At 70.3% G+C, this 56,068-nt stretch carries 49 protein-coding genes (2 of these 49 cut by a window edge); 25 read left to right on the forward strand and 24 right to left on the reverse strand.

Annotated elements, in window-relative coordinates; all coding sequences use genetic code 11:
• The 3 genes in view from RGI145_RS17595 to RGI145_RS17605 are tightly spaced (at most 20 nt apart) and all read left to right on the forward strand, a layout consistent with a single transcriptional unit that may run on beyond the window.
• Positions 1-531 carry the 3' portion of an ABC transporter substrate-binding protein gene (locus RGI145_RS17595; RefSeq protein ID WP_075799393.1) on the forward strand. It extends 423 nt beyond the left edge of the window, so the window shows 531 of its 954 coding nt (coding positions 424-954); the start codon falls outside the window, past its left edge; it ends in the stop codon at positions 529-531.
• A 2-nt stretch (positions 532-533) separates the two neighbouring features.
• Positions 534-1,442, forward strand: a complete 909-nt coding sequence (locus tag RGI145_RS17600; protein ID WP_083670896.1) for an amino acid ABC transporter permease — start codon at positions 534-536, stop codon at positions 1,440-1,442.
• Positions 1,443-1,462: 20 nt separating this feature from the next.
• On the forward strand, positions 1,463-2,245 hold the full coding sequence (locus RGI145_RS17605) for an amino acid ABC transporter ATP-binding protein (RefSeq protein ID WP_269466552.1): 783 nt from the start codon (positions 1,463-1,465) through the stop codon (positions 2,243-2,245).
• Between the two features lie 39 nt (positions 2,246-2,284).
• Here the strand turns inward: RGI145_RS17605 and RGI145_RS17610 are convergent, their stop codons facing one another.
• Entirely contained in the window at positions 2,285-2,983 is a 699-nt protein-coding gene (locus RGI145_RS17610; protein WP_075799394.1) for a flavin reductase family protein, read from the reverse strand.
• A gap of 241 nt (positions 2,984-3,224) precedes the next feature.
• Between RGI145_RS17610 and RGI145_RS17615 the strand changes: the two genes are divergently transcribed.
• The 7 genes from RGI145_RS17615 to RGI145_RS17645 all read left to right on the forward strand — a co-directional run bounded on the left by RGI145_RS17615 (position 3,225) and on the right by RGI145_RS17645 (position 10,469).
• The gene (locus RGI145_RS17615) at positions 3,225-4,433 is read left to right on the forward strand and encodes an amidohydrolase family protein (RefSeq protein ID WP_075799395.1); all 1,209 of its coding nucleotides are present in this window, start codon (positions 3,225-3,227) and stop codon (positions 4,431-4,433) included.
• A 142-nt stretch (positions 4,434-4,575) separates the two neighbouring features.
• Entirely contained in the window at positions 4,576-5,877 is a 1,302-nt protein-coding gene (locus RGI145_RS17620) for a cystathionine gamma-synthase family protein (protein WP_075799396.1), read from the forward strand.
• A 140-nt stretch (positions 5,878-6,017) separates the two neighbouring features.
• Entirely contained in the window at positions 6,018-7,184 is a 1,167-nt protein-coding gene (locus tag RGI145_RS17625; RefSeq protein WP_075799397.1) for an ABC transporter substrate-binding protein, read from the forward strand.
• 159 nt (positions 7,185-7,343) lie between these two features.
• Positions 7,344-8,240: a transporter substrate-binding domain-containing protein gene (locus RGI145_RS17630; RefSeq protein WP_027281926.1), complete on the forward strand. Its 897-nt coding sequence runs from the start codon at positions 7,344-7,346 to the stop codon at positions 8,238-8,240.
• Positions 8,241-8,310: 70 nt separating this feature from the next.
• Positions 8,311-8,979 (forward strand): amino acid ABC transporter permease, encoded by a 669-nt coding sequence (locus tag RGI145_RS17635; protein WP_156878590.1) that lies wholly within the window; start codon positions 8,311-8,313, stop codon positions 8,977-8,979.
• A 12-nt stretch (positions 8,980-8,991) separates the two neighbouring features.
• Positions 8,992-9,657, forward strand: a complete 666-nt coding sequence (locus RGI145_RS17640) for an amino acid ABC transporter permease (RefSeq protein WP_075799398.1) — start codon at positions 8,992-8,994, stop codon at positions 9,655-9,657.
• Between the two features lie 11 nt (positions 9,658-9,668).
• Complete coding sequence (locus RGI145_RS17645; protein WP_075799399.1) at positions 9,669-10,469, forward strand: amino acid ABC transporter ATP-binding protein; 801 nt, start codon at positions 9,669-9,671, stop codon at positions 10,467-10,469.
• Positions 10,470-10,872: 403 nt separating this feature from the next.
• Here the strand turns inward: RGI145_RS17645 and RGI145_RS17650 are convergent, their stop codons facing one another.
• From RGI145_RS17650 to RGI145_RS17670, 5 genes are all read right to left on the reverse strand, one after another.
• A complete protein-coding gene (locus RGI145_RS17650) occupies positions 10,873-12,954 on the reverse strand; it encodes a DUF4214 domain-containing protein (protein WP_075799400.1) in 2,082 nt (693 codons plus the stop codon).
• A 249-nt stretch (positions 12,955-13,203) separates the two neighbouring features.
• Positions 13,204-14,124 carry an SH3 domain-containing protein gene (locus RGI145_RS17655; protein WP_075799401.1) on the reverse strand — a complete coding sequence of 307 codons (921 nt, stop codon included), beginning with the start codon at positions 14,122-14,124 and terminating at the stop codon, positions 13,204-13,206.
• A 361-nt stretch (positions 14,125-14,485) separates the two neighbouring features.
• Entirely contained in the window at positions 14,486-15,409 is a 924-nt protein-coding gene (gene prpB, locus RGI145_RS17660) for a methylisocitrate lyase (protein ID WP_075799402.1), read from the reverse strand.
• Positions 15,406-16,563: a bifunctional 2-methylcitrate synthase/citrate synthase gene (gene prpC / locus RGI145_RS17665; RefSeq protein WP_075799403.1), complete on the reverse strand. Its 1,158-nt coding sequence runs from the start codon at positions 16,561-16,563 to the stop codon at positions 15,406-15,408. Before prpC ends, prpB begins: the two co-directional genes overlap by 4 nt.
• Before the next feature lie 13 nt (positions 16,564-16,576).
• A complete protein-coding gene (locus RGI145_RS17670; protein ID WP_075799404.1) occupies positions 16,577-18,091 on the reverse strand; it encodes an MmgE/PrpD family protein in 1,515 nt (504 codons plus the stop codon).
• 102 nt (positions 18,092-18,193) lie between these two features.
• On the opposite strand from RGI145_RS17670, the gene RGI145_RS17675 reads away from it, so the two are divergent.
• The 3 genes from RGI145_RS17675 to RGI145_RS17685 all read left to right on the forward strand — a co-directional run bounded on the left by RGI145_RS17675 (position 18,194) and on the right by RGI145_RS17685 (position 22,068).
• Positions 18,194-19,681 (forward strand): helix-turn-helix domain-containing protein, encoded by a 1,488-nt coding sequence (locus RGI145_RS17675; RefSeq protein ID WP_083670899.1) that lies wholly within the window; start codon positions 18,194-18,196, stop codon positions 19,679-19,681.
• A gap of 462 nt (positions 19,682-20,143) precedes the next feature.
• Complete coding sequence (locus tag RGI145_RS17680; protein WP_083670902.1) at positions 20,144-21,367, forward strand: serine hydrolase domain-containing protein; 1,224 nt, start codon at positions 20,144-20,146, stop codon at positions 21,365-21,367.
• 14 nt (positions 21,368-21,381) lie between these two features.
• Complete coding sequence (locus tag RGI145_RS17685) at positions 21,382-22,068, forward strand: class I SAM-dependent methyltransferase (RefSeq protein ID WP_075799406.1); 687 nt, start codon at positions 21,382-21,384, stop codon at positions 22,066-22,068.
• Positions 22,069-22,113: 45 nt separating this feature from the next.
• Here the strand turns inward: RGI145_RS17685 and RGI145_RS17690 are convergent, their stop codons facing one another.
• The gene (locus RGI145_RS17690) at positions 22,114-22,947 is read right to left on the reverse strand and encodes an aldo/keto reductase (protein ID WP_075799407.1); all 834 of its coding nucleotides are present in this window, start codon (positions 22,945-22,947) and stop codon (positions 22,114-22,116) included.
• A gap of 214 nt (positions 22,948-23,161) precedes the next feature.
• Between RGI145_RS17690 and RGI145_RS17695 the strand changes: the two genes are divergently transcribed.
• The 4 genes from RGI145_RS17695 to RGI145_RS17710 all read left to right on the forward strand — a co-directional run bounded on the left by RGI145_RS17695 (position 23,162) and on the right by RGI145_RS17710 (position 26,586).
• Positions 23,162-24,214, forward strand: a complete 1,053-nt coding sequence (locus RGI145_RS17695; protein WP_075799408.1) for a Gfo/Idh/MocA family protein — start codon at positions 23,162-23,164, stop codon at positions 24,212-24,214.
• 31 nt (positions 24,215-24,245) lie between these two features.
• Entirely contained in the window at positions 24,246-25,073 is an 828-nt protein-coding gene (locus RGI145_RS17700) for an IclR family transcriptional regulator (protein ID WP_075799409.1), read from the forward strand.
• 62 nt (positions 25,074-25,135) lie between these two features.
• A complete protein-coding gene (locus RGI145_RS17705; RefSeq protein WP_208863893.1) occupies positions 25,136-25,750 on the forward strand; it encodes an NIPSNAP family protein in 615 nt (204 codons plus the stop codon).
• 11 nt (positions 25,751-25,761) lie between these two features.
• On the forward strand, positions 25,762-26,586 hold the full coding sequence (locus tag RGI145_RS17710; RefSeq protein ID WP_075799410.1) for a sugar phosphate isomerase/epimerase family protein: 825 nt from the start codon (positions 25,762-25,764) through the stop codon (positions 26,584-26,586).
• 375 nt (positions 26,587-26,961) lie between these two features.
• Here RGI145_RS17710 and mmsB read toward each other — a convergent pair whose 3' ends face one another.
• From mmsB to RGI145_RS17740, 6 genes are all read right to left on the reverse strand, one after another.
• Positions 26,962-28,161: a multiple monosaccharide ABC transporter permease gene (gene mmsB / locus RGI145_RS17715; protein ID WP_075799411.1), complete on the reverse strand. Its 1,200-nt coding sequence runs from the start codon at positions 28,159-28,161 to the stop codon at positions 26,962-26,964.
• A complete protein-coding gene (gene mmsA, locus RGI145_RS17720) occupies positions 28,158-29,717 on the reverse strand; it encodes a multiple monosaccharide ABC transporter ATP-binding protein (protein WP_075799412.1) in 1,560 nt (519 codons plus the stop codon). Before mmsA ends, mmsB begins: the two co-directional genes overlap by 4 nt.
• 70 nt (positions 29,718-29,787) lie before the next feature.
• Positions 29,788-30,867, reverse strand: coding sequence for a multiple monosaccharide ABC transporter substrate-binding protein (chvE, locus tag RGI145_RS17725; protein ID WP_269466553.1), 1,080 nt, complete (start codon positions 30,865-30,867; stop codon positions 29,788-29,790).
• A 73-nt stretch (positions 30,868-30,940) separates the two neighbouring features.
• Positions 30,941-31,870 (reverse strand): Gfo/Idh/MocA family protein, encoded by a 930-nt coding sequence (locus RGI145_RS17730; RefSeq protein WP_075799414.1) that lies wholly within the window; start codon positions 31,868-31,870, stop codon positions 30,941-30,943.
• 32 nt (positions 31,871-31,902) lie between these two features.
• Positions 31,903-32,826, reverse strand: a complete 924-nt coding sequence (locus RGI145_RS17735; protein ID WP_075799415.1) for a dihydrodipicolinate synthase family protein — start codon at positions 32,824-32,826, stop codon at positions 31,903-31,905.
• 19 nt (positions 32,827-32,845) lie between these two features.
• On the reverse strand, positions 32,846-34,585 hold the full coding sequence (locus RGI145_RS17740; protein WP_075799416.1) for an IlvD/Edd family dehydratase: 1,740 nt from the start codon (positions 34,583-34,585) through the stop codon (positions 32,846-32,848).
• A 357-nt stretch (positions 34,586-34,942) separates the two neighbouring features.
• Between RGI145_RS17740 and RGI145_RS17745 the strand changes: the two genes are divergently transcribed.
• Positions 34,943-35,908: a LysR family transcriptional regulator gene (locus RGI145_RS17745; protein WP_075799417.1), complete on the forward strand. Its 966-nt coding sequence runs from the start codon at positions 34,943-34,945 to the stop codon at positions 35,906-35,908.
• 355 nt (positions 35,909-36,263) lie between these two features.
• Here the strand turns inward: RGI145_RS17745 and RGI145_RS17750 are convergent, their stop codons facing one another.
• Positions 36,264-37,091 (reverse strand): siderophore-interacting protein, encoded by an 828-nt coding sequence (locus RGI145_RS17750; RefSeq protein ID WP_083670905.1) that lies wholly within the window; start codon positions 37,089-37,091, stop codon positions 36,264-36,266.
• 11 nt (positions 37,092-37,102) lie between these two features.
• Positions 37,103-37,744, reverse strand: a complete 642-nt coding sequence (locus RGI145_RS17755; protein WP_027281901.1) for a PadR family transcriptional regulator — start codon at positions 37,742-37,744, stop codon at positions 37,103-37,105.
• A gap of 226 nt (positions 37,745-37,970) precedes the next feature.
• Between RGI145_RS17755 and lepA the strand changes: the two genes are divergently transcribed.
• The 3 genes from lepA to RGI145_RS17770 all read left to right on the forward strand — a co-directional run bounded on the left by lepA (position 37,971) and on the right by RGI145_RS17770 (position 41,496).
• On the forward strand, positions 37,971-39,776 hold the full coding sequence (gene lepA / locus RGI145_RS17760) for a translation elongation factor 4 (RefSeq protein WP_075799418.1): 1,806 nt from the start codon (positions 37,971-37,973) through the stop codon (positions 39,774-39,776).
• Positions 39,777-39,995: 219 nt separating this feature from the next.
• A complete protein-coding gene (locus tag RGI145_RS17765) occupies positions 39,996-40,967 on the forward strand; it encodes a tripartite tricarboxylate transporter substrate-binding protein (RefSeq protein ID WP_075799419.1) in 972 nt (323 codons plus the stop codon).
• Positions 40,968-41,136: 169 nt separating this feature from the next.
• Positions 41,137-41,496: a response regulator gene (locus RGI145_RS17770; RefSeq protein ID WP_027281898.1), complete on the forward strand. Its 360-nt coding sequence runs from the start codon at positions 41,137-41,139 to the stop codon at positions 41,494-41,496.
• A gap of 147 nt (positions 41,497-41,643) precedes the next feature.
• Here the strand turns inward: RGI145_RS17770 and hemH are convergent, their stop codons facing one another.
• From hemH to RGI145_RS17785, 3 genes are all read right to left on the reverse strand, one after another.
• A complete protein-coding gene (hemH, locus tag RGI145_RS17775) occupies positions 41,644-42,747 on the reverse strand; it encodes a ferrochelatase (RefSeq protein WP_237183123.1) in 1,104 nt (367 codons plus the stop codon).
• A complete protein-coding gene (gene hemC / locus RGI145_RS17780) occupies positions 42,744-43,799 on the reverse strand; it encodes a hydroxymethylbilane synthase (RefSeq protein WP_075799420.1) in 1,056 nt (351 codons plus the stop codon). Before hemC ends, hemH begins: the two co-directional genes overlap by 4 nt.
• Positions 43,800-43,962: 163 nt before the next feature.
• Positions 43,963-45,486, reverse strand: coding sequence for a catalase (locus RGI145_RS17785; RefSeq protein WP_075799421.1), 1,524 nt, complete (start codon positions 45,484-45,486; stop codon positions 43,963-43,965).
• A 126-nt stretch (positions 45,487-45,612) separates the two neighbouring features.
• On the opposite strand from RGI145_RS17785, the gene RGI145_RS17790 reads away from it, so the two are divergent.
• Positions 45,613-46,581 (forward strand): LysR substrate-binding domain-containing protein, encoded by a 969-nt coding sequence (locus RGI145_RS17790; protein ID WP_075799422.1) that lies wholly within the window; start codon positions 45,613-45,615, stop codon positions 46,579-46,581.
• Between the two features lie 385 nt (positions 46,582-46,966).
• Here RGI145_RS17790 and RGI145_RS17795 read toward each other — a convergent pair whose 3' ends face one another.
• Together RGI145_RS17795 and RGI145_RS17800 are read right to left on the reverse strand one after the other, a co-directional pair.
• Positions 46,967-47,335 (reverse strand): cupin domain-containing protein, encoded by a 369-nt coding sequence (locus RGI145_RS17795; RefSeq protein WP_075799423.1) that lies wholly within the window; start codon positions 47,333-47,335, stop codon positions 46,967-46,969.
• Positions 47,332-48,684, reverse strand: a complete 1,353-nt coding sequence (locus RGI145_RS17800; RefSeq protein WP_075799424.1) for an amidase — start codon at positions 48,682-48,684, stop codon at positions 47,332-47,334. Before RGI145_RS17800 ends, RGI145_RS17795 begins: the two co-directional genes overlap by 4 nt.
• Before the next feature lie 326 nt (positions 48,685-49,010).
• Here RGI145_RS17800 and RGI145_RS17805 point away from each other — a divergent pair, with 326 nt between their 5' ends.
• Both RGI145_RS17805 and RGI145_RS26165 read left to right on the forward strand, forming a co-directional pair.
• Positions 49,011-50,606, forward strand: coding sequence for an NADH-quinone oxidoreductase subunit D-related protein (locus RGI145_RS17805; protein ID WP_075799425.1), 1,596 nt, complete (start codon positions 49,011-49,013; stop codon positions 50,604-50,606).
• Between the two features lie 49 nt (positions 50,607-50,655).
• Positions 50,656-51,417, forward strand: a complete 762-nt coding sequence (locus RGI145_RS26165) for an NADH-quinone oxidoreductase subunit B family protein (RefSeq protein ID WP_335740085.1) — start codon at positions 50,656-50,658, stop codon at positions 51,415-51,417.
• Positions 51,418-51,532: 115 nt separating this feature from the next.
• Here RGI145_RS26165 and nth read toward each other — a convergent pair whose 3' ends face one another.
• The gene (nth, locus tag RGI145_RS17815; protein WP_156878593.1) at positions 51,533-52,204 is read right to left on the reverse strand and encodes an endonuclease III; all 672 of its coding nucleotides are present in this window, start codon (positions 52,202-52,204) and stop codon (positions 51,533-51,535) included.
• Between the two features lie 138 nt (positions 52,205-52,342).
• On the opposite strand from nth, the gene RGI145_RS17820 reads away from it, so the two are divergent.
• On the forward strand, positions 52,343-52,891 hold the full coding sequence (locus tag RGI145_RS17820) for a DUF2244 domain-containing protein (RefSeq protein WP_075799426.1): 549 nt from the start codon (positions 52,343-52,345) through the stop codon (positions 52,889-52,891).
• 72 nt (positions 52,892-52,963) lie between these two features.
• Here RGI145_RS17820 and RGI145_RS17825 read toward each other — a convergent pair whose 3' ends face one another.
• The 3 genes from RGI145_RS17825 to RGI145_RS17835 form a co-directional block, all read right to left on the reverse strand.
• Positions 52,964-53,407: a helix-turn-helix domain-containing protein gene (locus RGI145_RS17825; RefSeq protein ID WP_075799427.1), complete on the reverse strand. Its 444-nt coding sequence runs from the start codon at positions 53,405-53,407 to the stop codon at positions 52,964-52,966.
• 185 nt (positions 53,408-53,592) lie between these two features.
• Positions 53,593-55,152, reverse strand: coding sequence for an apolipoprotein N-acyltransferase (gene lnt / locus RGI145_RS17830; RefSeq protein WP_075799428.1), 1,560 nt, complete (start codon positions 55,150-55,152; stop codon positions 53,593-53,595).
• Positions 55,153-55,249: 97 nt separating this feature from the next.
• Positions 55,250-56,068, reverse strand: the 3' portion of a protein-coding gene (locus RGI145_RS17835; protein WP_075799429.1) for a hemolysin family protein. It continues 123 nt past the right edge of the window; only the last 819 of its 942 coding nucleotides appear in the window; its start codon lies off the right edge, out of view; its stop codon occupies positions 55,250-55,252.

The following is a 56,068-nucleotide window of genomic DNA, read 5'->3' on the forward strand; positions in this document are numbered from 1 at the left end:
GGCATCAGCGACGTGCGGCTGAAGGTCGTGGACATGATCGGCACGCTGCTGGGCAACGAGCTCTTCGCGGCCCGCGGCGATTCCCCGATCAAGGTGGACAGCCTCGACGACCTCTGCGGCCGCGCGGTGGCCACCACGCGCGGGTCGCGCGAGGTCGAGTTCGCCAACCTGCACCAGCCCCGCTGCAAGGAGCTCGGGCGGGAGCCGATCAACATCCTGGCCTTCAACGACGGCAACGGCGCGGCCGAGAGCCTGATGAGCCGGCGCTCCGACCTGTTCTGGCTGGGCTCGACGACGGTGAGCTATTTCGTCAGCCAGTCGCGCGGGCGGGCCAAGGTGGTCGGGCACTATACCGACACCAGCTATATCGGCATCGCCCTGCCCAAGGATTCCGACCTGTCGGCCCCCTTGCAGATGGCGGTGGCGCATCTGCTGGCGGACGGCACCTATCGCAAGATCGTGGAGAAATGGGGCCTGGGCGAAGGCGCCGTGCGCGAGGCGCCGCTGAATCCGACCGGGACGCCCCGCTGAGGATGGCGCAGGCGATCGCACGGCAGGAGGCGGCGGGCGTCGCCATTCCGGACCGGCCCGGTGAGGAAGGCGCGGCGCCGGACGTGGCGGCGCAGGACACGACGGAGGTGGTGCCGCTGCGCCACCCCTGGACCTGGGCGGCCAGCGCCGCCGTGGCCATCATCGCGCTGATGGTCGCGGCGAGCGTCTCGACCAATCCGGGCTTCCGGTGGCCCGTGGTGGCCGAGTACATGCTCGACGGGCAGATCCTGACGGGGCTGGCGCGCACGCTGGGCCTGACCGTCGCCGCCATGACGATCGGCCTCGTGCTCGGCACCTTGCTGGCGGTGATGCGGCTTTCCCGCAATCCGCTGCTTTCCACGATGAGCTGGCTCTATATCTGGTTCTTCCGTAGCGTGCCGGTGCTGGTGCAGCTCATCTTCTGGTACAATTTCGGGGCCCTGTACCCCACGCTCTCGCTGGGCATTCCCTGGGGGCCGAGCCTCTATACCGCGGACACCAATGCCCTGATCACGCCGATCTTCGCCGCGCTGGCGGGGCTGGGCCTGGCGCAGGCGGCCTATACGGCCGAGGTGATCCGCGCCGGCATCGCCTCCGTGCCGCGCGGGCAGACGCGGGCGGCCATGGCGCTGGGCATGACGCCGGGGCTGATCTTCCGCCGGATCATCTTTCCGCAGGCCATGCGCGTGATCATCCCGCCGGTCGGCAACGAGGTGATCTCGATGGTCAAGAGCACCTCCCTGGTCAGCGTCATCGCCCTGGCGGAGCTGCTCTATACCGCGCAGCTCATCTATTCCCGCACCTACGAGACCATCCCGCTGCTGATCGTGGCCTCGCTCTGGTACCTCATCATCGTGTCCGTGCTGTCGGCGGGGCAGCACTATCTCGAACACCGCTACCGGCAACGCTGAGGAGGACGGCGATGGGAAGCATGGCGACCGCGCCGGCCATGGAGACCAGCATGGTCCGCATGCGGGGGCTCGGAAAGCGCTACGGGCACCGGGAGATCCTGCGCGGCATCGACCTCGACGTGCGGCCGGGCAGCGTCATGTGCATCATCGGGCCCTCGGGATCGGGCAAGAGCACGCTGCTGTCCTGCATCAACCATCTGGAGCGCATCGACAGCGGGCGGCTCTGGGTGAATGGCGAGCTGGTCGGCTACCGCGAGCACAAGGGCCGGCTCTACGAGCTGCGCGAGAGGCAGGTCGCGCAGATGCGGCAGCGCGTCGGCATGGTGTTCCAGAGCTTCAACCTCTTCCCGCACATGACGGTGACGGAGAACATCATCGAGGCGCCGATCCGGGTGAAGGGCGTGAAGCCGCCCCTGGCCCGCAGCCGGGCCCAGGCCCTGCTGGAGCGTGTCGGCCTCGGGGACAAGGGCGGCATGTACCCGGCTCAGCTTTCGGGCGGACAGCAGCAGCGGGTGGCGATCGCGCGCGCCCTGGCGATGGAGCCGGAGCTGATGCTATTCGACGAGCCCACCTCCGCCCTCGATCCGGAGCTGGTGGGCGAGGTCCTGGCGGTGATGAAGGACCTTGCGCGCTCCGGCATGACGATGATCGTGGTGACGCACGAGATGGCCTTCGCCCGCGAGGTCGGCGACGACCTGGTCTTCATGGACGAGGGCATGATCGTGGAGCGCGGGCATCCGCGCAGCGTCCTGGCCGCGCCGCAGCAGCCCCGGACACGCGATTTCCTGGCGCGGGTGCTGTGACGCGGCCTTCCCGGGCGGGATGATCCGCCCGGTGTGATGTCAGCCTTCGCGCCGCGCCGGCACGCGCCCGGCGGCGTGGTCGCCGGCGCTCATGGTGGGCAGGTCGAAGCGCTGGCGGGTGCCGGCATAGCCGTGTCCGCCCATGCGGCCCACGGCATCGATGATTGCGGGGTCGATGTGCAGCCGCTCGTCCACCGCATCGGCGCGCAGATGTGCGTGGAGGACTTCGCCCAGCACGATCTCGCGGGAATTGCCGATTTCCAGGAAGGAATGCAGGCGGCATTCCAGAGCGGCGGGGGCGCGGGCGATCCAGGGGCAGGCGACGGCATGGCCGGGGCGGATTTCCAGCCCGGCCGCGGCCAGCTCGTCCACGCCCGGGGCGAAGGGGGTGGCGCAGACATTCATCGCCTCCACCAGCGCATCGGAGACGATGTTGACGGTGAAGCAGCCCGTGTCGCGGATGTTGCGGCCGGTGTCCTTCGGCGAGCCGTCGGCGCGGAACTCGATGCCCAGGGCCACGATGGCGGGATCGGCGGACAGGCAGTTGAAGAAGGAGAAGGGCGCCGCGTTCGCGCGCCCGTCCGCCCCGATCGTCGTCACCAGCGCGATGGGGCGTGGCACGACGCTGCCGATCAGGATCTTGTAGCGTTCGCGCGGGGACAGGGCGGCGAAGTCGAAGCCCAGGCTGTCGGTGGTGCTGTCGGTGGTGCTCTCCGTGGTGCCGGTGGTGTCGCTCATGTCTTGTTCCTTCGGCATCGTCGCCGGACCAGGCGGAGGGGTCGTCCGACGGGGGACACCGGATCGTTCCGGTGCGCTCCGTGCGGGAGGCTCCGGGATGCCATCGACGGCGGCCCTCCGGCAAGCTCCGGCGCGCCGGCTTGAATCCCGGGGATCGCCGGCGCTTCATGGCGGCCCACGGCCGGGTGCTTCCGGCCCGCCATCGACCTGCCTGTTGCCCCATCTGGAGGAAACGCCCCGCATGACGCATGACCTGCTGCTCCGGAACGTCCGGCCCATGGGGGGCGAGGCCACCGACGTGCTGGTCCGTGGCGGGCACGTGGCCGCCTGGGGCGCCGGTCCGGATGCTCCCCTGGAGGCGCCCGGCGTGCCGGTGGAGGATGGCGCCGGGGCGTTGCTGATCCCCGGCTTCGTCGAGGCGCACACCCATCTCGACAAGTCGCTCTGGGGCATGGGCTGGCGCCGGCACCAGGCCGGACCGCGGCTGATCGACAAGATCGAGACCGAGCGCCGGCTGAAGAAGGAATGGGACATCGACCCGGCCCGCCAGTCGGCGCGGCAGGTGGTGCAGTCGCTGCGCATGGGCACGACGCATATCCGCACGCATGTGGATGTGGACGATGCGGTGGGCCTCGCGGGCATGGAGGGCGTGCTCGCCACCCGGGCCGCCTATGCCGGGGTGATGGAGATCGAGACCGTCGCCTTCCCGCAATCCGGGGTGATGGTCCGCCCGGGGGTGGCGGAGCTGATGGAACAGGCGATGCGCATGGGCGCGGATGTGGTGGGCGGGCTCGATCCCTGTGCCATCGACCGCGACCCGAAGGGGCAGCTCGATCTGGTCTTCGGGCTGGCCGAGCGCTTCGGCAAGCCGGTGGACATCCACCTGCACGAGCCCGGCCAGCTCGGCGCCTTCAGCCTGGAGCTGATCATCGAGCGCACCCGGGCGCTGGGCATGGAGGGGCAGGTGACGGTGAGCCATGCCTTCTGCCTGGGCGATCCGGACCCGGCACTGGTGAACCCGCTGCTGGAACGGATCGCGGCGCTGGACATCGCCATCGCCACCACCGCGCCCGCCAGCCGCCCCGTGCCCGCCGCCGCCACGCTGCGCGGCCTGGGCATCCGGCTCTGCGCCGGCTCCGACGGCATCCGCGACACCTGGGGCCCCTATGGCAATGCGGACATGCTGGAGCGGGCGATGCTGATCGGGCTGCGCAACAACTTCCGCCGTGACGAGGAGGTGGAGATGGCGCTGGACATCTGCACCCGGGGCGGCGCCGGGGTCATGCGGCTGGAGGCCTATGGGGTCGAGCCCGGCTGCCGGGCGGATCTCGTGCTGGTGGACGGGGAATCGCTGGCCGAGGCCGTGGCCGCCCGTCCGCCGCGGCGCCTCGTGGTCAAGCGCGGCCGGGTGGTGGCACGCAACGGCGTGTCCCTGGTCGAGTCGCCCTGACCGTGCCCGCTGCCCGCCCCACCGCGATGTGAATTCCGCCCCCTCCCCGCCCCCGGCATGGTCCGGCACCGCCCCCGGCAGGCGGCGCCGGCCGCCCTTCCTGGGCGGCGCGGGCGAGTTTCACGGCGGAAAGGCGAGGCGCATGGCTCAGGACCGCAGTCACAAGACCATGCTCGGCAACCACCGGCTGAGCCCCGAGACGCTGATGCTGGGCTATGGCTATGACCCGGCCCTGTCGGAAGGCGCGGTGAAGCCGCCGGTCTTCCTCACCTCCACCTTCGTCTTCCGCTCGGCGGAGGAAGGGCGGGACTATTTCGACGTGGTGGCCGGGCGCAAGCCGGCGCCGGAGGGCGGGGCGGGCCTCGTCTATTCCCGCTTCAACCACCCGAACAGCGAGATCGTGGAGGAGCGGCTGGCCCTCTACGAGGGGGCGGAGGGTGGACTGCTCTTCGCCTCCGGCATGGCCGCGATCGCCACCACCATCCTGGCCCATGCGCGGCCGGGGCAGGTCATCCTGCACAGCCAGCCGCTCTATGGCGGCACGGAAACGCTGCTGGCCCGCACCCTGGCGGAATACGGCATCCTGGCCGAAGGCTTTTCCCAGGGCACCGATGCCGGCGCCATCCGCGCCGCGGCGGACCGCGCCATGGCGCGTGGCCCGGTGGCGATGATCCTGGCCGAGACCCCTTCCAACCCGCTGAACACGCTGGTGGACCTCGCCCTGCTCCGGGAGGAGGCCGGGCGCGTCGGGGCTGCCCAAGGGGCAACCCGGGGCGGGAAGCGCCCGCTGCTGGTCTGCGACAACACCCTGCTCGGCCCGGTCTTCCAGACGCCCTTGGTCCAGGGGGCGGATATCTCCGTCTATTCGCTGACCAAGTATGTCGGCGGGCACAGCGACCTGATCGCCGGGGCGGCGCTGGGGTCGCGCGCGGTGCTGCAGCCGGTGCGGCTGCTGCGCGGCGCCATCGGCACGCAGCTCGACCCGCATTCCTGCTGGATGATCGGCCGCTCGCTGGAAACGCTGTCGCTGCGGATGCGGGCGGCGGCGGCCAATGCCGAGGCGGTGGCGGAGTTCCTGTCCGGCCATCCGCATGTGAGCCGGGTGCACGCGCTGGGACCGGACCGGGGCGACGAGGCGACGCGACGGGTCTATGCAGCGCAGTGCAGCGGCCCCGGCTCGACCTTCAGCATCGAGCTGCGGGGCGGGCAGGCCGAGGCCTTCCGCATGCTCAACGCGCTGCGGGTCTTCAAGCTGGCGGTCAGCCTGGGCGGGACGGAATCGCTGATCAGCCACCCGGCCTCCACCACCCATTCCGGCGTGCCGGCGGAGGTGCGGGCGCGGATCGGCGTCACCGACGGGCTGGTGCGGCTGAGCATCGGCATCGAGAACCCGGACGACCTGATCGCCGATCTCGCCCAGGCGCTGGCGACGCTGGACGACTGACCGCCCGCCCCCATGCGGGAGACCACGGGCCGGGGCGGCGGCCCTGGCCAAGCCGGGCCGTTCATGCAAAGGGTTCGCAACAACTTCGCGGCCTCTCGTCGCCCCGGCCGGGCGCGAGGCCACCGGAAAGGCGTTGCGCCATGCCCGAGACATCCTCTCCCCCCTGCCCGCCCCGCCGGGCCGTGCTGCGCCACGGGCTGGCCCTGGCTCTTTCGGGCTTTGCTGCCCCGCTGGCGGCCCCCGCCGTGTTGCGGGCGCAGGAGGCACCCCGCGCGCGTGACCTGCTGGGCCGGGAGATCGCCCTGAAGCAGCCGGCCCGCCGGATCGCCCTGGGCCAGGGGCGCCATCTCGCGGTGCTGAACCTGCTGCATCCCGATCCGGCCAGCCTTGTGGTCGGCTGGGCGGATGACATGCGCCGGGGCGAAGGGGCGGAGTACCGGGCCTATCTGAGCCGCTTCCCGGCGCTGGACAGCCTGCCGGTGCTGGGCTTCTCCACCGGGGTCGGGGTGCTGGAGCAACTGCTCACGGTGAGGCCGGACCTCCTGCTGCTGAGCCGCCGCAACGTCGCCGGCCTGGGCGGCGATGGGGCGGCCGCCAGTTTCTTCGCGCCGCTGGAGGCGGCGGGGGTCGCCGTGGCGGTGGTGGACTTCTTCGTCCGCCCGCTGCGCGACACGGAGCCGAGCCTGGAGATCCTGGGCCGGCTGCTGGGGCGGGAGGAACAGGCCGGCGCCTTCCTGGACTTCTACCGCGCGCGCATGCAGGCGGTGCAGGCGCGCCTCGCCGGGATCGGGGAGAACCGCCCCCGCGTGATGATGCACGCCCATGCCGGGGGGCTCGCCTGCTGCTTCTCGCCGGGCCGGGGCGTCTATGACGACTTCATCCGCTTCGCCGGCGGGCACAATATCGGCGCGGACAGCATCGCCACCGAGACCGGCCAGCTCAGCCTGGAATACGTGCTGACCCAGGACCCGAAGGTCTATATCGCCACCGGCGGCCCCTATGGCGGGCGCGGCGGGGTCAGCCTGGGAGCCGGGGTCGATCCCGCCCTGGCGCGGTCGAGCCTGGCGCAGGTGGTCGAGAGCCAGCACCTTTCCGGCCTCGGCGCCGTGAAGCAGGGCCGGGCCCATGCGCTCTGGCACGCCTTCAACGACTCGCCGACCCATCTGATGGCCATCGAGGCCATGGCGCGCTGGTTCCATCCGGAGGCGACGGACGGCATCGACCCCGCCGCCACGCTGGCGGCGATGAACCGGCGATTCGCTGCCGTGCCGATGCAGGGGACCTACTGGACCGACCTGGGCGCCTAGGCTTTTTCCGGCCCGGGTGCCGCGCCCGGCGGATGGTGCGGTGCTTTCCCGGCCGGCCCGCATGCGGACCATTGTGGAGGTGGCGACATTCTTGCTCTGCTCCCCGTCGCGGGGCCGGTTCATCCCGGCCCTGGGGGACAGCGAGGGGGTACACACCCGATGGACGACCAGACCAACCGCGCCAATCTCGTCCGGCGCGGATTTTTCGGGCTTTCGGCACTTGGCGCCGCGATGGGGACGGGCCTTGGCCTGCTGACGCCCAAAGCGGCGCATGCCCAGGCGGCGGGCAGGAGCAAGCTGCAGGTGGTGAAGGACCGCGGCAAGCTGATCGTCGGCACCGGCAGCACCAACCCGCCCTGGCATTTCGAGGACTCCAGCGGGAAGCTGGTGGGCATGGACATCGACCTCGCCCGGCTGCTGGCGAAGAACCTGTTCGACGACTACGACAAGGTGGAGTTCGTGCTGCAGGGCTCCGATGCCCGCATCCCGAGCCTGGTCACCGACAAGGTGGACATCGTGGTGCAGTGGATGACCGTCACCGGCGGCCGCGCGCAGCAGGTGGAGTTCACCATCCCCTATTACCGCGAGGGCGTGACGCTGCTGATGCTGGCGCGCGGCGGCAAGTACAAGACCTTCGACGAGCTGAAGGCCGCCGGCAGCGCCGTCACCATCGGCGGCATGCAGAACGTCTTCCTGGAGGAATGGGTCCACAAGGCCCTGCCGCAGGCGAAGGTCGATGCCTTCGAGAGCCCCGACGCCGCGATCCAGGCCCTGAACGCCCGCCGCATCGACGCCTCGATGCAGGACCAGTCCGCCGCGCGCTGGCTGATGCAGCAGGCGCCCGGCCGCTTCGTCGATGCCGGCTATGGCTGGATGCCGAACTCCTATGCCTCCGCCGTCAAGCCGGGCGACCAGGTGTGGCTGAACTACGTCAACACCGTGTACAAGGAGGCCATGATGGGCGTCGATTTCGACTACTTCGCCGCCTCCTACAAGAAGTGGTTCGGCATCGAGCTGCCGACGCCCAAGGTCGGCTTCCCGTCCGAGTTCTCCTGACCCTCCCGCCGCCCCGCCGGAGCCTTCCGGCGGGGCCCGCATCCTTTTGCACGCAGCGACCGGGACAGGCATGATCGACTACCATTTCGACTGGTCCGTCATCTGGCGGAACTGGGACCGTTTCGCGGCCTCGCTCGGCCTGGGGCTGGGGCTGGCGCTCGCCTCGCTCGCCATCGGCACGGCGATCGGCCTCTTCTGCGCCATGGGGCGTGTCTATGGGCCGCGCTGGATCAGCTGGCCGGTCTGGACCTATGTGGAGGTCATCCGCAACACGCCGCTGCTGCTGTTGGTCTTCTTCATCTATTTCGGCCTGCCGGAGCTGGGCATCTACTGGCTGGACAAGATCCAGTCCTTCATCCTCACTTTGTCCATCTATGCCGGCGCCTATATGTGCGAGGTCTTCCGCGCCGGCCTCGGCACGGTGCCGCGGCAGTACATGGAGGCGGCCAAGGCCATCGGCATGCGGCCCTGGCAGCGGCAGCGCTACGTCATCCTGCCCGTGACCTTCCGCATCACCCTGCCGGCGATCAGCAACAACCTGATCTCGCTGTTCAAGGACACCTCGCTCGCCGCCGCCATCGCGGTGCCGGAGCTGACCTTCACGGCGCGGCAGATCAACGCCAACACCTTCCGCGTGATGGAATCCTGGCTCACCGCCAGCGCGCTCTACCTCGTCACCGCCTATGCGATCGCCCTGCTGCTGCGGCAGGTCGAGCGCCGCTATGCCGTGATCCGCTGAGGGGGACGGAAGATGGATCTCGACCTCTTTTTCGAACAGGCCTGGCTCGCCCGCTTCTCGCTGCTTTCGGGGCTCCAGGTCACCATCGCCACCTCGCTGCTCAGTATCCTCCTCGCCACCCTGGCCGGGCTGGCGATGGGGGCCGTGCTCGCCTATGCCTGGGCCCCCTTCCGCTGGCTGGCGCGGGCCTATGTGGATTTCATGCGCGGCATCCCGGTGCTGGTGCTGATCCTCTTCACCTTCTACGGGCTGGCGCTGTTCAAGGTGAACGTCACCCCCTTCGCCGCCGGGGTGATCGCGCTGTCCGCCTTCGCCACGGCACATGTGGCGGAGAATCTGCGCGGCGCGCTGCAATCCGTGCCCGCCGGGCAGATGGAGGCGGCCAAGGCCATCGGCCTGACCTTCTCGAAGCGCCTCTGGTACGTGATCATCCCGCAGGCGGTGCGCCGCGCCCTGCCGCCCTGGGTGAACATCTGCCTGGAGATCGTGAAGGGCTCCACGCTGCTCTCGGTGATCGGCGTGGTCGAGCTGCTGCTGGCGACGCAGCAGGCGATCTCGCGCAACTACATGATCATCCAGTTCTATCTCCTGGCGGCGATCCTCTACCTGATCGTCAACTTCGCCATCGCCCAGCTTGGCGCGCTGCTGGAGCGGCGCTTTTCCTATATCCGCAGTTGAGGTCCCCCATCATGAGCCAGAGCGACGGCGCCCAGCCCCTTCTCCGCGCGCGCGACGTGCACAAGAGCTTCGGTTCGGTGGAGGTGCTGAAGGGTATCGATCTCGAAGTGGGCCAGGGCCAGGTGGTGTCGCTGATCGGCGCCTCCGGCTCCGGCAAGACCACCTTCCTGCGCTGCGTGAACCTGCTGGAGGAACATGACGGCGGCGAGATCCTGCTGGATGGGGACCCGATCGGCTATCGCGTCGAGAACGGGCGGCGCCGGCGGCTGAGCGAGGCCGCGGTTTCCGCCCAGCGCGCCCGCATCGGCATGGTGTTCCAGAGCTTCAACCTCTTCCCGCACCTGACGGCGGAGGAGAACGTGATGCTCGGCCTCGTCCGCGTTCTGGGCAAGGGAAAGGCGGAGGCGCGCGACATCGCCGGGCACTGGCTGGACCGCGTGGGCCTGGGGCCGCGGCGCGGGCATTATCCCTACCAGCTTTCCGGCGGGCAGCAGCAGCGCGTGGCCATCGCCCGCGCCGTCGCCATGCAGCCGCGCCTGCTGCTCTTCGACGAGGTGACCTCCGCCCTCGATCCGGAGCTGGTGGCCGAGGTGCTGGGTGTGATGCAGAACCTCGCCGAGAGCGGCATGACCATGCTCCTGGTCAGCCACGAGATGCTCTTCGTGCGCGACGTGTCGCACCATGTCGTCTTCATGGATGGCGGCCGCGTCGCCCAGGCCGGGCCGCCGAAGGAAATCTTCGGCAACCCGTCCAGCGACAGGCTGCGGAGCTTCCTCGGGCGCTTCCACGGCATCTTCGGGACTATGGGCTGACCCGGCCGCCGGTCGCGGCGCCTCGTTTCCGGCGTCGCTCTGTCCCCGGGGGATAAGGCTCCGCCGTCGACGCAGTGCGTCGCCCCCCCCCCGGACCCCCTTATCCGCCAGGACGCTGCGCGCCCTGGACCCCATTCGTTGGCGCTCACTGCGGCCGGATCGCGCCGGAGAGCATCGCTCTCCGGCAGGCTGCCGGTGCCACCAGCGCGGAGAAGGCGTTTTCTTGTTTTTGGGAGCCCCGCCGATCCACCTGCGCCCGGGATCGGAGGTCAGGCCGACGGTTACCACAGGCGCCAACTCAAGCCCGGGGTCTGGGGACCGGCTTCGGTCCCCAGCGGTGTGGGGGTCTCGGGGTCGAGGCGGCGCCTTGCCCCCGGCGGGCAACCACGACGTGCAAGGACGATCAGGCGAAGGCGATGCCGCTGTGGATACCGTCACTGCCGGTGTTCGCCATGGTCAGCGACTGGTGCTCCACGCTCTCGGACACCGCCAGCAGCACGCCTCCGCGCGACAGGGCATGGGTTTCCAGCAGGTTCAGGAAGAAGGCATGGCCGCCCGCATCCGGTTCACGGTGCAGGGCGGTGTGGTAGAGGCCGGTGACGAAGGCTTCGTCGCTCTGCTGTCCGTGCAGTGCGTTCCATTCCGGCGTGGTCAGCCAGAGGTCCGGTAGTTGCGCGAAGGTGAACAACTGCCCCTTCACCGCCGTCACCCAGTTCTCAAGGCCCTCCCGGTCCGGCAAGCGCCCGAAGGCGGCGTCGTAGAGGCGGGCGATGGGCACCGCCGCTTGGTCGGGAACCCAGATCCCCGCCTCGACCTGGCTGGCGGTGCTGGCACGGTTCTCCCGCCCCTCGGAGATGGAAAGCAGGGCCTGTTCCAGCCCTTCCGACGAGAAGGCGGATCGCGCGGCGATGCCGGCTGACGCCGTTCCGTAGACGTTGCTCTCGATCCTTGCCAGGACGCCGGCCGCGTCCGTCGCGCCCCCCGCCTGGAATTCGGGGCTGGCCAGGAAGTTGTGCGCCAGGGTCTCCAGGCTGCCCCCCGCCGCCAGGAAGGCGAGGTGGTGCTGCAACCCGCCCGGGTCCGGCGCCCGGTTCAGGACGGCTTTGTAGAGCCGGACGACCTGCGCCGCGGCGTCGTCGGCGTCGAAGACCAGTCTTCCATCCGTCAGCGCGACGACATCCAGCGCCGCGGCGTGATAGGCGGTGCCGCCATGCAGGATGGTGACGCCGCCGCTGGCGTCGCTCACCTGGACCTCCCGCAGCCCTGTCGCGTGCAGGGCGGCGACGCTCTGGCCCGTGGCATCCTGGGTGACGGACAGGGCCTGCAACGCCGCGGCGGTCACGGCCACGCCGGCGGCGGGGGCCCAGACCGGCAGGCCCTGGTCGTCATAGACCGCGTTGCCCTGGCCCGGGCCGCTGCTGTCCGCCAGGCGGCCATAGCCCCAGCCATAGTAGAGGGTCCCACCCGTCAGTGGCAGGTCCGACGCGAAATCCAGCCGCAGCGTGTCGCCATCCACGACCGTGACATGCGTGGCGGCGATGGAGGTGCCGTCCGACAGCCGGACCGTCCAGCCCAGGCCGGAGGCCGCCGCATCGCCGAGGGCGGCGAAGGCATGGGCGCCGTCATGCTGCACATCGACGGTCAGGCTGGTGGCGCCGATGCGCTGCGCCCAGATGACCTCCGGCCCCTCGTTGTCGATGTTGCCCTGTGCCAGCGCGACCGGCGATCCCGGCAGGGCATATTCCGACCAGCCCTCCGCGATGCTGAGGGCGGCGCGCTGGATCACCAGGGCGGCGTCGCTGGCCGACATGTGCCCGCCGCCATATTCCGTGGTGGCGGCGTTGGCGTCGAGGTTGTCGAAGCTCATGTCCAGGTCGAGGGCCCGGGCGGCGATCGTGGCGTTGAAGCCCGCATCGGCGGCCAGCTTCTCCATGACCGTGCGGATCGCCTGGAGGCCGTCGGGGGCGTAGCTGCGATAGGGGATCGCGCTGACGAAGTCGTAGGACATGTCCAGCGCCGAGTCGCCGAAGGCCGCGCGCAGCAGCGCGGCGTCGTAGCGGACCGCGCTTTCCCACATCGCCGCCGCGGCGGCCGCGGTGAGGCTGCCGTTCTGGATGTCGTGCTGCAGGGTCAGGCTGTCGGTCTCGTTGTGCAGCCAGAGCACGGTGGTGGGATTGTCCCGCAGGTCGGCGGAAAGGCCCTGGACGTAGTTCAGCAGCCGCTGTTCCACCGTGCCGGCCGTCCAGCCCTGCTGCCAGTCGCCGTTCACTGCCGTCAGCCAGTCGCCGAGGAAGCCGGTGGCGCCCTGGATGGTGGTGGCCGAGCTGTCGGCGCTGAGTGGCCCGGCCAGGATATGGACCTGGTTCTGGACGCCGTCGAAGCCGAGGAGCGCCTCGACCGCCTGTTTCAGCTTGTTCGCGCCGCCGAAATTGAGTGCCAGGAGCTCAGCATTGGACTGGCCCCTTACCAGAATATTGAGATCCAATGTCTTGCTCCCGCAAGAATTTCATTGGATCTTTCTTATGGGCGCCGAATGTAGTTTCCCTTAACCACGATATATCTGGGACATTCCATTGAATTCTCTTTTTGTGCGGCCTGTTTGTTCAGTATTTTTTCAATCTTCCCTGGATGACGACTTCCTGCCCCGTCGGTTCATGCGGCGTGGACCCGATTCGCGAAACCGAGAGGCTTTCCTCAGTCGCGCGCCTGTGGGTGGAAACGGGGTTGTGGCGCGTCAGCGCGGCCTGTCCGTCAGGCTCGAATGAACCCATCCCCAGGGCTGATCCGCCCCCACCTGATACCAGCCGCCCAGGGCTTCCCGGAAGACGGACAAGGCGGTGCCGCGCGGCAGGGTGCGCAAGACCTGCGACTGGTTCCGCGGTTCGGTGCGCAGGTTGCCGGCCTGCCTCATCGCGATCCTCGCGATGACCGGCTCTTCCGCGCGCCGGGGCTCCACACGGGCTTCCGTACCGGGTGCGCCCCGCTCGCCGGCCGGCTCCGGTGCGACGGGCGCGGCAGCCGGCAGGCGGGCCCCTGGGCGGGGTTCATCCGTTCCCGGTCCCGTCTCCGGGGCTGGAGGGATGGAACCGGAGCTGGCGGAAGGAACCGGCCGCGCCGGTACAGGCTGGGCGGGGAAGGCCTGAGGGGGGAGAGGCTGAGGGGGGAGAGGCTGGGTGGGCGCGGGGGAGAGCATGGTCCGGACGGCCTCCACCCCCTCCCCGGGAAGCAGCATCCAGCCACCGGCCATCACCCCGGCGCAGACCAGCAGGCCGGCCAGCCAGCCCCTGCCGGGGCGGGAGGCGGGCGGATGGGAGCCCTCGGGATCGGAAAGCGGTGCGGGGCGGTCGGCCAGTTGCTCCGCCCAGCGCCCCCGGGAAGCCTGGGAGGTCGAGAGGAGCCGCTGGACCGCCATCAGGGTGGCCCGCAGCTTCGCCGGGTCGGGATGGTCAGCCTGGAGCTGCGTCCGGATGTCGAGCAGCAGGAACTCGACATTGGCACGGGCGGGATAAGGGATGGAATCCAGCCGGCCGGCGATGTCATCGACCGTCGCCAGGACCTTGAGGGCCTCGAAGCGCCGCTTTGCCGTCTGTCCAGCCTGTGCGTCCGGCTCTGCCGTGTCTGATCCCCATCCCGGTCGCGCATCCTGCTGGAACATAGTCACCCCTTAATCTTCCCAGAGTAGTAGAAGGATCGTCGCTGCAACTCGCGATCCGCCCGCAAGAAAACGGATTGGAATTCCTCCTCGCCATTCCAACCTTGGATTTCGGGCAACCTAAAAACAGACTCCGGGCCTGGGTGCAAACTTCATCTTGCCGTGGCGGGAATTCTTCGGGTGTTCATGACCTCCCCCACAGCGGGGCCGAACGAGGCAGTGGGCCAGGGCGGCGGTGGGAACAGGACAGAGGGTTCCAGCGCCGCCGGCATGGGGGCTGGGGAGGCGTGCCTGCGGGGCCAGGGGCCTCGGGGTGGGACGGTTCCGGGGAACCGTCCCTTGTTGCAGGGTGCCCCCGGGGGCCTCAGCCCTTCTGGGGCATGCCCTGCGGCACCACGGTCTTCACGATGGAGGCGTCCAGCGCCTCGTAATCGCCATAGCCGATGGTGGCGTAGAGTTCCGCGCGGGTCTGCATGCGGTCCACCATCTTCTGCGTGCCGCCGTCGCGGCGGATGGCGGCGTAGAGCTCCTCCTGCGCCTTGTTCGCGACGCGGAGCGAGGAGACGGGCCAGATCACCATGGAATAGCCCATCTCCTCGAACTCGCTGGCCGTGAAGAAGGGCGTGCGGCCGAACTCGGTCATGTTGGCCAGCAGCTTCGCCCCCGGCATGCGGCGGGCGAACTCGCGGAACATCTCGGCATTGGTCAGCGCCTCGGGGAAGATCGCGTCCGCCCCGGCCTCCAGGTAGAGCTTCGCCCGCGCCACGGCGCCGTCGATGCCCTCGCTGGCCGCCGCGTCGGTGCGCGCCACCAGCACGAGGTTCCGGCGGGCATGGGCGGCGGCGGCCACCTTCGCCGCCATGTCATGCGCGTCGGCCAGCTTCTTGTCGTTCAGGTGCCCGCATTTCTTGGGCAGGAGCTGGTCCTCGATATGCACCGCCCCGGCGCCCGCCTCCTCGAAGGCGCGGACCATGTGCATGACGTTCAGCGCCTCGCCATAGCCCGTGTCCCCATCCACCAGCAGCGGCAGGCCGGAGGCGCGGGCGATCTGGCGGATGAAGAAGCAGACCTCGTCCACCGTGATGATGCCGAGATCCGGCAGGCCCATCGAGGCGGTCATGGCCGCGCCGGACAGGTACAGCCCCTCGAAGCCCGCAGCCCTCGCCTGCAGGGCCGCCTGGCCGTTATGCGCGCCGGGAAGCTGCAGGATGCCGGGGCCGTCCAGCAGGGCGCGGAAGCGCTCCCCGGCCGGACGGTCGGGGAGGTCCCTGGCGGTGAGATAGGTCAAGACAGGCTCTCCCGCTTCTCCAGCGGCACGAAGGGGCGGTCCTCCGGGCCGGTGTAGTTGGCATTGGGGCGGATGATCTTGTTGTCCACCCGCTGTTCCAGCACATGGGCGGACCAGCCGGCGGTGCGGGCGATGACGAAGAGCGGCGTGAACATCGCCGTCGGCACGCCCATCATGTGGTAGGAGACGGCCGAGTACCAGTCGAGGTTCGCGAACATCCGCTTGGTGTCCGCCATCACCGCCTCGATGCGCTCGGCGATGCGGAACATCTTCATCGAGCCGACCTGCCGCGACAGGTCCTCCGCCACCTGTTTGATCACTGCGTTGCGCGGGTCGGAGACGGTGTAGACCGGGTGGCCGAAGCCGATCACCACCTCCTTGTTCTCGACGCGGCGACGGATATCGGCCTCGGCCTCGTCCGGATCGGCGTAGCGCTTCTGCACGGCGAAGGCGAACTCGTTGGCGCCGCCATGCTTGGGCCCGCGCAGGGCGCCGATGCCGCCGGCGATGGCGGAATAGAGATCGGAGCCGGTGCCCGCGATCACCCGGCAGGTGAAGGTGGAGGCGTTGAACTCGTGCTCCGCATAGAGGTTCAGCGAGGTGTGCATCGCCCGCACCCATTCCGCCGAGGGCTCGCGCCCGTGCAGGAGGTGCAGGAAATGGCCGCCGATGCTGTCGTCGTCCGTCTCGACCTCGATGCGCCGGCCGTTCTGCGAGAAGTGGTGCCAGTAGAGCAGCATCGAGCCGAGCGAGGCCATCAGCCGGTCGGCGATGTCGCGCGCGCCGCTGGGGTTGTGGTCCTCCTGTTCCGGCAGGGCGCAGCCCAGCGCCGAAACGCCGCTGCGCATCACATCCATCGGATGCGAGGCGGCGGGCAGCGCCTCCAGCACCTGCTTCACCGCGGCGGGGATGCCGCGCCAGGAGCGCAGCTTGGCCTTGTAGCCGCGCAGCTCCGCCTCGGTGGGCAGGGAGCCGTGGACGAGGAGATAGGCGATCTCCTCGAACTCGCACTGCGCCGCGATCTCCAGGATGTCGTAGCCGCGGTAGTGCAGGTCGTTGCCGCTGCGCCCCACGGTGCAGAGCGCGGTGTTGCCGGCGACGACGCCGGACAAGGCGACGGACTTCTTGGGCTTCGGCGTGGTGGTCCCGCTCATGGCCTCTCCTCCCTTACCCGTTCCAGCCGAAGATGCCGCGCCGCTCGTTGCGCGCCAGACCGCCCTGCGGCAGCGCGACGGTCAGCCCGGCGAGCTCCTCCGCCCGCAGATCCGGCAGGCGCTGCGCCAGGGCGAGGAAGCGTTCCGCCTCCGCCGCGTCGAGGATGCCCTCGGTCAGCGTGCGGAACTTGCGGATGTAGTCCGGCCGCTTCCAGGGTGTGGCGCCCAGGCTGTGCGCGTTGGCCACGCCCAGCTCGTCGCTGATCGTGCTGCCGTCCTTCATCCGGATGGTGATGCGGCCGCCGAAGGCCTTCACCGCCGGATCATGCGTGTGGTAGCGCTCGGTCCATTGCGGGTCCTCCACCGTGCGGATCTTGTGCCAGAGCCGCACCGTGTCGGGGCGGCGCGCCCGCTCCGGGGCATAGGAGCGCACATGGTGCCATTCGCCGTCCTGCAGGGCGACGGCGACGATGTACATGATGGAATGGTCCAGCGTTTCGCGCGACGCCTCCGGATCCATCTTCTGCGGGTCGTTGGCGCCGGTGCCGATGACGTAGTGCGTGTGGTGGCTGGTCTCGATCAGGATGTCGTCCACGTCGTCCCAGTCCTTCACCTTCCTGCCCATGCGGAAGGCGAGGTCGATCAGCGCCTGGGACTGGTATTCCGCCGAATGCTCCTTGGTGTAGGTGTCGAGGATGGCGCGCTTGGCCTCGCCCCGGCCCGGCAGCGGCACGCGGTAATGCGCGTCCCTGCCGTCCAGCATCCAGGCGATCACGCTGTCCTCGCCCTCGTAGATCGGGCTCGGCGCGCCCTCCCCCAGCATGGCGCGGTCCACCGCCTCCACCGCCAGCTTGCCGGCATGAGAGGGGGCGAAGGCCTTCCAGGAGCTGATCTCGCCCTTGCGGCTCTGCCGCGTGGCCGTGGTCACGTGCAGCGCCTGCTGCACCGCCTGGTAGATCGTGGCGGTGTCCAGCCCCAGCAGCGTGCCGATGCCCGCCGCCGCCGAGGGGCCCAGATGCGCGACATGGTCGATCTTGTGCTTGTGCAGGCTGATCGCCTTCACGAGATCGACCTGGATCTCGTAGCCGGTGGCGAGGCCGCGGATCAGCGCCTTGCCGTCCGCGCCGCATTGCTGTGCCACGGCAAGGATGGGCGGGATGTTGTCGCCGGGATGGGAATATTCCGCCGCCAGGAAGGTGTCGTGGTAGTCCAGCTCCCGCACCGCCGTGCCGTTCGCCCAGGCGGCCCATTCCGCATGGACGCGGACATCCGGCCCCAGGCCGAAGACGGTGGCGCCGCCCGCGCGGGGATGGGCCAGCGCCTCGGTGCGGGCCGTGGTGACCGGGTGGCGGTTGATCGCGGCGATGGCGACCGAGGCGTTGTCGATGATCCGGTTGACGATCATCTCGGAGACGTCCGCCTCGACCGCCACCGGGTCGGCGGCCACCTCGGCGATCTTCCAGGCCAGTTGTTCTTCCCGCTTCAGCCGGTCGGCCTCGGGATGCACGCGCACGTCATGGATCTGCATGGGCTGACCCTCACTCCCTGGTATTTTGCGAAGTTTGTCATGACGCCCCTGGGAGGTCAGCCCGGCTTTCGGCATAATCGTGCCATTCCCGGCGGATGGTTTGTGAAGTCTGTGAAGGCCCCGCAACGGCAGGACAGGAAGATCTTCGCTGGCGACCGGCTGCGGCGGCTGCGCCTGGGGCGCGGGCTGAGCCAGGCGGCGCTGGCGGAACGGCTCGGCATCTCGCCCAGCTATCTGAGCCAGATGGAGGCGGACCAGCGCCCCCTCACCGCCCGGCTGCGCCGCCGCGCGGCGGAACGGCTGGGCGTGCCGGAAGGGCTGTTCGGCGAGGAGCGGGACGAACGCCTCGCCGACAACCTGCGCGAGGCTTGCGGCGACGCGCTCTTCGGCAAGGGCACCGTTTCGCCGGAGGAGGCCCGGGCGGCGGTGCGCGCCGCGCCGGAGGTGGCGGACCGCTTCCTCACCCTGTACCGCGCCTATCTGGCCCTGAGCGAGCAGCACCAGGAGCTGCACGACCGCATCGCCGCCAGGAGGGAAGCCGGCGGGGAATCCGGCGGGGAGACCGGCGAGGATTTCGCCGCCGTGCCGCATTTCCCCTATGACGATGTCGGGGACTGGGTGCAGTCGCGCAACAACCACTTCGACCGGCTGGACCGCGCCGCCGAGGCGCTGGCGGAACGGCTGAGCCCCGATGGCGTCATCACCCAGGAGCATCTGGCCCGCCACCTGCGCGACCGGCACGGGATCGCCATCGCCGAGGTGCCGGGCCTGCTGGCCCAGGGCACGGTCTGGCGGCTGCAAAGGCGGGAGGGGCAGCTCCTCCTCGCCAAGGAGGCCGCCCCGGCCAGCCGGCTCTTCTGGATGGCGCATGTGGTCGCCCTGCTGGACCAGCGCGGGCTGATCCTGGCCGAGATCCGCGCTGCCGGCCTCGCCAGCGCCGAGGCGCGCGCCCTGGCGCGGATCGGGCTGGCCAACTATTTCGCCGGGGCGCTGCTGATGCCCTACGAGCCCTTCCTGCGCGAAGCCGAGCTGCTGCGCTATGACATCGAGCAGTTGCAGACGCGTTTCGGTGCCAGCTTCGAGCAGGTCTGCCACCGGCTCAGCACGCTCCAGCGGCCGGGCCGTCCCGGCATCCCCTTCTTCCTGGTCAAGACCGACATCGCCGGCAATGTGCTGAAGCGCAGCAGCGCCACGCGCTTCCGCTTCGCGCGCTTCGGCGGCCCCTGCCCGCTCTGGAACGTGTACCGCACCTTCACCCAGCCCGGCCGCGTGCTGGTGCAGGTGGCGCGGACGCCGGACGGCGTCGCCTATCTCAGCATCGCCCGCACCGTGGGGCGCGGCGGCGGCGCCTATCTCAGCCGCCCGCGCAACGTCGCCGTCGTGATCGGCTGCGAGATCGACTATGCCGGCCGCACCGTCTATGCGACCGGCCTCGACCTGCGCGACCCGGGCTTCCACGACCCGATCGGCCCCGGCTGCCGCGCCTGCGAACGCACCGACTGCCGCCACCGCGCCGTGCCGCCTGCCAGCCAGTCGATCGACGTGGGCAGCCTGGAACGCGGCGTGGTGCCCTATCGCGTGCGGACCTGATCGGGGGGCGGGCCCGTCTTGCCGCTGCGCTGCGTGGCAGCCCCCGGGGGCAAGGCTCCGCCTCGCCCCCGAGACCCCCACTCCGCTGGGGACCGAAGCCGGTCCCCAGACCCCGGGCTCTCGTGGGCGCTTGTGGTGGCCGTTGGCCTGACGCCTGATCCCTTGTGTGCAGGTGGATCAGCGGGGTTCCCGAAAAAGAAGGAACACACCGTGTCCGTGCTGGTGGCACCGGCAGTCCGCCGGAGAGCATGGCTCTCCGGCGCGATCCGGCCGCAGCGGGAACCAACGAATGGGGTCCAGGGCGCGCAGCGTCCTGGCGGATAAGGGGGTTCCGGGGGGAAAAGGCGGAGCCTTGTCCCCCGGGCCACAGAGCGACGCCGGATCACCCCGGGGCGGAGGGTCTTTCCGTGCCCGGGCATCCTCTGCCACCCTGCCGCCCCTCGCGACATGGAGTGCCAGCGCATGACGGACAGGATGACCGATTGCCCCGAGGAGGTCGGGCTCTCCGGCGAGCGGCTGGCGCGTGTGGACGCCTGGCGGGAGGCGCAGGTGCGGGACGACAGGCTGGCCGGGGCCACCACGCTGGTGATGCGGCGCGGGCGGGTGGCGCATCTGGGCTGCTCGGGGCTCGCCGACGTCGCGCGGGGCGTGCCGATGGCGCCGGACAGCATCCTGCGCATCTATTCGATGACCAAGCCGCTCACCAGCGTGGCCATCATGATGCTCTACGAGGAAGGGCGCTTCCAGCTCGACGATCCGGTCACGCGCTTCCTGCCGTGCTTCCGGGACATGCGGGTCTTCACCACCGGCAGCCGGGGCAGCTACGAGACCGTGCCGGCGGAACGCGACATCACCTTCCGCGACCTGCTGACGCATACCTCCGGGCTGACCTACGGCATGATGCACGCCAACATGGTCGATGCCCTGTACCGGGAACGGGGCGTGGACTTCCAGACCTCCGAGCGCAGCCTGGGGGAGGTGGTGGAGATCGCGGCCTCGCTGCCGCTGCTGGCGCAGCCGGGGCGGGAATGGAACTACTCCATCGCCACGGATGTGCTGGGACATCTGGTGGCCGTCATCTCCGGCCGGGATTTCGGCGATTTCCTGCGGGAGCGCGTCATCGCGCCGCTCGACATGGAGGACACGGATTTCCACGTGCCGGAGGCGAAGCTGCCGCGCTTCGCCGCCAACTACCGGCGCGGCGACAAGGGTGGCGTCGCGCTGCTGGAGGACCCGCGGGACAGCCTTTTCGGCCACCCGCGCCGGATCTGCTCCGGCGGCGGCGGGCTGGTCTCGACCGTGGGCGACTATGCGCGCTTCTGCCGCTTTCTGTTGAACAAGGGGGAGCTGGACGGCACCCGCCTGCTCGGCCGCAAGACGGTGGAGCTGATGATGACCAACCACCTGCGCGGCGACATGGCGGCGATGGGGCAGCCCCGGTTTTCCGAAAGCACCTATGAGGGCGTCGGCTTCGGCCTGGGCTTCTCCGTGATGCTCGATCCGGCGCGGGCGCAGATCCTGGGCACGCCGGGGGAATGCGCCTGGGGCGGCGCGGCCAGCACCGCCTTCTGGGTCGATCCGGCGGAGGAGATGGCGGTGATCCTGCTGACCCAGCTCATGCCGTCCTCGGCCTATCCGCTGCGGCGGGAGCTGCGGGTGCTGACCTATCAGGCGATCATCGACTGAGGGAGAGCGGGGACATGAGCGACAGGACCTATGGCACCTGGTACCGGGACACGTCGCGGGAGGCGGCGATGGAGGAAGGGCACCGCCCCCTCTGGCGTCACTTCATCGACATCGTGCCCGAGACCGACCTCTCGACGCGCGACGTGCTGGATTTCGGCTGCAACCGCGGCGGCTTCCTGCGGCTGCTGCATGCGCTGAAGCCGTTCCGGCACGGGCTGGGCGTCGATATCGCGGAGGATTCCGTCGCGGCGGCCCAGGCCCTCAAGGGGCTCGCGCCGCTGGACTTCGCCGTGGCAACGGATCTCTCGCCCTGGCGGGACAGCTTCGACATCGCCTTCAGCTACGAGGTCGTCTACCTGCTGCCGGACCTCGCGGCGCATGCCGCCGGCATGCATGCGGCGCTGCGCCCCGGCGGCGTGTACTATGCCGTGACCGGCTGCCACACGGCGATGCCGCTCTGGCCCGCCTGGCGCGAGTTGATCGGCGGCATCACCCAGGCGCCGGTGCAGGACCGCTCGCCGGAGGATTATGCGGCGGCTTTCGCCGGGGCGGGCTTCGACGTCTCTGTGCGGCGCTTCGGCTATGACGGCTTCGTGCCGGCGGGGAAGTGCAGCGACTACTACCCGACGCTGCAGGATGCCCTGGCTTATCCCGCCGAGCACAAGCTGCTGTTCCGCATGGTGCGGCGGGAAGCGGCCTGAACCGATGCGCGGCGGGGAGGAGCACCCTCCCCGCCGCGCCGGACCTCAGGCCTCCGGCCCGTCGCTCCAGTCCGGCGCGAAGTCCGGGCTGACCATCCGCTGGTCCTTGGGCAGGCGCGCGATGGCGGCGCGGTCCTCGTCGTCCAGCTTCAGCTTCAGCGAATCCAGGTTGGCCTGCTGGTTGGCGCGGCTGGCGGCCTTGGGCACCGCCGAGACGCCCTCCTGGTCCAGCAGCCATTTCAGCGCGACCTGCGCCGGGGTGGCGCCGTGCTTCTTCGCGATGGCCTGGATCTCCGGGATCTCCGCCACCTTGTTGCGGGCCAGCGGGCTGTAGGCGGTGAGCGCGATGTCGTGCTTCCGCGCATAGTCCAGCAGTTTCGTCTGGCCGAGCGTCACATGGTACTCGACCTGCAGGCAGGCGATCGGCGCCTTCAGCTCCTCGACCACCTGGCGCAGCAGCGGGCGCGGGAAGTTCGCCACGCCGATCTGGCGTGCCTTGCCTTCGTCCTTCAGCCGGACCAGCGCCTCGATGGTGCGCGGCAGGTCCCAGTCCTTCGCCGGCCAGTGGATCAGGTAGAGGTCCACGTAGTCGGTCCGCAGCTTCTCCAGGCTGCGCGCCATGGCCTCGTTCATCGCCTGCGGCGACAGATGGTCCCACCAGACCTTGGTGGTCAGGTGCACGTCGCCGCGCGCCACGCCGGAGGATGCGAGGCCGGCGCCCACCGCATCCTCGTTCTCGTAGCGCTCCGCCGTGTCGAGATGGCGGTAGCCAAGTTCCAGCGCCTGCTTCACCGCGGCCTCGCACTCCGCGCCCGTCATCGGCCAGGTGCCGAAGCCCAGATTGGGCATGCGCAGCCCGTGCTGCGTCAGGATTTCCATGCTCTCCGCTCCTCTTCCATCCGCTTGTCGCCGGCCATTGACCCGGTCCGCTTCCCGGCACCGGGGTGGCCGCGACGGCCGGCCCCGGTCAGGCCCATGGCGCCCATCCTGGCAGGGTCCAAGCCGGTCGGTAAAATTTGGAATTGAATTCCAATTCTGAACGCGATATCAGAATAGGCAGCAAAACCGATAAGTCCATGGGGAGAGGACATCCATGCCATCCGTTGCCGTTATCGGAGCCGGGGTCATCGGCCGCGCCCATATCCGCATCCTGGCCGGGCTGCCGGCGGAGCAGGGGCGGCTCGCCGCCATCGTCGATCCCACGCCGGCCGGCGCCGAGCTGGCCGCCTCGCTGGGCGTGCCGCATTTCGCCGAGGCCGAGGCGATGCTCGACACGGTCCGTCCGGATGGCGCCGTCATCGCCACGCCGAACACGCTGCATGTTCCCGGCGCGCGCGCCTGCATCGCACGCCGCACCGCCATGCTGATCGAGAAGCCGCTCGCCGAGGATCTCGACCTCGCCCTCGCCGTGGCGAAGGAGGCCGAGGAGGCCGACGTGCCGCTGCTGGTCGGGCATTTCCGCCGCCACAACCCGGTGACGCGCCGGGCGCGGGAGATCCTGCGCGGCGGCGGGCTCGGCAGGCTGGTGGCGATCAGCGCCGATTCCATGGTGCTGAAGCCTGACCCCTACTACAACGTCGCCTGGCGCCGCGAGCCGGGCGGCGGGCCGGTGCTGATCAACATCGTCCACGACATCGATGCGCTCCGCTTCCTCTGCGGCGAGATCGAGACGGTGCAGGCCGTGACCGGCAACACCGCGCGCGGCTTTCCCGTCGAGGATACGGCGGCGGTGATCCTGCGCTTCCGCAGCGGCGCGCTCTGCACCATCACCCTGTCCGACGCCGTGCCCTCGCCCTGGTGCTGGGACCAGACGGCGGGCGAGAACCCCACCTTCCCGCCCCACGAGGCCAATGCCTACCGGCTTTGCGGCACCGAGGCGTCGCTGGAGATGCCGCGCCTGGCGCTGTGGCGCTATCCCGGCCAGCGCGGCTGGGACCAGAAGCTGGAGCGCGAGGCCCTGGAGGTCGAGGCGCGCGACCCGCTGGTGGAACAGATGCACCACTTCCTGCGCGTGATCCGGCGCGAGGAAGCGCCGCTCGTGTCCGGGCGGGACGGTGCCGCCACGCTGGCGGCGACGCTGGCCGTGCCCCGTTCCGCCGCCACGGGCGAGGCGGTGCGGCCCGCCTATACGCTGGACGCGGCATGAGCGGCGCGGCGCGGCGACGGAGACCGCGGCGATGACGGCCGTTCTCGACCGCAGCCTGCGCCTGCTGGAACAACTGGCGCTGCAGGCGGAGGGCCTGCCGCTGCACATGCTGGCGGACCGGCTGCAGATCCCGCGCAGCGCCGCGCACCGCCTGCTGAACGAGCTGATCCGCGAGGGCTATGTGCGGCAGGAGCGGGAGGGCGGCCCCTACAGCCTGACCATCCGGCTGGTCTCGCTGGGCCTCACCTATCTCGCCCGCAACGGCATCCCGGATGTGGCGCAGCCCATCCTGGACGGCCTGGCGCGGCGCAGCGGCGAGCTCTGCCGCCTCGGCATCACCGACGGCACGAGCCTGACCTGGGTGGCCAAGGCGCAGGGAGCACGGGACGGGCTGCGCTATGACCCGGATGACGGCGCCCAGGCCATGCTGGCTCCCACCGCCAACGGACAGGCCTGGCTCGCCAGCATGAGCGACGAGGCGGCGCTGGCGCTGGTGGCGCGGCAGGAGATCGGGCATGGCGGCTTCGGCGACCCGGCCCGGATGGGGCCCGGCGCGCCGCGCACGGTGCAGGCGCTGCTGGAACAGCTCTCCCAGGCACGCCGCCAGGGCTATGCCATCATGGCGGAGGGCTCCGCCCCCGGCACCGCCGCCGTGGCCGCGGTGATCCGCCAGCCGGAAAGCGGCGCGGTGATCGGCACGCTGAGCCTCGCCGGCCCCTCGGTGCGGATGACGGAAGCGCGGCTGCACGCGCTGGCGCCCGACCTGCTGGCGGCGGCGGCGGAGATGGGCGAGGCCAGCCGCGCCTCCCGCCTCTTCGCCCCGCGCCCGGCGCAGCAGGCGGACAGCGCGGCTGCCTGAAGGGGAGATGGGCGCGGCGGGGATTCCCACCGGCCCGGCAGGACGATCCAGACAAGGAGACGATGATGCAACGCTACGAGATCGCGACCCTCAACACGGCCCTGGGCGGGGCGGCCAAGGCCGCGCCGGGCATCGAGGGCTTCTGCCGCGAGGGCGCCGGCAGGCTGCTCGGCTGCTGGGCCACGGAGATCGGCCCGCTGAACCAGGTGCTGATCCTGCGCGGCTTCGACACGGCCGAGGATGCCGCGAAGGAGCGGGAGCGCACCCTGCGCGCCGCCAATCCCTTCGGCGCCGCCGAGGTGCTGAACGGCATGACCCTGGACGGCTATGCGCCCTTCCCCTTCCTGCCGCCGGTCGAGCCCGGCGAGTACGGCCCGGTCTATGAGATCCGCACCTATGTGCTGAAGACCGGCGGCGTCGAGCCGACGATCGCGGCCTGGGAGGCGGCCATTCCCGCGCGCGTGAAGTACTCGCCGCTGACCATCGCGATGTACGCGCTCGACGGTGCGCCGCGCTTCACCCATATCTGGCCGTTCAAGAGCCTGAACGACCGCGCCGCCGTGCGCGCGCAGACCGTGACGGACGGCGTCTGGCCGCCCAAGGGCGGGCCGGCCTGGCTGACCACCGACATGCGCTCCACCATCGGGCTGCCGCTGCCCATCTCGCCGCTGCGCTGAGACCCGCCGCGATGGAACGCGTCTTCTCCCTCGCCGCGCTCACCGCGTTGGAACTGGCGCCGCCGGCCATGATCGACGTGGCCGCCGCCACCGGCTGCGCCCTTGTCGGGCTGCGGCTGATCCCCGTCGCGCCGGGGGCCGCCGCCTATCCGCTGATGGACGACAAGCCCCTGATGCGGGACACGCTGGCCCGCATCCGCGACACCGGCGTCAAGGTGGCCGATCTGGAGATCGTCATGCTGCGGCCGGACACGGATATCGCGGCACTGCGGCCCTTCTTCGAGGCCGGGGCGGAGTTGGGGGCGAAGAACGTGCTCGTCGCCGGCTACGACCCCGACGAGGCGCGGCTGATCGACAGCTTCGCCCGCTTCTGCCAGGAGGCCGCGCCCTTCGGCCTGACCGGCGACCTGGAGTTCATGCCCTGGACCCAGGTGCCGGACCTGCCCACCGCGATCCGCGTCGTGGAGAAGGCAGGACAGCCCAATGGCGGCGTGCTGGTGGATGCGCTGCACTTCGACCGTTCCAACAGCACGCTGGAGGATGTGGCGAAGCTGCTGCGCCACCGGATGCACTACTGGCAGATGTGCGACGCGCCGGGCGGGCGGAACTGGCAGGACTGGACCACCGAGGAACTGCTCCACACCGCCCGTGCCGAGCGCCGCTTCCCCGGCGATGGCGGGATCGACCTCGTGGCGCTGACCCGCGCCATGCCGGCGGACATTCCCGTCAGCCTGGAGATCCCGACGCTGGAACTGGCGAAGACGGTGGGGGCCGAGGAACGCGTCCGCCGCGCGGTCGCCGCGGCGAAGCAGGTGATCGCGGCCGCGGAAGGCTGACGCCGCTTCCCCGGCTGTTCCTGCGGCGCGCTGCGTGGTGGCCCGCCGTGGGAGAGGCGCCGCCTCTCCCACACCCTCTCCGCCGGGGACCGAAGCCGGTCCCCGGACCCCGGGCTTTCGTTGGTGCCTGTGTTGGCCGTCAGTCCAGCACCTGATCCCCGGGGAGCAGGTGGATCAGTGGGGCTCCCCGAAAAAAGCAAACACCCTGTCCGCGCTCGTGGCGCCCACAGTCGCCGGAGAGCCATGCTCTCCGGCGCGATCCAGCCGCAGCGAGTGCCAGCGAATGGGGTCCAGGGCGCGAAGCGTCCTGGCGGATAAGGGGGTCCGGGGGAAAAGGCGGAGCCTTGTCCCCCGGGGACGGAGCGACGCCGAACGCTATCGCCGCTGGTTGTACACATCCACGCAAACGGCGCCGAGCAGGACGATGCCCTTGATCACCTGCTGGTAGTCGATGCCGATGCCCAGGATGGACATGCCGTTGTTCATCACGCCCATGATCAACGCGCCGATCACCGCGCCGACCACCTTGCCCACGCCGCCATAGGCGGAGGCTCCGCCGATGAAGCAGGCGGCGATCACGTCCAGCTCGAAGCCGAGCCCCGCCTTGGGCGTCGCGGTGTTCAGGCGGGCGGTGAAGATCAGCCCGGCCAGTGCCGCCAGCATGCCCATGTTGACGAAGGTGAGGAAGGTCAGCCGCTCCGTCTTCACGCCGGACAGCTTGGCCGCCTTCTCGTTGCCGCCGACCGCGTAGATCTGCCGCCCGACGATCGTCCGGTTGGTGACGAAGGCGTAGAGCGCGATCAGCACCAGCATGATCAGCAGCACGTTGGGCAGGCCGCGATGGGAGGCGATCAGGAAGGTCAGGTAGATGGTCATGCCCGCGATGACGAGGTTCTTCACCGCGAAGAAGGGCATGGGCTCGACCTCCACCCCGTGGCCCTGCTGCCGCAGCCGGCCACGCCAGGCGAACCAGACCATGGCCAGCGCCATGACCACGCCGAGCAGGAGCGAGGTCAGGTAGACGCCGCCCTGCTGGCCGAGGAATTCCGGGATGAAGCCGGAGGAGAGGCGCTGGAACTCCACCGGGAAGGGGCCGACCGACTTGCCGCCCAGCACGGAAAGCATCAGCCCCTTGAAGACCAGCATCCCGGCCAGGGTGACGATGAAGGAGGGGATCCTCAGATAGGCGACGAACCAGCCCTGCATCCCGCCGATGATGCCGCCGGCCACCAGGCAGATCAGCGCCGCCGGCACGAAGGGGATGCCGAACTGTACGATCAACACGGCGGAAAGGGCGCCGATGAACCCCGCCACCGAGCCGACCGAGAGGTCGATATGGCCGGTGACGATCACCATCAGCATGCCGAGCGCCATGATGACGATGTAGCTGTTCTGCAGAACGAGGTTGGTGAGGTTCAGCGGCCGCAGCAGCGTGCCGTCGGTCATCACCTGGAAGAACAGCATGATGGCGAAGAGCGAGAGCAGCATGCCGTAGCTGCGCAGGCTTTCCTTCACCAGGCTGGCATGGCCCGTCCGCGCCGGCGGCGGGCCGGGAAAAGTGGCCTGTTCGCTCATGGCACCGTTTCTCCCATGGGTTCCGGGCGGAGGGCGCGGTTGTTCACGATGGCCCGCATGATCCGCTCCTGGGACGCCTCGGCGGCCGGAAACTCGCCGACGAAGCGCCCCTCGTTCATCACGCAGATGCGGTCGCAGATGCCAAGCAGCTCCGGCATCTCGGAGGAGATGACGATCACGCCCTTGCCGCTGTCGGCCAGCTCCTGGATGATCTGGTAGATCTCGTACTTGGCGCCGACATCGATGCCGCGGGTCGGCTCGTCGAGGATCAGCACCTCCGGCCCCGAGAAGAGCCACTTGGACAGCACGACCTTCTGCTGGTTGCCGCCCGAGAGCTTGCCGGTTTCCTGATAGACGCTGGAGCAGCGGATCCGCATCCGCGCGCGGAATTCCTGCGCCACCTTCAGCTCCCGGATGTCGTCGATCACGGACCGGCTGGCGACGGCGGGCAGGTTGGCGAGGGTGATGTTCTTGCGGATATCCTCGTCCAGCAGCAGGCCGAGCTGCTTGCGGTCCTCGGTCACATAGGCGAGGCCGGCGTCGATGGCGCGGCGGACGGTGGACAGGTCCACCCCCCGCCCTTGCAGGAAGGCGCGGCCGGTGATGTTGCGGCCATAGGAGCGGCCGAAGACGCTCATGGCGAATTCCGTCCGCCCGGCGCCCATCAGCCCGGCGATGCCCACGATCTCGCCGCGCCGGACGTGGAAGCTCACATCCTTCACCACCTTGCGGCCGGGATGCAGCGGATGGTCCACGGACCAGTCCTCGACGCGGAAGATCTCCTCCCCGATCCGCGGTGTGTGGTGCGGGTAGCGGCTCTCCAGGTCGCGGTCCACCATCCGGCGGATGATGTGGTCCTCTTCCACCGGTGCCTCGCGGCAATCCATCGTTTCCACCGTCTGGCCGTCGCGCAGCACGGTGATGCGGTCGGCGACGGTCGAGATCTCGTTCAGCTTGTGCGAGATCAGGATGGAGGCGATGCCCTGCGCCCGGAACTCCATCAGCAGGTCCAGCAGCGCCTGGCTGTCGCGCTCGTTCAGGCTGGCGGTGGGTTCGTCCAGGATCAGAAGGCGCACCTCCTTGGACAGCGCCTTGGCGATCTCCACGAGCTGCTGCTTGCCGACGCCGATATCGGTGACCAGCGTGTCGGGCGAATCCGTCAGCCCGACCTTGGCCAGCAGCGCCCGGGTGCGGCGGTACACCTCACTCCGGTCGATCACGCCGAAGCGGGTGGGCGCATTGGCCAGGAAGATGTTCTCGGCGATCGACATCAGCGGCACCAGCGCGAGTTCCTGGTGGATGATGATGATCCCGAGCGCCTCGGAGTCGTTGATGTCGCGGAACTGACGGGCCCGCCCGTCATAGATGATCTCGCCCTCGTAGCTGCCATGCGGATAGACGCCGCTCAGCACCTTCATCAGGGTGGACTTGCCGGCACCGTTCTCGCCCACCAGCGCATGGATCTCGGCGGGCATGACGGTGAGGTTGACGTTGTTCAGCGCCCGCACCACGCCGAAGCGCTTGGTGATGCCGCGCATTTCCAGGATGGGTTCCATCGCCGTCCTCCGGTTTCAGCCCCATGACCGGATGCGGGGCGCGCCGCGAGGGGGCGCCCCGTGCCGGAGGTCAGACGATCTCCTGCTTTTTGTAGTAGCCGCTGCCGACCAGCACCTGTTCCCAGTTGCTCTTGTCCACGATCACCGGCTTGAGCAGGTAGGACGGCACGACCTTGACGCCGTTGTTGTAGCTCTTGGTGTCGTTCACCTTGACCTCCTGACCGGAGAGCACGGCATCGACCATGTCGGCCGTGACCTTGGCGAGCTCCCGCGTGTCCTTGAAGATCGTGGAATACTGCTCGCCCGCCAGGATCGACTTCACCGAGGGGATCTCGGCATCCTGGCCGGAAACCACGGGCATGGGCATGTTGCCGCTGCCATAGCCGACGCCCTTGAGCGAGGAGAGGATGCCGATCGAGAGCCCGTCATAGGGCGAGAGAACGGCGTTCAGGCGGCGGTCGGTGTAGAAGGCGCTCAGCAGGTTGTCCATGCGCGACTGCGCCGTGGCCGGGTCCCAGCGCAGGATGGAGACCTTGTCCATGCCCATCTGGCCGCTCGGCACCACCAGCTTCTTGCTGTCGATGTAGGGCTGCAGCACCGACATCGCGCCGTTGTAGAAGAAGTAGGCGTTGTTGTCGTCGGGCGAGCCGCCGAAGAGCTCGATGTTGAAGGGGCCGGCACCGTCCTTCAGCTTCAGCGCGGATTCGATGGACTGCGCCTGGAGCACGCCGACCTGGAAGTTGTCGAAGGTGGCGTAGTAGTCCACGTTCTTTGAGCCGCGGATCAGCCGGTCATAGGCGATGACCTTGGTGCCGGCGGCGGCCGCCTGGCTCAGCACGTCGGAGAGGGTGGTGCCGTCGATCGAGGCGATGACCAGGACCTTGGCGCCCTTGGTCAGCATGTTCTCGATCTGCGAGAGCTGATTGGGAATGTCGTCGTCGGCGTATTGCAGGTCGGTGGTGTAGCCCCGCTCCTTCAGCACCTTGACGATGTTGTCGCCGTCCTGGATCCAGCGGGTGGAGGATTTGGTGGGCATGGCGATGCCCACATTTCCCTTCTTCTGCGCATGGGCCGGCATGGCCAGCCCGGCGGTGAGGCCGGTGGCGCCGAGCATGGCCACGGAGGCGGTCATCAGGGTTCTGCGCTTCATCATTTCCTCACTTTTATCGTTATGGGCCGCTTCCGCGGATTCGCCGGTCCGCGGGGGGTGCTTCCGGGGGCTCTCAGGCCTCGTGAAACGCCTCCACGGTGATCCGTCGTCCCAGCATGAAGGCATCCGCGACATGGATCATAGGGGAGAGGTCCACGTCGCAGGCAGCCGCCCGGATTAAATCGACGAAATGCCGGTAGATGCCCCGATATTCGGCCTCCGGCGCCTCCAGCAGCAAGTCACCATTCCGTTCCAGCCGGGCGCCGCCATGGGAAAGGGTCAGGCGCTCCGCCTCCGTCTCCAGATGGATGTCCCAGCTCTGCGGCCCGGTCTGGCGCCAGTCGAACTCGGCGCGGAAATCGCCGTCCTGCTCCGCGCCGAAGCGCAGCGCGGCCGCGATCGGCGCCGCGCGGTTGGCGGGGAAGGAAAGCGCCGCTTCCGTCAGGAAGACCGGAAAGGGCAGGATGCGGGTGAGGATGGAAAGCGCGTTGATCCCCGGATCGAAGACGCCGAGCCCGCCCGGCTCCCAGATCCATTCCTGGCCGGGATGCCAGACGCGCACATCCTCCTTCCACTGGATCAGCAGGGAGCGCATGCGCTGGCCGGTGAGGCGCTCGCGCAGTGGCTCCACCGCCGGGGCGAAGCGGGAATGCCAAGTGGCGAAGAGCGTCAGCCCCTTCCGCCGCGCCGTCTCCTCCAGAGGGCCGATCTCGGCCAGCGTGGCGCCGGGGGGCTTTTCCAGCAGCACGTGCTTGCCGGCAGCCAGCGCCTGGGCCGCCAGTTCGTGCCGCCCCTGCGGCGGCGTGCAGAGCGCCACCGCATCGATGGGCGTGCCGGAGGCCAGCAACTCCTCCAGCGTCGCGAAGGAGGGAAGATCCGGCAGCCCGGCATGGCGGCTGGCGATGCCCGCCAGGGCGATGCCCGGCGTGGCCGCGATGGCGGGCAGGTGCTGGTCGCGCGCGATCTTGCCCAGCCCGACCAGCCCCAGCCGGATCTCACCCATGCATCGCCTCCCCCCTTCCTGCTGGCCCCGTTCTAGCGGCCCCAGCGCAGCACCAGCGGGTCGAGCCGCCGTGCGATCTCGATCAGCCCCGCGCGCGTGGCCGGATGCAGCGGCATCAGCGGGTGGCGCACCGCCTCGGAGCGAATGACGCCACCTTCCTTCATCAGCGACTTGCACGCCACCAGCCCGCACTGGCGATTCTCATAATTGATCAGCGGCAGCCAGCGGGCGTAGGCGTCCATCGCCTCCTCCCGCCGCCCGGCCTCCCACGGGTCCATGATCTGGCGGATGCCGTCGGGGTAGCCGCCGCCGGTCATCGCCCCGGTGGCCCCGGCATCGAGGTCGGCCATCAGGGTGATCGCCTCCTCGCCATCCCAGGGGCCGATGATCGCGTCGCCGCCGATCTCGATCAGCCGGCGCAGCTTGGCGGCGGCCTGCGGCACCTCGATCTTGAAATAGGCGACATTGGGGATCTCGCGCGCCATCCGGGCCAGGAACTCGGCGGAAAGCGGCGTGCCCGCCACCGGCGCGTCCTGGATCATGATGGGGATGCGGATGGCATCCGAGACACGCCGGAAGAACTCGTGGATCCCGGGCTCGGCAACGCGGAAGGTCGCACCGTGATAGGGCGGCATGACCATCACCATGGCCGCGCCCATGTCCTGCGCCCGCTTCGAGCGCTCGGCACAGATCTCGCTGCCGAAATGCGTGGTGGTCACGATCACCGGCACGCGGCCGGCGACATGCTCCAGCACCGCCCGCATCACCTGGTCGCGCTCCTCGTCCGTCAGCACGAACTGCTCGGAGAAGTTGGCCAGGATGCAGAGGCCGTGCGAGCCGGCATCGATCATGAAGTCGATGGCCCGGCGCTGGCCGTCGAGGTCGAGGCGCCCGTTCTCGTCGAACACGGTCGGGGCGACGGGGAAGACGCCGCGATAGGCGTGGGACCTGGTCATGGATGTTCTCTCCCGGGCTTCAATGGTTGTCACGGGCGACGGGCGAGCCGCTGTTGCCGACGAGGAAGTCGAGATCGACGCCCTTGTCCGCCTGCAGCACGTGCTCGACATACATCTTCGTGTAGCCCCGCTTGGCGAGCGGCGTTTCCGGCGGCACCCAGGCGGCCCGGCGCGCCGCCAGCACCTCGTCGGACACGTGCAGGTTCAGGCTGCGCGCCGCGACGTCGAGGGTGATCATGTCGCCGTTCTCGACCAGGGCGAGGTTGCCGCCCGCCATGGCCTCCGGCGCCACATGCAGCACGACGGTGCCATAGGCGGTGCCGGACATGCGGGCGTCGGAGATGCGGATCATGTCGCGCACGCCCTGGCGCAGCAGCTTGGGCGGCAGCGGCATGTTGCCGACCTCGGCCATGCCGGGATAGCCCTTCGGCCCGCAATACTTCAGCACCATGATGCAGGTCTCGTCGATGTCGAGATCCTCGTCGTTGATGCGGTGGTGCAGGTCCTCGATGCTTTCGAAGACCACGGCGCGGCCGGTGTGCTGCAACAGGTGCGGCGAGGCGGCGGAAGGCTTGATCACCGCGCCGTCCGGGCAGAGGTTGCCGCGCAGGATGGCGATGCCGGCATGCGGCTTGAACGGCGCGTCATAGCTGTGGATGACGTCGCGGTTCCAGCACTCGGCCTCCGCCACGTTCTCCGCCAGGGTGCGGCCATTGGCGGTGACCGCATCGGCATGCAGCAACCCGCGCTCCACCAGCTCCCGCAGCACCACGGGCAGGCCGCCGGCGTAGTAGAAATCCTCCATCAGGTGCTCGCCGGAGGGCTTGAGGTTCACGAGGCAGTTCACCTCGCTTGCCAGCCGGTCGAAATCCTCCAGCGTCAGCGGGATGCCCAGCCGCCCGGCGATGGCCAGCAGGTGCACCACCGCGTTGGTGGAACCGCCGATCGCCGCCAGGGTGCGGATCGCGTTCTCGAAGGCCTGCCGCGTCAGGATCTTCGACATGCGCATGTCCTCGCGCACCATCTCCACGATCCGCCGCCCGGCGAGCCGCGCGAGCTGGTTGCGCCGCGCATCCGGCGCCGGGATGGCGGCGTTGGTGGGCAGGCCGATGCCCAGCGCCTCGACCATCGAGGCCATGGTGGAGGCCGTGCCCATGGTCATGCAGGAGCCGGCGGAGCGCGACATGGCGCCCTCGGCCTCATGGAACTGGCGCAGCGTGATCTCGCCGGCGCGGAGCTGCTCGCTCATCGAGATGGTGTTGGTGCCGGAGCCGATCTTCTGGCCGCGGTAATGCCCGCTCAGCATCGGGCCGCCGGAAACGCCGATGGTCGGCAGGTCCACGCTGGCCGCACCCATCAGCAGCGCCGGGGTGGTCTTGTCGCAGCCCATCAGCAGCACCACGCCGTCCAGCGGGTTGGCGCGCAGCGCCTCCTCCACATCCATCGAGGCGAGGTTGCGGTAGAGCATGGCGGTCGGGCGCATCTGCGTCTCGCCCAGGCTCAGCACCGGGAATTCCAGCGGATAGCCGCCGGCCTCCAGGATGCCGTGGCGCACATGCTCGGCGATGGTGCGGAAATGCCCGTTGCAGGGCGTCAGCTCCGACCAGGTGTTGCAGATGCCCACCACCGGGCGGCCGTCGAACTGGTCGTCGGGCAGGCCCCGGTTGCGCAGCCAGGAGCGGTAGTAGAACCCCATCTTGTCCTGGCGCGCGAACCATTCCCGGCTGCGCAGACCCTTGCCCTCGGGCTTCTCGTCCATCTTGAATTCCTGACGTCCTGGCCGGCGGCGCCTGCCTGCCGGCAATTCCTCTGTGTGCCGGGCGGGAAGTTGCCCGGGCGCCCCGCTTCAGCCCCGCGCCACGCGGCAGAACGTTGGCGGGCTGGCAGCCTCGCGGCCGGGGCGGGGCCCGGCCCCGATGGGGAGCGTCTGCGCGGCCGTCTCCGGCACGGTGCTTCGGGGATCCATGCGAACCCTTCCTCCTGGCCGCGCCTCTGCTCCGGGATGTCGGTTCATGCCGGGGGCGCGATTCCTTGGACGACAGGGATAGGGAGCAGGGCAGAACAAGTCCAATGCCAAGACGGGCGGAATCGATACCGGAAATGGTATGCCTGCCGGATGGCCACCCCCTCCCCCGCGCCCCTGCCGCCGGACTGGTTCGCGCGCTTCCGGCTGAAGCTGCGGCACCTGCAGCTCCTGGCCTCGCTGGACGAGACCCGGAACCTGAACCGCACTGCCGAGGCGCTCGGCATCACCCAGCCCGCCGCCTCCCGCCTGCTGGCCGAGATCGAGCGGATCGTGGGCGAGCCGGCCTTCCTTCGCCGCCCGCGCGGCCTGGTGCCGAACGCGCTGGGGGAGGTGCTGGCCCGGCGCGCCCGGACGGTGCTGATGGACCTGACCCAGGCGGCGGCGGAGATGAACAGCCTGCGCGGCGGGCTGGGCGGCGCCGTCGCGGTGGGCGCGGTGACCGGCCCGGCGGTGGATATCCTGAGCCGTGCCGTGGAGGCGGTGCAGCGCAGCAGCCCCGGGTTGCAGATCACGGTGGAGGTGGACACCAGCGCGCCGCTGGTGGCGCATCTGCTGGAGGGGCGGCTGGATTTCGTGCTGGCCCGGCTGCCGCCGGAGATGGCGCCGGATGCCATCCTTTATCGCGAGGCGGCGGAGGAGGAGCTCTGCTTCCTGGTGCGGGCGGGGCACCCGCTGCTGCACCGGCGGGGGCTGGCGCTGCGCGATCTGCTGGACCTGCCCTGGGTGCTGCAGCCGCCGGGCACGCTGCTGCGCCGGCGGGTGGACCTGCTCTTCCTGCGCCTGGGCCTGCCCCTGCCGGGGCGGATGCTCAACACCTCCTCGGTGCTGCTGACCCTGGCGAACCTGTCCCGCAGCGACGCGGTCGGCGTCATCAGCGGCTCCGTCGCCAATATCTTCGCGCCGAAAGGCCAGTTCCGCCGCCTGCCGCCCCTGCGCGACGTGCCACACCTCGCCGTGGAGCCCTTCGGCCTGATCCGGTTGCGCGAACGCCCTCTTTCCCCGCCCGCGCAACGCCTCTTCGGGGCCGTTGAGGGGTTGCTCTTTCCGGAAGGATGAGGAGGCCGTGCCCCTGTCCGGCCGCCGGGGGCAAGGCTCCGCCTCGCCCCCAAGCCCCCACTCCGCCGGGGACCGAAGCCGGTCCCCGGACCCCGGGCTTTCGTTGGCGCTGGTGGTGGCCGTGAGGCTGATGCCTGATCCCCGGGAACAGGTGGATCGGTGGGGCTCCCGAAGAAGAAGACGCCTTGTCCGCACGGGCGGCACCGGCCGTCGCCGGAGAGCATCACTCTCCGGCGCGATCCGGCCACAGCGGGCGCCAGCTCCTGGCAGGTCCAGGAGCCACCGGCTCCTGGCGGATGGGGGCCGGGGGGAGGGCAAGGCCGGAGGTGAAGCGCCACAACCGGCGCCCCCGGCATCAGTCGTTATGCGTCTCGTGTGCCCCGGCGGCACCGAGCTTCCAGTATCCGGCGGCCTTGATACGTTCCTTGGGCAGGCCGTGCCGCTCCACCAGGATCTGGCGCAGGCGCTTGGCGACCAGGGATTCGCAGGCGACCCAGGCATAGCCTTCGCCATCCGGCAGGGTCAGGGCGCGCAGCGCCTCCTCCAGCCCGCTGCCCTGGCCCGGCGGCACGCGGCCGCGATGGACCCAGCGCAAGTCGAGCTTCGCCTGGCTCCGCCAGACCTGCTCTTCCGCTGGCCCGGCCACCTCGGCGATGACCAGGGCATGGCTGCCCTCGGGCAGTTCTTCCAGGCGGCGGCCGATCGCGGGCAGGGCGGTCTCGTCGCCGACCAGCAGGTGCCAGTCGAAGTCCATGGGGATCACGAAGGAACCGCGCGGGCCGCCGAGGCCGATGCGGTCGCCGGGCTTGGCGCGGCTGGCCCAGTCCGTCGCCGGCCCGTTCTCGTGCAGGGCGAAGTCGATCTCCAGAATCCCCGCCGCCTCGTCGTAGCGGCGCGGGGTGTAGTCGCGCGCGGGCGGGCGCGGCTGGCCCTCGGGGAAGACGACGCCGTTCGGCCCCGCCACCGGCAGCGCCAACGGGGCGCCGGGCTCGGGGAAGAAGAGCTTCATATGGTCGTCGAAGGAGAGGCTGGTGAAGCCGGCGAGATCCGGCCCCGCCAGGGTGATCCGGCGCATGGCCGGCGTGATGTCCTCCACCCGCGTCACGTCGAGCTGGCGGAAGCGAAGCTCGTGGCGGACCCGGCGCGCCACCCGCGCCGGGGCCTTCTCCATGCCCGTGTCCATGGCTGTGGTCCTTATTCCCGCTCGATCCGTGTCGCGGTGGCGTCGATGGCCTCCACGATGCGGCGGAGCTGTTCCTCGGAGAGGTTGCCGCGACCGAGACGCAGCCGCAGGGCGAGCTTGAGGTTATGCATGGCACGGAGGATCTGCAACTTGCCGGCCGCGGGAGCCTCGCCGCCGGCCGCATCCATGCGGGCGAAGAGTGCATCCGCTTCCGCCTTCTGTTCGGCCAGGACGCGCTCGCCCTCCGGGGTGACGGCATAGAGCTTCTTGGCGCCCTCGGTGGCGGAAACGGCGATCTGGCCGAGTTCCTCCAGCAAGGTCAGGGTCGGGTAGATCGTGCCTGGGCTGGGGCGGTAGGCGCCGCCGAGCCGGGTCTCGATCTCCTCCATCAGCTCGTAGCCATGGCGCGGGCGCTCCGCGATCAGGCGCAACAGGACGAGGCGGAGGTCGCCGCTCTCGAAGAAGCGGCCGCCACGGCCACCATGCCGGCCACCATGATGGCCATGCCGGCCGAAGGGGCCGGAGCCACGGCCGCCGCGCTCACCGTCGCCGAAGTCGCGGTGGAAGCGGCGGGCCTCGCCACGGCCATCCTGACCGGGCCAGCGGGGATCAGAGCCACGGGGGTCGCGGCGGTGGGAGAAGAAATGTCGCATCGGGGTTTCCTCGATAGGGTTTCGATATATCGGAAAATAGGGAACACTCTCTCACAGTCAATATTCGATATATCGAAAATATTCACTTCGCCGGGATGTGCCCGCGACAGGGGCCATCGGCCCGCTCCGCGCTTGGTGCCGGGCGCCGGGTGGCTTATCTGAGGGGCGACAACACGCCCGCGCGGCCGAAAACCCGCCTCATGCCCGCATTCCGGCCGGACCCTTCATGACCGACACCCCCCTCTCCCGCATCCGCAACTTCTCGATCATCGCCCATATCGACCACGGCAAGAGCACGCTGGCCGACCGGCTGATCCAGAAGACCGGCGCCCTGTCCGACCGCGAGATGACCAACCAGGTCCTCGACAACATGGAGCTGGAGCGCGAGCGTGGCATCACCATCAAGGCGCAGACGGTCCGCCTCGACTACCGCGCCGCGGATGGCGAGCTGTACCAGCTGAATCTCATGGACACGCCGGGCCATGTGGACTTCGCCTACGAGGTCTCGCGCTCCCTGGCGGCCTGCGAGGGCTCGCTGCTGGTGGTCGATGCCTCCCAGGGCGTCGAGGCGCAGACCCTGGCCAATGTCTATCAGGCCATCGAGGCGGGGCACGAGATCGTCCCCATCCTGAACAAGGTGGACCTGCCGGCCGCCGAGCCGGAGCGGGTGAAGCAGCAGATCGAGGACGTGGTCGGCATCCCCGCCGACGACGCGGTGATGATCTCGGCCAAGACCGGGCTGAACATCGAGGGCGTGCTGGAGGCCATCGTCACCCGCCTGCCGCCGCCGCAGGGCAACCCGGACTCGCCGACCAAGGCGCTGCTGGTGGATAGCTGGTACGACGCCTATCTCGGCGTGATCATCCTGGTGCGGGTGAAGGACGGCCATCTGCGCCGCGGCCAGAAGATCCGCATGATGGCCAACGGTACCACGCACATCATCGACCAGGTGGGCGTGTTCCGGCCGAAGATGCAGACCGTCGAGAGCCTCGGGCCGGGCGAGATGGGCTACTTCACCGCCGCCATCAAGACGGTGGCCGACACCAATGTCGGCGACACGGTGACGGACGACCGCAACCCGGCGCCGGAGCCGCTGGCGGGCTTCAAGCCCTCCATCCCCGTGGTCTGGTGCGGCCTCTACCCCGTCGATGCGGACGATTTCGAGAAGCTGCGCGAATCCCTGTCCAAGCTGCGGCTGAACGACGCCTCCTTCCACTACGAGGCGGAGACCTCCGCCGCGCTGGGCTTCGGCTTCCGCTGCGGCTTCCTCGGCCTGCTGCACCTGGAGATCATCCAGGAGCGCCTGAGCCGCGAGTTCGACCTCGACCTGATCGCGACCGCGCCCAGCGTGGTCTACAAGATCAACAAGACGAACGGCGAGAAGATCGAGCTGCACAACCCGGCCGACATGCCGGACGGCTCGGTGATCGACACGATCGAGGAGCCGTGGATCAAGGCGACGATCTTCGTCCCCGACGAGTATCTCGGTTCCGTGCTGGCGCTCTGCTCCGAGCGGCGCGGGCAGCAGATCGACCTCACCTATGTCGGCAGCCGCGCCATGGCGGTCTACAAGCTGCCGCTGAACGAGGTGGTCTTCGACTTCTATGACCGGCTGAAGTCGATCTCCCGCGGCTATGCCTCCTTCGACTACACGATGGACGGCTACGAGGAGAGCGACCTCGTGAAGATCTCCATCCTGGTGAACAACGAGCCGGTGGATGCGCTGAGCTTCATGGCGCACCGTTCCCAGGCGGAGAAGCGCGGGCGCTCGATCTGCGAGCGGCTGAAGGACCTGATCCCCAAGCAGCTCTTCAAGATCGCCATCCAGGCCGCGATCGGGTCCCGCGTCATCGCGCGCGAGACGATCGGCGCGCTGAGCAAGGACGTCACCGCCAAGTGCTATGGCGGCGACATCTCGCGCAAGCGCAAGCTCCTGGAGAAGCAGAAGGAGGGCAAGAAGCGCATGCGGCAGTTCGGCAAGGTCGAGATCCCGCAGAGCGCCTTCATCGCCGCCCTGAAGATGGACGCCTGACGGGCGCGCTTCCCCCGCCAGGGAAGCACCCTGCCTTTTCCCGTCTGGCCTTTTCCCGTCTGGCCCGCCACCGGTGGGCCGGAAGTAGGCGCAGGGCGGAAATTGTTGCCAAACAACAATGAAAACACTCTTTTCCGCAAGCCCGAATCGGCTTCTTCGTCGTTGACCTTTGCAGCGGCGCATCCTTCGATGACGAAATTATAATCCGGAGGAAATGACATGATTCGGCGCTGTGCCCTGGCCCTGGCGGCCGCCTTCCTGGCCCTGCCGGCCGCCGCGCAGGACGCCTATCCCAGCCGCACGATCACCATGACGGTGCCCTTCGCCGCCGGCGGCCCGACCGACACGGTGGCGCGGCTGGTCGCCGAGGCCATGGGGCGCGACCTGAAGCAGACGGTGGTGATCGAGAATGTCGGCGGGGCCGGCGGCACGCTGGGCGCCGCCCGGGTCGCCCTGGCCAGGCCGGACGGCTATGCCATCCTCATGCACCATATCGGCATGGGCACGACGCCGACCCTGTACCGGCGCCTGTCCTATGACCCGGTGAACGGGTTCGAGACGGTGGGCCTCGTCACCGAGGTGCCGATGACGGTGATCGCGCGCAAGAACATCGGCGCGAACACGCTGGCCGAGCTGACGGCGCTGATGAAGCGCGAGGGGACGAAGATCAACCTCGCCAATGCCGGAATCGGGGCGGCCAGCCATCTCTGCGGCCTGCTCTGGCAGAGCGCCATCGCCACGCAGGTGACGACCGTGCCCTATCGCGGCACCGCCCCGGCGATGACCGATCTGGTGGGCGGCACGGTGGACGTGATGTGCGATCAGACCACCAACACCACCGAGCAGATCAAGGCCGGCTCCGTGCGCGCCTTCGCCGTGACCACGAAGGACCGCCTGGCCGCCCTGCCCGAACTGCCGACGGTGCAGGAGGCCGGGCTGCCGGGCATGGAGGTCTCCATCTGGCACGGCATCTACACGCCGCGCGGCACGCCGGCGGCGGTCAACGAACGGCTTTCCAACGCCCTGCGGACCGCGCTGAAGGACCCGCATGTGGTCGCGCGCTTCGCGGAGCTGGGCACCGCCCCGGTGGCCGATGCGATGGCCACGCCGAAGGCGCACCGGGACTACTGGATGGCCGATATCGCGAAATGGCGGCCGGTGATCCAGGAAGCCGGGCAATATGCCGACTGAACCGGACGCCCTGCACGGTCCCTCCGCCCCGGCCGCGGGATCGCCCGGGGAGCCGCCCTGCGCGGCCTCGGGGCGGGGCCGCGAAGGAGATGTCCTGGCAGTGCATCGCAATCAGGCCCGGTCCAGGCTATAAGGCAGGAGCGAAAACGGAAGTGAGCGGGCATCGGGCATGAGCACACTGGAGGGACGTCGGGTCCTGGTCGTGGAAGACGAGACATTGGTTGCGATGCTGGTGGAGGATACGCTGCTCGATGCCGGCGCGCAGGTCCTGGGCCCCGTGGCGACCGTGGCGGCCGCCCTGCAACTGATCCAGACCGAGAGGCCGGACGTCGCCGTGCTCGACCTGAATCTGGCGGGCGAGACCTCCGAGCCGATCGCCGATGCGCTGACCGGCCTGGGCGTGCCCTTCGTGGTCGCTTCCGGCTATGGACAGGCCGGCGTGCCGACCCGGCATGCGAATGTGCCGGTGCTGGCCAAGCCTTATGCGCCCGAGGAACTGACCCAGGCCCTCGCCCGCCTGCTGCCCTGATCCGCCACCCGGCGCCCTGCCCGGTCCGGGCGCGCCGGAAGCGTTCCACGGCCGCCCGGTGCAGATCCCGCCAGGCCGGCGGCCGCTTTTTCTGGTTCGTCGCCCGTCACGGGCTCCGCCTCTTCCTTGGAGGCAGGTCCCGGCCCCTCACGCGCCGGGCGCGGACGGCCCCGGCAACCAGCCGGCCAGTTCCTCCCGCAGCAGCGCTTCCAGCAACGCCACGGCACCGGGGGAAGCGTTCAGGCAGGGGATCACCGTGTAGTCCTCGCCCCCGGCCTCCATGAAGACATGCCGCGATTCCCGGCCGATCTCGTCCAGCGTCTCGACGCAATCGGACAGGAAGCCCGGCGTGATCATCGCGACGCGCCGGATGCCGCGCCCGGGCAGCCCCGACAGGACATCGTCGGTATAGGGCTCCAGCCAGGGCTCCCGGCCGAAGCGGGACTGGAAGACAAGGGGGAATTCCGCCTCGGACAGGCCGAGCTCCCGGCGCAGGGCCAGCATGGTCCGCTCGCATTCGGCCAGATAGGGATCGCCCTTCTCGACATAGGCGCGCGGCAGGCCGTGGAAGGAGGCGAGCAGCATCTGCGGTGGCCGCTCCAGCCCGGCCAGCGCCTGGCGCACCGAATCGGCCAGGGCACGGATATAGGCGGGATGGTCCGGGAAGGAGGGTGCGATCCGCAGCGCCGGCTGGCGCCGCATCCGCATCAGCGCGCGGAAGGCGTCGTCCGCCACCGTCGCCGTGGTGGTGGCGCTGTATTGCGGATAGAGCGGCAGGACCAGCACGCGGTCGCAGCCCTCCGCCATCAGCGCCCGCATCCGCTCGTCCACGCTCGGGCGGCCATAGCGCATGGCCCAGTCCACCGCGACCTCCCCCATGCCGTGCCCCATGCCGCCCGGGGAGGCCAGATGCTCGCGCAGCATCTCCGCCTGGGCGCGGGTGAAGGTCCGCAGGGGGGATTCATCCTCCGCCGCGCGCCAGATGCGGCGGTAGTTCGCACCGGAACGGCGGGGACGCGCGGCCAGGATCACGCCCTGCAGCAGCGGCTGCCAGAGCAGCGGATTCACCTCGATCACCCGCCGGTCGCTGAGGAACTGCGACAGGTAGCGGCGCATCGGCCAATAGCCCGTGCCGTCCGGCGTGCCGAGATTGACCAGCAGCACGCCGACCCGGCCCTTCGCGGGCTCCGGACCGCCGCTCACCGGCGCATCCCCGGCGGAGGCCAGGGAGATCGGGGCCACATGGGTCATGCCAGGATATCCGCCGGGCTCCCGGCCCGCAGCCACTCGCCCAGCTCCCGGCCCAGCCGCGCCGCATCGCCGGGCGCGCCCTCCAGGCTGCGCTTCAGCAGGAAGGAGCCGTCCTCCCGCGCCAGAAGGCCGGTCAGGCGCAGCCGCCCGCCAGGCAGGAGCCGCGCATGGGCGCCGACCGGCGTGCGGCAGGAGCCGCCGAGCGCCGCCAGCAGCGCCCGCTCCGCCGTGGCGGCGATGCGGGTGGGGCGATGGTCGATCATCGCGAAGAGGCGCCGCGTCTCCACATCTTCCTCCCGGGCAGTGACGGCGATGATGCCCTGTCCGGCCGCCGGCACCAACTCCTCCTCCGGGTCCAGCGCCATCACGGCCGCATGTTCCAGGCCCAGGCGGCGCAGCCCGGCCATGGCCAGCAGGGTGGCCGCGAAATCGCCGCCCTCCAGCGCCCGCAGCCGCGTGCCGACATTGCCGCGCAGCAGGCCGAAGCGCAGGTCGGGCCGCAGGTGGCGAAGCTGCGCCTCGCGCCGCACCGAGGCGGTGCCGATCCGTGCGCCCTGCGGCAGTTCCGGCAGGGCGCCCCGGCGGAAAACCGGCGGCACGGCAGGGCCCAGGACCAGGGCGTCGCGCACATCCTCGCGCGGCAGCATGCCGGCGATGACGAGGCCGGGCGGCAGCTCGGTTTCCAGGTCCTTGAGGCTGTGCACGGCGAAATCGACCCGGCCGTCCAGCAGCGCCTCGTGGATCTCCTTGGCGAAGAGCCCCTTGCCGCCGACCTCGGCGAGGCGCCGGTCCTGGACCTGGTCCCCGCTGGTACCGATCACGCGCGGCCGCGCGGGACGCCCGCCGGGCATCCCCTCGCCGCCCAGCAGCGCCAGCACCTCCCGCGTCTGCGCCAGCGCGAGCGGGGAGCCGCGCGTGCCTGCCCGAAGCGCCGGCGGACGGGACTGCGTGGTGAGGCCGGGGGATGGCGAGCCAGGGGATGGCGGAACGGGCGCCGCCGGCTGAGTGGCGATGCGGTTCGGGGTGGCGGGGGCGAGCAGGGCGGCGGACATCCGGAGGGTTCCGTTCGCAGGAAGACGATTCGGGGAAAAGAGCGGACCTCCGGCTGGGAAGAGGGGTTCGCCGGAGGTCCGCAGCGGCATGGCATGGGTCGGCCCGCCGCCGGAGTGCGCCGCGGCCCGAAGGGGCGGGCCGCGGCGGTCTCTCAGGCCGGGATCACTCGGCGGCCTGCTGCGCGCCCACATCGGCGGCGGTGGTGGGCGCCGAGGCCGGGCTGGTATGGACCCGGTTCAGCGCGCGCTCCACGCCGGCGGCATAGGCCGGGTCCGCCTTGCGGAAATGCTCGAGCTGGCGGGCGACGATCTCCCGCGGCACGCCCTGCATCGCGCCGGCGATGTTCCGGAACAGCCGCTCCTGCTGCTCGGCACCCAGAAGGCGGAACAGGTTGCCCGGCTGGGTGTAGTCGTCGTTGCCGTCGCGATGGTTGTAGTAGTCGGCATTCCCGTTGATGCGCAGGGGCGGCTCCTTGGCCGAGGGCTGTTCCACCGGGCCGTTGAAGGAATTGGGCTCGTAGTAGTGGTCCGTGCCGCGCGGCGCGTCGAAGCGCATCGGCCCGTCGGCGTGATAGGTGTTCACCTGGCTGCGCGGACGGTTCACCGGCAGGGCCTCGTAATGCGTGCCGACGCGGTAGCGGTGCGCGTCGGCATAGGCGAAGATCCGGCCCTGCAGCACCTTGTCCGGGGAGAAGCCGATGCCCGGCACGATGTTCGAGGGCGAGAAGGAAGCCTGCTCGATCTCCGCGAAGTAATGCTCGGGGTTCCGGTTCAGCTCCAGCACACCCACATCGATCAGCGGGTACTCGCCATGCGGCCAGACCTTGGTCAGGTCGAAGGGGTTGTAGGAGGTCTTCTCCGCATCCGCCTCCGGCATGATCTGTACGCAGACGCGCCAGCGCGGGAAGTCGCCCTGCTCGATCGCATCGTACAGGTCGCGCTGCGCGCTCTCGCGGTCCTCCGCGATGACGGTGTTGGCTTCCTCGTTCGTCCAGGTCCGGATGCCCTGCATGGACTTGAAGTGGAACTTCACCCAGTACCGCTCGCCGGCATCGTTCCAGAAGGAATAGGTGTGCGAGCCGTAGCCGTTCATGAAGCGGTAGCCCTGCGGCAGGCCGCGATCCGAGAACAGGATCGTCACCTGGTGCAGGCTTTCCGGCGAGAGCGACCAGAAGTCCCACATCGCCGTCGCCGAGCGCATGTTGGTGCGCGGATGGCGCTTCTGCGTGCGGATGAAGTCCGGGAACTTCATCGGATCGCGGATGAAGAAGACCGGCGTGTTGTTGCCGACAAGGTCCCAGTTGCCCTCCTCGGTGTAGAACTTCAGCGCGAAGCCGCGCACGTCGCGCTCGGCATCCGCCGCGCCGCGCTCGCCCGCCACGGTGGAGAAGCGCAGCAGCACCTCGGTCTTCTTGCCCACCTGGGAGAAGATCTTCGCCTTGGTGTAGCGGCTGATGTCATGGGTGACGGTCAGCGTGCCATAGGCGCCCGAGCCCTTGGCATGCACCACGCGCTCCGGGATGCGCTCCCGGTTCTGGTGCGCCAGCTTCTCGATGAGCTGGTAGTTCTCCAGCAGGATCGGGCCGCGCGGGCCGGCGGTCAGGCTGTTCTGGTTGTCGGGCACCGGGGCGCCGGCGGTGCTGGTCAGCACCGGACGGGTGGCGCCGTTCTGCGGGTCCTGGGTCATGAAAGCCCTCCTCATTTCAATCTCGGAAGCTCTGGGGACAAATATGAGCCACCGCTTCCCATCGGCGAAATTGAACGTTCCTATCCTTTCGATAGGTGTTACCTAAGAAGGGAACAGGATGGACCCATGACCCCGAACACCTTGTCCGGCCTTTCCCTGCGCGATCTCGAATATGCCGTCACGGTCGCGGAGCTGCGCCATTTCGGCCGGGCGGCGGAACGCTGCGGCGTCAGCCAGCCGGCCCTCAGCGAGCAGATCCGCAAGCTGGAAGGGCTGCTTGGCGTCACGCTGTTCGAGAGGTCCAGCCGCCGGATCGAGCTCACCCATCAGGGGGAGAGGCTGCTGCGCCAGGCGGAGGTGGTGATCCGCGAGGCGCGCGGGCTGCTGGAAATGGCCAAGGGAGAGGCCGAGCCCCTGACCGGGCCGCTGCGCCTGGGGGTGATCGCGACGCTCGGCCCCTATTACGTGCCCTGGCTGCTGCCGGACATGCGGGCGCGCTATCCCGGCCTGAGCCTGCGCCTCCAGGAAGGGCGGACCGGCGAGCTGCTGGAAGCGCTGCAGCGCGGCACGCTCGACCTGGCGCTGGTCGCCCTGCCCTCCGGCGCGGCGGGCCTCACCGAAGCGCCGCTCTTCTTCGAGCCCTTTCAGCTCGCCTGCCCGCAGGGGCATCCGCTGCTGGACCAGGAGCGGATCGGCATCGGGGAGCTGGACGGCCAGGGGCTGCTGCTGCTGGAGGAAGGGCACTGCCTGCGGGAACAGGCGCTCTCCCTGTGCCATGTCCCCGCCGGAATGCGCGAGGCGCGCTTCGCCAGTTCGCTGGAAATGCTGCGCCACATGATCGCGGCGGGCGAGGGCTATTCCCTCCTGCCCCTGCTGTCGCGGCGCGAAGGCACCGCGCTGGACGGGCTCATCGGCTACCGCCCCATGCGGGAACCCCGGGTCGGCCGCACCATCGGGCTGGTGTGGCGCGGCACCGACCCCCGCGGGCCGGTCTTCTCGGAACTCGCGGACGTGTTGCGGGACACCGCCCCGCCCGGAACCGATCCGGATGGAAGCCCGGCTGAGCCGGCCGGCATCGAGCGGCAGGCGCCGTAGTCCGGAGGACTGGTTCGCGCGTCCGGCGTTTCGCTGTCCCGGGGGAAAGGCTCCGCCTTATCCCCCGGCCCCCCTATCCGCCAGGACGCTGCGCGCCCTGGACCCCATTCGTTGGTTCCTGCTGACGCTGGATCGCGCCGGAGAGCATCGCTCTCCGGCGACTGCCGGTGCCGCCAGCGCGGACAGGGTGATTTTGTTCCTCGGAGCCCCGCTGATCCACCTGCTCTCGGGGATCGAACGTCAGGCTGACGGCCGCCACGGGAGCCAGCGAAAGCCCGGGGTCCGGGGACCGGCTTCGGTCCCCGGCGGAGAGGGTGTGGGAGAGGCGGCGCCTCTCCCACGGCGGGCAGCCACGAAGAGGAGAGGAACGGTCCGGCAGCGGTGCTCAGCGCCCGGGCTCGTCCGCCTGCCCTGGCTCCGGCCCGCCATGCACGGCGAGCCAGAGCGTGTCCTCATCCGGCGCGACCCAGGCGACGCGGTGGCGGCACCCCGCCGGCAACAGCACCCAGTCCCCGGGTGCGAGGCGGCGTTCCTGGCCACCGCCGAAATCCAGCACTGCCGCGCCGGACACTAGCAGCACGAATTCCGGCCAGTCCTGCTCGTACCAGCCCAGGCTCGCCGGCCCGAGGGGACCGCGCGAGGCGATGCGCTCGATCCGGGCGCCGGGCAGGTGGGCGAGGCCGGTGAAGGCCTCCTCGCCTGCCGCTGGCCGCGTCCCTTCCGCCAGCCGCCCGAAGCGCGGCGCCGGGGTCATGCCCGCAGCGCGGCCTCGGCGCCCTGGGCCAGCGCCAGCAGCGCCCGGTCCGCCCCCCGCGCCCCTGTCAGCATCAGCCCGACCGGGGCGGTGCCGGGGGCCTGGCAGGGCAGGCTGATGGAGCAGCGGTCGAGGAAGTTGCCCACCGCCGTGTTCCGCAGCAGCAGGAGGTTCAGGCGGTTGTATTCCTCCGTCGTTTCCACCGCGGCAATCGCGGGCGGGGTGACGACGCAGGTCGGGCAGAGGAAGGCATCGAAGCCCTCGGTGCGGGCATTCGCGGCGGCGATGATGCGCGCCCGCGCCACCTGAAGGTCGAGATAGTCCGCCGCCGTCATCGCTGCGCCCTTCTCGATACGCGCCAGCACGCGCGGGTCGTAGGCATCGCGGGCGCGCGCGATCAGCGGCGCGTGCCATGCCCAGGATTCCGCCGCCGCGAAGCCGCCCTTGGCATTGGCGGGAGGGATGTCGCGGAGTTCGGGAAAATCGATCTCCTCGATTCGCGCCCCGGCCTTCTCCAGCCTGCGCAACGCCGCATCGAAGGCTTCGGCCACGGCGGTCTCGATGCCGTCGAAGAGGAAGGTGCCGCGCGGCACGGCGAGGCGGGCACCGGACAGCGCGGCGGGGGCCGGGGCCACACCCTCCTCCTCCCCCGCCATGATCGCGTCGAGCACGGCGCAACAGGCGGCGGTGTTGGCGAGGGGACCGAGGCTGTCCAGCGAATGGCTGAGCGGCACGGTGCCCGTGAGCGGCACGCGGCTGGCGGTGGGCTTCCAGCCGACGATGCCGCACAGCGCCGCCGGCACGCGGCAGGAGCCGCCTGTGTCGGAGCCCAGCCCGGCGAGGCCCATGCCATCCGCCACCGCCACGGCGGCGCCGGAGGAGGAGCCGCCCGGCAGGCGCCCGGTGGCGCGGTCCCAGGGCGAGCGGGGGGTGCCGTGATGCGGGTTCACGCCGAGGCCGGAGAAGGCGAATTCCACCATGTTGGTGCGGCCCAGCACCACGAAGCCGGCCCGTTCCAGCCGCGCCACGGAAGCGGCGGTGCGGGTGGCGGGCGGGGCGTCGCGCAGCGCCGTGGAGCCGGCGGTGGAGGTGACGCCCGCCTGGTCGTAGAGATCCTTGATGCTGATCGGGATGCCTGCCCAGCGCGACGGCGCCCGCCCGGCCCGGCGCAGCGCGTCCATGGCCCCGGCGGCGGCACGGGCCTGTTCCGCCTGCACCGCCACGAAGGCCCGCGCCCCTTCGCCCTCCGGCTCGGCGATCCGCGCCAGCGCGGCCTCCACCAGTTCCAGGCTGCTGGTGCGCCAGTCTGCCAGGGCCTCGGCGGCGGCCTCGATGCTGCGGTATTCCATGCTCACCCCTTCCGCCCTCGAGCGGGTTCTCTGGCCTCCGCCACCCGGCCCCGGTCGTGATGGGGGCGGGCGGGAAAGGCACGACGCCGCAGGGGAAACCCGCCCCGCCGGTTTGGCAAGGCGCCCGTGGCGCATGGGAAGGCAGCCCGGTATCGCGCGTGGGGTTGGCGGGGCGGCCGCGCACCGGAAAAGTCCCTGCCGCCCCGCGGAGGACGGTCACTTCTTCCGCAGGGCGGCACGGCAGGCCCGTGCGGCCACCTTGCCAGACGGGCGCGCCTGCCGCTTGGTGCATCCGTCCCGACCCGTCCCGGAACCTCCTGGGGTGCATGACCGAAGCCGCTTCCCGCCTGATCCGTTCCGGCAGCCCGCAGAGCTGCCACCCGCATGAGCGCTACCTGCTCCGCAGCACGGACTGGGATGCCCTGCCGGAAGCGCTGCGGCAGGAGCCGGCGCTGGACCTGCTGAGCCTCTGGGCGGAGCCTGGGCTGGTCCATGCCGCCTTCCTGAAGCGCGCCCCGGAGGGCGGCACGCCGGCGCGGCTGCTGTTGGCCTCGGCGCCGCTGCGCGAGGGGCGCTTCGCGGCGTTGTCTCCCGCGCGGCCGGGCGCCGCACTGTTCGAGCGCGCGGCGCGCGACCTCTGGGGGGCCACGGCACAGGGTGAAGACGGGGCGGCCCCTGCCATCCCGGGCAGGGGCGGCGGCCTTTCCGTCCGGGTCGCCCCCGTTCCTTCCCCGGGGGTGGTCGATCCGCGCCCCTGGCTGGATCACGGCCGCTGGCTGTTCGACCGTCCCCTTTCCGCCGTGCCGGTGCGCCGGTCGGCCCCGCCACCGCAGCCGGAATTCCGCCCGCCGCCGGAGGGCGAGGGGCTGCACCAGCTCGCCCTCGGCCCCGTGCGTGCCGGCATCGCCGAGCCCGCGCATCTGCGCCTGGACCTGATGGGCGAGCGCGTGACGCGGCTGGAAGCGCGGCTGGGCTATGCCCACAAGGGCACGCTGGGGCTGATCCGCGGCAAGTCGCCGCGCGGCGCCGCCCGTTTCGCCGCGCGCCTGTCGGGGGTGGATGCGGTGGCCCATGGCTGGGCCTTCGCCATGGCGGCGGAGGCGGCGGCCGGTCGCGCCGTTCCACCCCGCGCCACGGTGCTGCGCGGCGTGCTGGCGGAGCTGGAGCGCGTGGCGAACCACCTGGACGCCTGGGCCGCCGCCTGCCGCGCGGCGGGGGCGGGCGAATGCGCCGCGGCGGCCGCGCGCCTGCGGGAGATCCTGCGGCGGGCGCTCGGCGCCGCTTTCGGGCACCGGCTGGCCATGGATGTGGTGGTGCCGGGCGGGCTGGCGGTGGACCTGGCGCCGGAGGGGGAGGCGGCGCTGCGCGCGGCGCTGGAGGTGGCGGCGGCGGGGCTGGCGGCGCTGCCGCCTCAGCCCGCCCCGGCGGCCGAGCGCCTGGCCGGGGCTGGGCGCCTGCCGCTTCCCCTGGCGGAGCGTTTCGCGGCGGGGGGCGTGGTCGGCAGGGCCTCGGGGCGGGATTTCGATGCGCGGCGGGACCTGCCCCATGCGCCCTATGACCGGCTGGGGATTCCGCTGTCCCGGGGCGGCGACGCGGCCGCCCGGCTGGCGCTGCGGCTGGCCGAGGCGCGGGAAAGCCTGCAGCTCCTGCCCCTGTTGCTCGATGCCCTGCCGGACGGGGAGATCGCCATCCCCCTGCCGGCGCGCGCCGGGGAAGGGGTGGGCGTGGTCGAAGGGGCGCGGGGCGAGGTGCTGCACTGGCTGTCCCTGGACGGCGAGGGGCTGGTGCGGGCCTGCTTCGCCCGCGATCCGGCCTGGCTGCACTGGCCCTTGCTGGAGGCGGTGATGGAGGGGAGCGAACTGGCCGATCTCGCCCTTTGCGAGCATTCCTTCGGCCTGACCTGCAGCGGGGTGGACCTGTGAGCCCGCGCCCTGGAGCGGCCCGTGCCGCATGGCCGGAAGGAGGCGCCCGGTGAGCGCCCGCCTGCCCTGGTCGCGGCTGATCCGCAACCTGCTCCATGCCCCGCCGGCCGAGGCGCCGCCCAGGCCTCCGGCCGATCTGGTCGCCGCCTTGGCGGCGCAGATGACCGCCGGTGCCCATGCCCGGTTGGGCCGCAGCCTGGCGATCCGGGAGATCGATGCCGGTTCCTGCGGTGGCTGCGAGGCGGAGATCGCCGCCCTCGACGCCCCGCCCTACGAGCTGGAGCGCTTCGGCCTGCGCTTCGTGGATTCGCCACGGCAGGCCGACCTGCTGCTGGTGAGCGGCCCGGTGACGCGCAACATGGCCGAGGCGCTGCGCCGTGCCCATGCCTGCATGGCGCGCTCTGCCTGGGTGGTGGCCGTGGGCGACTGCGCGGTGGATGGCGGCTGCTTCCACACTTCCCCGGCGGTGGAGGGCGGGGTCGGGGCGGTGCTGCCGGTGGACCTGCTGATCCCCGGCTGCCCGCCGGCTCCGGAACAGGTTCTGGAAGGGCTGCTGGCGCTGCTCCAGGCAGGCGGAACCGCGCCCGCTCCGCCGCAGCCGATCGCACCCCAGGCGGCGACGCCCTGGCCCCCAGGGCAAGACGCGGAGGAGCCTTGGCAGCCGGACCCGCCCGGGCAGGCCCTGCCGCCGGAGGAAGACCTGTCGCCAGGGAAAGACTGGCCGGCGGAAGACGCCGCCGGGGAGGATAGGGCGGACCCGCCCGGGGCGCGGCCGGATGGCAGGGACGGTCCGGGCAGCCATTCCGGCTGAACCGTTCCCCCGCATCGGGCAACGCCTTTCCCGGCCGTTCCGCCCTTGGTCTCATCCCCTGGGGTCATCCCTGGGTCATCCCCTGGGTTCATCCGCTTGGGGGAAGCAGCGGCGGTCAGGCCGTCCTGGATCGCTGCGGCGGCACGAGAACCTTGTCGCGGTAGTTGCAGAATTCGCGGGCCACGCAGCGCCAGCATTCCGGCAGCCGGGCCTTGCAGACATAGCGCCCGTGCAGGATCAGCCAATGATGCGCATCGCGCAGCCATTCCGGGGGGCAGCGCTTCAGCAGCGCCTCCTCCACCTCCCGCACATCCTTGCCGGGGGCGAGGCCGGTGCGGTTGCCCAGGCGGAAGATATGCGTGTCCACCGCCATGGCGGGCTGGTGGAAGGCGACGCTCAGCACCACGGAGGCGGTCTTGCGGCCGACGCCGGGCAGCGCCTCCAGCGCCTCGCGGCCGTCGGGCACCTCCCCGCCATGCCGGTCGAGCAGCATCTGCGACAGGGCGACCACGTTGCGGGCCTTGCCCTGCCAGAGGCCGATGCTGCGGATGTGCCGGCCCACGCCCTCCACACCGAGGGCCACCATGGCGGCGGGATTGTCCGCCACGGCGAAAAGGCCGCCGCGCTCCGGGTCGGTCGCCCGGTTCACCGCCGCATCGGTGGTCTGGGCGGAAAGGACCACGGCCACCAGCAGGGTGAAGGGGTTGCCGTAATGAAGCTCGGTCCGGGCGTCCGGATTGGCGTCGCGCAGGGCTTCCAGGAAGCGGATGGCCTGGGCGGGCGGCATCCTCCGGGCCCGGCGCGGCTCCCCCGCCGTGCCATGCAGGGCGGTGGCGCGGCGGCGGGCAGGCCGGGGCCGGGCGGCAGGCGGCTTTTCGGAGGATTCGGCTGGCACGGCGACTTCGCTAGCCTATCTTTCCCCACCATGACAGTGGAAGCGCCCATCGGGGAGGCCCCGCGCCTGGAGGAGCCCGTGCTCTTCGAGGCCGTCAGCGTGCCGCCCCGCTCCTGGACGCCGCGGGGCTTCCTGGTGCTGGCGCTGCTCCTGGGCTCGGCGGCGGCGGCGCTCTGCGTGGTGTTCTTCCTGCTGGGCGCCTGGCCCATCCTGGGCTTCATGGGGATCGAGATCCCGCTGGTGCTGGCGCTCATGGCGCTGCACCACCGGCGTTCCGGCCGGGTGTCGGAGATCCTGTCCCTGACGGCGGACCGGCTGCGGGTCCGGCGCACCGACGCCTGGGGAAGACGGGAGGAGTTCCTGCTCCAGCCCTACTGGACCCGGGTGGAACTGCTCAGCCACCCAGGCTCGGCCGGGCGTCTCCGGCTTCTGTCCCGCGGCCGGGGGATCGAGATCGGCCGCTGTCTTTCAGGCGATGACAAGCGGGATCTGGCGCGGGCCCTGGAGGCGGCCTTGTGCCGCTACCGGGAGCCCCGCTTCGACAACCCCCAACTCCTGGATTCCCGGTTCCGGAACTGAGATCCGCATGGCCTGAGCGCAGGGACGGGCATGGCGTTCAGGCGATGCTGGCAACCCCCGCCGGGGGTCGCCTCAGTCGACCGGGGCGAGGCTCTTGATCAGGTCGAAGACCCGCTTGCGCACGGCCGGTTCCGTGATGCGGTAATAGGCGCGCACCAGTTCCAGCGTCTCACGCCGGTTCAGCGTGTCGTCCTCGAAGCCTTCCTGCCCCTCGGCGAAGCCGGCCAGCCGCGTGCGGTTGCCGCCGCCCAGGGCATCGGGCATGTCGTCGAAGAAGAAGCCGATCGGCACGTCCAGCACGCGCGCGATGTCGAACAGGCGGGATGCGCCGATCCGGTTCACGCCACGTTCGTATTTCTGGACCTGCTGAAAGGTGAGGCCCAGCGCCTCGCCCAGCTTCTCCTGGCTCATGCCCAGCAGGGTGCGCCGCAAGCGGACACGCCCCCCCACATGGACATCGATGGGGCTGGGGCGATGCTCTCGCTCAGTACGCTCCGCCGGCTCGTCCCTCGACATCTGACCGTTCTCCAATTTCCCGTTCGGCCGGCTCTTGCCAGGCACAACATCCGTACGACGGCGCGTTTCCTGGGCGTCTCGGGCGAAGGCTATCGACTGCACCATGGAGCGGCTGCCCCCTCTGTTCTCTCTATAACCTGCGATTGCAGAAAGAATTTGTCAACTCTTTTGAGATTTCTCTTTTTTTAGATCACCTCTCTCGGCTTGACCAGCGGAATCTTCGGCCCCCGCCGCCGAAAACCCGCCAGGAAACAGAGGAGCGCGAGGAGGCCCGGTCCCCACAATCCCGTTTTCGAGAACAATGTCGGGGGCAAACGACCGGGAAGGGCAGTGGTTACAGTCCCCATCAGGCCCAGGCCCAGATGGGCTCGTTCCCGCCCCTGCGAATCGAAAACGGCCGAGATGCCCGTCTGCGCCGCGCGGGCCAGGGGCAGTCCCTCCTCCACCGCCCGCAGGCGCGCCGCCGCCAGATGCTGGTAGGGGCCGGCCGACTGTCCGAACCAGGCGTCGTTGGTGATGTTCAGCATCCAGTCGGGCCGGTCCCGGGGCAGTACCACGGCCCCCGGGAAGATCACCTCGTAGCAGATCAGGGGCGAGAAGCCGGGCAGCCCGCCCAGACGCAGCGTCACCGGCCCCGTGCCGGCGGAGAAGTCCATCCCGCCCCGGATGACGCGCAGCGGCAGCAGGCCGGACAGCGGCATGTACTCGCCGAAGGGCACCAGATGGCTCTTGTCGTAGCCGCCCAGCAGGTTTCCGTCGGAATCCATCCCGACGAGGCTGTTGTAGACGGCCAGGAGGCTGCGGTCGGGGCCGAATTCCGCCCGGTCCGTCCCGCCCAGCAGGATCCCGCCTGGCGGCAGGGTATCCGCCACGTAGCGCCGGGCATCCGGGTCCTGTGCCAGCAGGAAGGGGCTCGCGGTTTCCGGCCAGACCGCCACGACGCGGTTGCCGGGCGGCACGGTTTCCAGGGCGCGGGCCGTCCCCTGTTTCGTCAAGTCGAGATAGCGGCGGAAGATCGCCCAGCGCGAGGCCGGGTCCCATTTGAGCTGCTGCGCGATGTTGCCCTGCACGAGCACCAGCGTCACCGGCTGGTCCGGCGGCGCGTCCTGTCGCAGGCGCCAGGCGCCAAGCAGGCCGAAGCAGGCCAGCCCGGCCAGCGCCCCGGCCATGCCGCGACGGCCGAGCAGCGGGGCGCAGGCCAGCAGCACCGTGGCCAGCGAGAGTCCATAGGCGCCGATCCAGGCCGCCCCCTGCACCGGCAGGGCGTCGAAGGCCCAGACCGAGCCGAGCAGGTTCCACGGGAAACCGGTGAAGGCCCAGCCCTTCAGCATCTCCGCCCCGGTCCAGGCCCCGGCGAAGGCCAGGATGCGGCGCCAGCCGGGCGGTGAGGCCCAGGCCGCCAGGGCCGGCAGGATGGTGAAGGCCCCCATCGGCAGGGCCAGGGCCGGCACGGCCAGCGGCACCGCCCACCACAGGCGGTCCGCCTCCACCAGGATCGCCTCGGTGATCCAGTAGAGGCCGGCGAGCTGGAAGCCCCAGCCCCAGGCCCAGCCGACCATCAGGGCACGCCGGCGGCCGGGCGCCGCGTCGAGCAGCAGGAGGAGGCCCGGCAGGGTCAGCCACAGCACCGGCACGAGATGCAGCGGCGGCAGGGCCAGGGCCGTCAGGGCGCCCAGCAGGGCGGAAACCGCGAGCAGGCGCCAGCCATGGAGCCGCGCGGCGAATCGGGGCAGGTTCGTGAGCACGCCGGGCTGGTAGCCAGGGGTTTCCCCCCCGGCAAGCCACGGTTGGTGACGATCGGGGGAGGGAAAGGCGGCTGGCGCCCCCCTCCCCGCTCCGTCTCTACTCTGCGGCCTGCTGCGTGTCGGCCGGATTGTCGATCAGGGGGCGGCGCACCCGCAGGCGGCGGATGCGGCGCGGATCGGATTCCAGCACGCGGAACTCCAGGCCCGAGCCGGGATGCGAGACCAGCTCGCCCTTCTTCGGCACCCGGCCGGCCAGGGTGAAGACCAGCCCGCCCACCGTGTCGATGTCCTGGTGCTGCTCCTCCGGCGTCAGGATCGGGCCCATGCGGGCCTCGAAATCCTCCACCGGCATGCGGGCGTCGACGTCGAGCGTGCCGTCGGGGCGCTCCACGATCTGCGGCAGCTCCTCCTCGTCATGCTCGTCGGAGATGTCGCCGACGATGGTCTCGACCAGGTCCTCGATCGTCACGAGGCCGTCGATGCCGCCATACTCGTCCACCACCAGGGCGAGGTGGATGCGCGCCATGCGCATCTGCAGCAGCAGGTCCAGCACGGGAATCTGCGGCGCCACGAAGAGCGGCTTGCGCAGGATGGCCTTGAGGTCGAAGGCCGCCTCGTGCCCCACCGCGGCGAAGACATCCTTGATGTGGACCATGCCCACGATGTCGTCGAGGTTCTCGCGATAGACCGGCAGGCGGCTGTGCCCCTCGCGCTGGATCAGCTCGATGGCCTGCTGCAGCGTCAGGTTCTCGGGCATGGCGACGATGTCGGCGCGCGGCACCATCACGTCCAGCGCCGTCTTGCCCCGCAGCTTCAGGACATTGCCCAGCAGCAGGCGTTCGGCGGCATCGAGCTCGGGGACCTCGCCCGGCTCGCCGTCCTCGCCGCTGCCATCCACCAGCGCCTCGAAGCGCTC

Source organism: Roseomonas gilardii, assembly GCF_001941945.1.
GTDB lineage: Bacteria > Pseudomonadota > Alphaproteobacteria > Acetobacterales > Acetobacteraceae > Roseomonas.

Coding starts and splice junctions, on each gene's coding strand:
- RGI145_RS17600 (WP_083670896.1), top strand. CDS start 534: ATGGCGCAGGCGATCGCACGGCAGGAGGCGGCGGGCGTCGCCATTCCG.
- RGI145_RS17605 (WP_269466552.1), top strand. CDS start 1,463: ATGGCGACCGCGCCGGCCATGGAGACCAGCATGGTCCGCATGCGGGGG.
- RGI145_RS17610 (WP_075799394.1), bottom strand. CDS start 2,983: ATGAGCGACACCACCGGCACCACGGAGAGCACCACCGACAGCACCACC.
- RGI145_RS17615 (WP_075799395.1), top strand. CDS start 3,225: ATGACGCATGACCTGCTGCTCCGGAACGTCCGGCCCATGGGGGGCGAG.
- RGI145_RS17620 (WP_075799396.1), top strand. CDS start 4,576: ATGGCTCAGGACCGCAGTCACAAGACCATGCTCGGCAACCACCGGCTG.
- RGI145_RS17625 (WP_075799397.1), top strand. CDS start 6,018: ATGCCCGAGACATCCTCTCCCCCCTGCCCGCCCCGCCGGGCCGTGCTG.
- RGI145_RS17630 (WP_027281926.1), top strand. CDS start 7,344: ATGGACGACCAGACCAACCGCGCCAATCTCGTCCGGCGCGGATTTTTC.
- RGI145_RS17635 (WP_156878590.1), top strand. CDS start 8,311: ATGATCGACTACCATTTCGACTGGTCCGTCATCTGGCGGAACTGGGAC.
- RGI145_RS17640 (WP_075799398.1), top strand. CDS start 8,992: ATGGATCTCGACCTCTTTTTCGAACAGGCCTGGCTCGCCCGCTTCTCG.
- RGI145_RS17645 (WP_075799399.1), top strand. CDS start 9,669: ATGAGCCAGAGCGACGGCGCCCAGCCCCTTCTCCGCGCGCGCGACGTG.
- RGI145_RS17655 (WP_075799401.1), bottom strand. CDS start 14,124: ATGTTCCAGCAGGATGCGCGACCGGGATGGGGATCAGACACGGCAGAG.
- prpC (WP_075799403.1), bottom strand. CDS start 16,563: ATGAGCGGGACCACCACGCCGAAGCCCAAGAAGTCCGTCGCCTTGTCC.
- RGI145_RS17670 (WP_075799404.1), bottom strand. CDS start 18,091: ATGCAGATCCATGACGTGCGCGTGCATCCCGAGGCCGACCGGCTGAAG.
- RGI145_RS17680 (WP_083670902.1), top strand. CDS start 20,144: ATGACGGACAGGATGACCGATTGCCCCGAGGAGGTCGGGCTCTCCGGC.
- RGI145_RS17685 (WP_075799406.1), top strand. CDS start 21,382: ATGAGCGACAGGACCTATGGCACCTGGTACCGGGACACGTCGCGGGAG.
- RGI145_RS17690 (WP_075799407.1), bottom strand. CDS start 22,947: ATGGAAATCCTGACGCAGCACGGGCTGCGCATGCCCAATCTGGGCTTC.
- RGI145_RS17695 (WP_075799408.1), top strand. CDS start 23,162: ATGCCATCCGTTGCCGTTATCGGAGCCGGGGTCATCGGCCGCGCCCAT.
- RGI145_RS17700 (WP_075799409.1), top strand. CDS start 24,246: ATGACGGCCGTTCTCGACCGCAGCCTGCGCCTGCTGGAACAACTGGCG.
- RGI145_RS17705 (WP_208863893.1), top strand. CDS start 25,136: ATGATGCAACGCTACGAGATCGCGACCCTCAACACGGCCCTGGGCGGG.
- RGI145_RS17710 (WP_075799410.1), top strand. CDS start 25,762: ATGGAACGCGTCTTCTCCCTCGCCGCGCTCACCGCGTTGGAACTGGCG.
- mmsB (WP_075799411.1), bottom strand. CDS start 28,161: ATGAGCGAACAGGCCACTTTTCCCGGCCCGCCGCCGGCGCGGACGGGC.
- mmsA (WP_075799412.1), bottom strand. CDS start 29,717: ATGGAACCCATCCTGGAAATGCGCGGCATCACCAAGCGCTTCGGCGTG.
- chvE (WP_269466553.1), bottom strand. CDS start 30,867: ATGAAGCGCAGAACCCTGATGACCGCCTCCGTGGCCATGCTCGGCGCC.
- RGI145_RS17730 (WP_075799414.1), bottom strand. CDS start 31,870: ATGGGTGAGATCCGGCTGGGGCTGGTCGGGCTGGGCAAGATCGCGCGC.
- RGI145_RS17735 (WP_075799415.1), bottom strand. CDS start 32,826: ATGACCAGGTCCCACGCCTATCGCGGCGTCTTCCCCGTCGCCCCGACC.
- RGI145_RS17740 (WP_075799416.1), bottom strand. CDS start 34,585: ATGGACGAGAAGCCCGAGGGCAAGGGTCTGCGCAGCCGGGAATGGTTC.
- RGI145_RS17745 (WP_075799417.1), top strand. CDS start 34,943: ATGGCCACCCCCTCCCCCGCGCCCCTGCCGCCGGACTGGTTCGCGCGC.
- RGI145_RS17750 (WP_083670905.1), bottom strand. CDS start 37,091: ATGGACACGGGCATGGAGAAGGCCCCGGCGCGGGTGGCGCGCCGGGTC.
- RGI145_RS17755 (WP_027281901.1), bottom strand. CDS start 37,744: ATGCGACATTTCTTCTCCCACCGCCGCGACCCCCGTGGCTCTGATCCC.
- lepA (WP_075799418.1), top strand. CDS start 37,971: ATGACCGACACCCCCCTCTCCCGCATCCGCAACTTCTCGATCATCGCC.
- RGI145_RS17765 (WP_075799419.1), top strand. CDS start 39,996: ATGATTCGGCGCTGTGCCCTGGCCCTGGCGGCCGCCTTCCTGGCCCTG.
- RGI145_RS17770 (WP_027281898.1), top strand. CDS start 41,137: ATGAGCACACTGGAGGGACGTCGGGTCCTGGTCGTGGAAGACGAGACA.
- hemH (WP_237183123.1), bottom strand. CDS start 42,747: ATGACCCATGTGGCCCCGATCTCCCTGGCCTCCGCCGGGGATGCGCCG.
- hemC (WP_075799420.1), bottom strand. CDS start 43,799: ATGTCCGCCGCCCTGCTCGCCCCCGCCACCCCGAACCGCATCGCCACT.
- RGI145_RS17785 (WP_075799421.1), bottom strand. CDS start 45,486: ATGACCCAGGACCCGCAGAACGGCGCCACCCGTCCGGTGCTGACCAGC.
- RGI145_RS17790 (WP_075799422.1), top strand. CDS start 45,613: ATGACCCCGAACACCTTGTCCGGCCTTTCCCTGCGCGATCTCGAATAT.
- RGI145_RS17795 (WP_075799423.1), bottom strand. CDS start 47,335: ATGACCCCGGCGCCGCGCTTCGGGCGGCTGGCGGAAGGGACGCGGCCA.
- RGI145_RS17800 (WP_075799424.1), bottom strand. CDS start 48,684: ATGGAATACCGCAGCATCGAGGCCGCCGCCGAGGCCCTGGCAGACTGG.
- RGI145_RS17805 (WP_075799425.1), top strand. CDS start 49,011: ATGACCGAAGCCGCTTCCCGCCTGATCCGTTCCGGCAGCCCGCAGAGC.
- nth (WP_156878593.1), bottom strand. CDS start 52,204: ATGCCGCCCGCCCAGGCCATCCGCTTCCTGGAAGCCCTGCGCGACGCC.
- RGI145_RS17820 (WP_075799426.1), top strand. CDS start 52,343: ATGACAGTGGAAGCGCCCATCGGGGAGGCCCCGCGCCTGGAGGAGCCC.
- RGI145_RS17825 (WP_075799427.1), bottom strand. CDS start 53,407: ATGTCGAGGGACGAGCCGGCGGAGCGTACTGAGCGAGAGCATCGCCCC.